This is a genomic window from Acinetobacter sp. YH12134, assembly GCF_013418555.1.
In the GTDB taxonomy this organism is placed as follows: Bacteria; Pseudomonadota; Gammaproteobacteria; order Pseudomonadales; family Moraxellaceae; genus Acinetobacter; species Acinetobacter indicus.
The window spans coordinates 1-57671 of record NZ_VPBT01000001.1 but is presented as its reverse complement, the minus strand read 5'-3'; the positions used below and the strand labels follow the sequence as shown (position 1 = coordinate 57671).

49 protein-coding genes, 1 other RNA gene and 3 pseudogenes (1 of these 53 running past the window's edge) are annotated in these 57671 nt (G+C 45.3%); 21 read left to right on the top strand and 32 right to left on the bottom strand.

Annotated features, from left to right (window positions below):
• Window positions 1-375, bottom strand: partial view of a hypothetical protein gene (locus tag FTU69_RS00260; protein WP_075168129.1) — the 5' portion only. 591 nt of this gene lie to the left of the window's left edge; only the first 375 of its 966 coding nucleotides appear in the window; it begins with the start codon at window positions 373-375; its stop codon lies off the left edge, out of view.
• Window positions 376-605: 230 nt separating this feature from the next.
• Window positions 606-1802 carry a peptide antibiotic transporter SbmA gene (sbmA, locus tag FTU69_RS00255; RefSeq protein ID WP_104488369.1) on the bottom strand — a complete coding sequence of 399 codons (1197 nt, stop codon included), beginning with the start codon at window positions 1800-1802 and terminating at the stop codon, window positions 606-608.
• Between the two features lie 375 nt (window positions 1803-2177).
• Between sbmA and FTU69_RS00250 the strand changes: the two genes are divergently transcribed.
• Complete coding sequence (locus FTU69_RS00250) at window positions 2178-2375, top strand: hypothetical protein (RefSeq protein ID WP_104472677.1); 198 nt, start codon at window positions 2178-2180, stop codon at window positions 2373-2375.
• Window positions 2376-2472: 97 nt separating this feature from the next.
• Here the strand turns inward: FTU69_RS00250 and pgaD are convergent, their stop codons facing one another.
• Genes pgaD through pgaB form a run of 3 tightly spaced genes read right to left on the bottom strand, consistent with a single transcriptional unit; the run spans window position 2473 to window position 6146 of the window.
• Window positions 2473-2910, bottom strand: a complete 438-nt coding sequence (gene pgaD, locus FTU69_RS00245) for a poly-beta-1,6-N-acetyl-D-glucosamine biosynthesis protein PgaD (protein ID WP_160242884.1) — start codon at window positions 2908-2910, stop codon at window positions 2473-2475.
• 32 nt (window positions 2911-2942) lie between these two features.
• Window positions 2943-4202 carry a poly-beta-1,6-N-acetyl-D-glucosamine synthase gene (pgaC, locus tag FTU69_RS00240; RefSeq protein WP_180103305.1) on the bottom strand — a complete coding sequence of 420 codons (1260 nt, stop codon included), beginning with the start codon at window positions 4200-4202 and terminating at the stop codon, window positions 2943-2945.
• Window positions 4203-4220: 18 nt separating this feature from the next.
• On the bottom strand, window positions 4221-6146 hold the full coding sequence (pgaB, locus tag FTU69_RS00235; RefSeq protein ID WP_257223567.1) for a poly-beta-1,6-N-acetyl-D-glucosamine N-deacetylase PgaB: 1926 nt from the start codon (window positions 6144-6146) through the stop codon (window positions 4221-4223).
• Between the two features lie 576 nt (window positions 6147-6722).
• Here pgaB and tehB point away from each other — a divergent pair.
• The gene (gene tehB, locus FTU69_RS00230) at window positions 6723-7589 is read left to right on the top strand and encodes an SAM-dependent methyltransferase TehB (protein WP_180103303.1); all 867 of its coding nucleotides are present in this window, start codon (window positions 6723-6725) and stop codon (window positions 7587-7589) included.
• Window positions 7590-7728: 139 nt separating this feature from the next.
• Here tehB and FTU69_RS00225 read toward each other — a convergent pair whose 3' ends face one another.
• Window positions 7729-7839, bottom strand: coding sequence for a hypothetical protein (locus FTU69_RS00225; protein WP_005179737.1), 111 nt, complete (start codon window positions 7837-7839; stop codon window positions 7729-7731).
• Between the two features lie 190 nt (window positions 7840-8029).
• Here FTU69_RS00225 and FTU69_RS00220 point away from each other — a divergent pair.
• Window positions 8030-9268, top strand: a pseudogene (locus tag FTU69_RS00220) (IS256 family transposase).
• Between the two features lie 236 nt (window positions 9269-9504).
• On the opposite strand, the pseudogene FTU69_RS14735 reads toward FTU69_RS00220, so the two are convergent.
• From FTU69_RS14735 to ssrA, 8 genes and pseudogenes are all read right to left on the bottom strand, one after another.
• Window positions 9505-9609: pseudogene (locus FTU69_RS14735) on the bottom strand (hypothetical protein); the annotation flags it as partial.
• 519 nt (window positions 9610-10128) lie between these two features.
• On the bottom strand, window positions 10129-12813 hold the full coding sequence (locus tag FTU69_RS00215) for a DEAD/DEAH box helicase family protein (protein WP_180103302.1): 2685 nt from the start codon (window positions 12811-12813) through the stop codon (window positions 10129-10131).
• A gap of 22 nt (window positions 12814-12835) precedes the next feature.
• A complete protein-coding gene (locus FTU69_RS00210) occupies window positions 12836-14611 on the bottom strand; it encodes a site-specific DNA-methyltransferase (RefSeq protein WP_180103301.1) in 1776 nt (591 codons plus the stop codon).
• A 430-nt stretch (window positions 14612-15041) separates the two neighbouring features.
• Window positions 15042-16193, bottom strand: coding sequence for a hypothetical protein (locus FTU69_RS00205; protein ID WP_180103300.1), 1152 nt, complete (start codon window positions 16191-16193; stop codon window positions 15042-15044).
• A 73-nt stretch (window positions 16194-16266) separates the two neighbouring features.
• Window positions 16267-16521, bottom strand: coding sequence for a hypothetical protein (locus FTU69_RS00200; protein ID WP_168407999.1), 255 nt, complete (start codon window positions 16519-16521; stop codon window positions 16267-16269).
• Window positions 16522-17069: 548 nt separating this feature from the next.
• Window positions 17070-17885, bottom strand: coding sequence for a hypothetical protein (locus tag FTU69_RS00195; RefSeq protein ID WP_168408000.1), 816 nt, complete (start codon window positions 17883-17885; stop codon window positions 17070-17072).
• Window positions 17885-19120 (bottom strand): tyrosine-type recombinase/integrase, encoded by a 1236-nt coding sequence (locus FTU69_RS00190; RefSeq protein WP_168408130.1) that lies wholly within the window; start codon window positions 19118-19120, stop codon window positions 17885-17887. The genes FTU69_RS00195 and FTU69_RS00190 overlap by 1 nt, the downstream gene beginning before the upstream one ends.
• A gap of 176 nt (window positions 19121-19296) precedes the next feature.
• Window positions 19297-19656: a transfer-messenger RNA gene (ssrA, locus tag FTU69_RS00185) on the bottom strand.
• 132 nt (window positions 19657-19788) lie between these two features.
• Between ssrA and glpK the strand changes: the two genes are divergently transcribed.
• Window positions 19789-21273, top strand: coding sequence for a glycerol kinase GlpK (gene glpK / locus FTU69_RS00180; RefSeq protein ID WP_180103299.1), 1485 nt, complete (start codon window positions 19789-19791; stop codon window positions 21271-21273).
• 120 nt (window positions 21274-21393) lie between these two features.
• On the opposite strand, the gene FTU69_RS00175 is transcribed toward glpK, so the two are convergent.
• Window positions 21394-21891, bottom strand: a complete 498-nt coding sequence (locus tag FTU69_RS00175; RefSeq protein ID WP_034597877.1) for a thioesterase family protein — start codon at window positions 21889-21891, stop codon at window positions 21394-21396.
• Window positions 21892-21999: 108 nt separating this feature from the next.
• On the opposite strand from FTU69_RS00175, the gene hemB reads away from it, so the two are divergent.
• Together hemB and thiO are read left to right on the top strand one after the other, a co-directional pair.
• Entirely contained in the window at window positions 22000-23013 is a 1014-nt protein-coding gene (gene hemB / locus FTU69_RS00170) for a porphobilinogen synthase (protein ID WP_005179750.1), read from the top strand.
• A 16-nt stretch (window positions 23014-23029) separates the two neighbouring features.
• The gene (gene thiO, locus FTU69_RS00165) at window positions 23030-24154 is read left to right on the top strand and encodes a glycine oxidase ThiO (RefSeq protein ID WP_180103298.1); all 1125 of its coding nucleotides are present in this window, start codon (window positions 23030-23032) and stop codon (window positions 24152-24154) included.
• 67 nt (window positions 24155-24221) lie between these two features.
• On the opposite strand, the gene FTU69_RS00160 is transcribed toward thiO, so the two are convergent.
• Entirely contained in the window at window positions 24222-24671 is a 450-nt protein-coding gene (locus FTU69_RS00160; protein WP_168408715.1) for an ABZJ_00895 family protein, read from the bottom strand.
• 407 nt (window positions 24672-25078) lie between these two features.
• Here FTU69_RS00160 and FTU69_RS00155 point away from each other — a divergent pair, with 407 nt between their 5' ends.
• The 3 genes from FTU69_RS00155 to FTU69_RS00145 are packed head-to-tail and all read left to right on the top strand — an operon-like array spanning window position 25079 to window position 31051.
• Window positions 25079-26329 (top strand): exonuclease SbcCD subunit D C-terminal domain-containing protein, encoded by a 1251-nt coding sequence (locus FTU69_RS00155; protein ID WP_075175173.1) that lies wholly within the window; start codon window positions 25079-25081, stop codon window positions 26327-26329.
• 9 nt (window positions 26330-26338) lie between these two features.
• Window positions 26339-29944, top strand: coding sequence for an AAA family ATPase (locus FTU69_RS00150; protein ID WP_180103297.1), 3606 nt, complete (start codon window positions 26339-26341; stop codon window positions 29942-29944).
• 3 nt (window positions 29945-29947) lie between these two features.
• The gene (locus FTU69_RS00145) at window positions 29948-31051 is read left to right on the top strand and encodes an acyltransferase (RefSeq protein WP_163145487.1); all 1104 of its coding nucleotides are present in this window, start codon (window positions 29948-29950) and stop codon (window positions 31049-31051) included.
• A gap of 45 nt (window positions 31052-31096) precedes the next feature.
• Here the strand turns inward: FTU69_RS00145 and FTU69_RS00140 are convergent, their stop codons facing one another.
• Window positions 31097-31783 carry a YggS family pyridoxal phosphate-dependent enzyme gene (locus FTU69_RS00140; protein ID WP_163145486.1) on the bottom strand — a complete coding sequence of 229 codons (687 nt, stop codon included), beginning with the start codon at window positions 31781-31783 and terminating at the stop codon, window positions 31097-31099.
• 123 nt (window positions 31784-31906) lie between these two features.
• On the opposite strand from FTU69_RS00140, the gene FTU69_RS00135 reads away from it, so the two are divergent.
• Both FTU69_RS00135 and FTU69_RS00130 read left to right on the top strand, forming a co-directional pair.
• On the top strand, window positions 31907-32944 hold the full coding sequence (locus FTU69_RS00135; RefSeq protein ID WP_005179768.1) for a type IV pilus twitching motility protein PilT: 1038 nt from the start codon (window positions 31907-31909) through the stop codon (window positions 32942-32944).
• A 27-nt stretch (window positions 32945-32971) separates the two neighbouring features.
• The gene (locus tag FTU69_RS00130; protein ID WP_005179770.1) at window positions 32972-34090 is read left to right on the top strand and encodes a PilT/PilU family type 4a pilus ATPase; all 1119 of its coding nucleotides are present in this window, start codon (window positions 32972-32974) and stop codon (window positions 34088-34090) included.
• A gap of 72 nt (window positions 34091-34162) precedes the next feature.
• Here the strand turns inward: FTU69_RS00130 and fur are convergent, their stop codons facing one another.
• Window positions 34163-34600, bottom strand: coding sequence for a ferric iron uptake transcriptional regulator (gene fur, locus FTU69_RS00125; RefSeq protein WP_005179771.1), 438 nt, complete (start codon window positions 34598-34600; stop codon window positions 34163-34165).
• Window positions 34601-34712: 112 nt separating this feature from the next.
• Between fur and FTU69_RS00120 the strand changes: the two genes are divergently transcribed.
• Window positions 34713-35111, top strand: a complete 399-nt coding sequence (locus FTU69_RS00120; RefSeq protein ID WP_005179773.1) for an outer membrane protein assembly factor BamE — start codon at window positions 34713-34715, stop codon at window positions 35109-35111.
• A 42-nt stretch (window positions 35112-35153) separates the two neighbouring features.
• On the opposite strand, the gene FTU69_RS00115 is transcribed toward FTU69_RS00120, so the two are convergent.
• The 10 genes from FTU69_RS00115 to FTU69_RS00070 all read right to left on the bottom strand — a co-directional run bounded on the left by FTU69_RS00115 (window position 35154) and on the right by FTU69_RS00070 (window position 45122).
• Entirely contained in the window at window positions 35154-35477 is a 324-nt protein-coding gene (locus FTU69_RS00115; RefSeq protein WP_005179774.1) for an RnfH family protein, read from the bottom strand.
• Window positions 35477-36559, bottom strand: coding sequence for a hypothetical protein (locus tag FTU69_RS00110; protein WP_180103296.1), 1083 nt, complete (start codon window positions 36557-36559; stop codon window positions 35477-35479). Before FTU69_RS00110 ends, FTU69_RS00115 begins: the two co-directional genes overlap by 1 nt.
• A gap of 166 nt (window positions 36560-36725) precedes the next feature.
• Entirely contained in the window at window positions 36726-37181 is a 456-nt protein-coding gene (locus FTU69_RS00105) for a bacteriohemerythrin (RefSeq protein ID WP_005179777.1), read from the bottom strand.
• Window positions 37182-37437: 256 nt separating this feature from the next.
• Complete coding sequence (locus FTU69_RS00100) at window positions 37438-38286, bottom strand: class II glutamine amidotransferase (RefSeq protein WP_075168090.1); 849 nt, start codon at window positions 38284-38286, stop codon at window positions 37438-37440.
• A gap of 86 nt (window positions 38287-38372) precedes the next feature.
• Window positions 38373-39185 carry a GNAT family N-acetyltransferase gene (locus FTU69_RS00095; RefSeq protein ID WP_005179781.1) on the bottom strand — a complete coding sequence of 271 codons (813 nt, stop codon included), beginning with the start codon at window positions 39183-39185 and terminating at the stop codon, window positions 38373-38375.
• 114 nt (window positions 39186-39299) lie between these two features.
• A complete protein-coding gene (gene argB / locus FTU69_RS00090; RefSeq protein ID WP_016659457.1) occupies window positions 39300-40202 on the bottom strand; it encodes an acetylglutamate kinase in 903 nt (300 codons plus the stop codon).
• 10 nt (window positions 40203-40212) lie between these two features.
• The gene (locus FTU69_RS00085) at window positions 40213-41637 is read right to left on the bottom strand and encodes a phosphomannomutase/phosphoglucomutase (RefSeq protein ID WP_180103295.1); all 1425 of its coding nucleotides are present in this window, start codon (window positions 41635-41637) and stop codon (window positions 40213-40215) included.
• Window positions 41638-41820: 183 nt separating this feature from the next.
• Window positions 41821-42273 carry a dUTP diphosphatase gene (gene dut, locus FTU69_RS00080; RefSeq protein ID WP_180103294.1) on the bottom strand — a complete coding sequence of 151 codons (453 nt, stop codon included), beginning with the start codon at window positions 42271-42273 and terminating at the stop codon, window positions 41821-41823.
• Window positions 42274-42304: 31 nt separating this feature from the next.
• On the bottom strand, window positions 42305-44344 hold the full coding sequence (locus FTU69_RS00075; protein ID WP_005179787.1) for a UvrD-helicase domain-containing protein: 2040 nt from the start codon (window positions 44342-44344) through the stop codon (window positions 42305-42307).
• 127 nt (window positions 44345-44471) lie between these two features.
• Window positions 44472-45122: an OmpA family protein gene (locus FTU69_RS00070; protein WP_180103293.1), complete on the bottom strand. Its 651-nt coding sequence runs from the start codon at window positions 45120-45122 to the stop codon at window positions 44472-44474.
• A 242-nt stretch (window positions 45123-45364) separates the two neighbouring features.
• On the opposite strand from FTU69_RS00070, the gene FTU69_RS00065 reads away from it, so the two are divergent.
• The 6 genes from FTU69_RS00065 (at window position 45365) to FTU69_RS00040 (ending at window position 49849) form a co-directional block, all read left to right on the top strand.
• Window positions 45365-46285: an acyltransferase gene (locus FTU69_RS00065; RefSeq protein ID WP_180103292.1), complete on the top strand. Its 921-nt coding sequence runs from the start codon at window positions 45365-45367 to the stop codon at window positions 46283-46285.
• Between the two features lie 18 nt (window positions 46286-46303).
• Window positions 46304-47359, top strand: a complete 1056-nt coding sequence (locus FTU69_RS00060; RefSeq protein WP_180103291.1) for a preprotein translocase subunit SecA — start codon at window positions 46304-46306, stop codon at window positions 47357-47359.
• A 121-nt stretch (window positions 47360-47480) separates the two neighbouring features.
• Window positions 47481-48203: a septum site-determining protein MinC gene (gene minC / locus FTU69_RS00055; protein WP_005179806.1), complete on the top strand. Its 723-nt coding sequence runs from the start codon at window positions 47481-47483 to the stop codon at window positions 48201-48203.
• A gap of 68 nt (window positions 48204-48271) precedes the next feature.
• Window positions 48272-49084, top strand: a complete 813-nt coding sequence (gene minD, locus FTU69_RS00050) for a septum site-determining protein MinD (RefSeq protein ID WP_005179808.1) — start codon at window positions 48272-48274, stop codon at window positions 49082-49084.
• A gap of 2 nt (window positions 49085-49086) precedes the next feature.
• Window positions 49087-49359 (top strand): cell division topological specificity factor MinE, encoded by a 273-nt coding sequence (minE, locus tag FTU69_RS00045; protein WP_005179812.1) that lies wholly within the window; start codon window positions 49087-49089, stop codon window positions 49357-49359.
• A 202-nt stretch (window positions 49360-49561) separates the two neighbouring features.
• Complete coding sequence (locus FTU69_RS00040; protein ID WP_045796110.1) at window positions 49562-49849, top strand: PA4642 family protein; 288 nt, start codon at window positions 49562-49564, stop codon at window positions 49847-49849.
• Window positions 49850-49912: 63 nt separating this feature from the next.
• Here the strand turns inward: FTU69_RS00040 and FTU69_RS00035 are convergent, their stop codons facing one another.
• Window positions 49913-52972 (bottom strand): DNA translocase FtsK, encoded by a 3060-nt coding sequence (locus FTU69_RS00035; RefSeq protein WP_180103290.1) that lies wholly within the window; start codon window positions 52970-52972, stop codon window positions 49913-49915.
• A 247-nt stretch (window positions 52973-53219) separates the two neighbouring features.
• Here FTU69_RS00035 and trxB point away from each other — a divergent pair, with 247 nt between their 5' ends.
• The 3 genes from trxB to FTU69_RS00020 all read left to right on the top strand — a co-directional run bounded on the left by trxB (window position 53220) and on the right by FTU69_RS00020 (window position 55820).
• A complete protein-coding gene (trxB, locus tag FTU69_RS00030) occupies window positions 53220-54176 on the top strand; it encodes a thioredoxin-disulfide reductase (protein WP_016659465.1) in 957 nt (318 codons plus the stop codon).
• Between the two features lie 80 nt (window positions 54177-54256).
• Entirely contained in the window at window positions 54257-54988 is a 732-nt protein-coding gene (gene aat / locus FTU69_RS00025) for a leucyl/phenylalanyl-tRNA--protein transferase (protein WP_075175161.1), read from the top strand.
• Window positions 54989-55004: 16 nt separating this feature from the next.
• Window positions 55005-55820, top strand: coding sequence for an arginyltransferase (locus FTU69_RS00020; RefSeq protein WP_005179833.1), 816 nt, complete (start codon window positions 55005-55007; stop codon window positions 55818-55820).
• A gap of 19 nt (window positions 55821-55839) precedes the next feature.
• Here the strand turns inward: FTU69_RS00020 and rimI are convergent, their stop codons facing one another.
• From rimI to FTU69_RS00005, 3 genes and pseudogenes are all read right to left on the bottom strand, one after another.
• Window positions 55840-56304 (bottom strand): ribosomal protein S18-alanine N-acetyltransferase, encoded by a 465-nt coding sequence (gene rimI, locus FTU69_RS00015; protein WP_180103289.1) that lies wholly within the window; start codon window positions 56302-56304, stop codon window positions 55840-55842.
• A 103-nt stretch (window positions 56305-56407) separates the two neighbouring features.
• Window positions 56408-57289 carry a metal-dependent hydrolase gene (locus FTU69_RS00010; RefSeq protein WP_163145480.1) on the bottom strand — a complete coding sequence of 294 codons (882 nt, stop codon included), beginning with the start codon at window positions 57287-57289 and terminating at the stop codon, window positions 56408-56410.
• A gap of 212 nt (window positions 57290-57501) precedes the next feature.
• Window positions 57502-57671: pseudogene (locus FTU69_RS00005) on the bottom strand (elongation factor Tu); the annotation flags it as partial.

The window sequence follows — 57671 nt, the reverse complement described above, 5'->3', positions numbered from 1 at the left end:
TCTGACACAGCGATAGGCACCAATGCCCTGATTAACATCACGATAAGTCGCCAACAGTTTTTTGGACCAACTGTTTTTCAGCATCGACATCGTACTTTTATAGGCCAGTTTTAAATGGCCTTGCTGCGACTGACAATAGCTGCCCATATATTTGCGCGGAATCAGCGATTCTGCCGCCAGCGCTTTACGCTGCGGTCCCCAGTCATACACATAGGCTTTGGCTGAACCATTGGCCTGATTCAGGTTTTTTTTCGCAATCAGCTCTTGTGGCGAAGCAAAGTGCTTCAAGGCATCTGGACTAAAACTCTCTACACTGACACAGCCCGAAAAGACGACACCGACCCCAGCCAACATCATGAAGGTTTTGACATTCACGTCTTTATTCTCTATTTTTCCCCACTCAAAACATAGCTCAAATAGGCGCAAATAACAAATCTAGCCAATTGATTTTACTTGATATTTCTCGTTTATTTATTACTACTGCCCCGCACTATCATCTGATAAATGCAAAATATCCAGAGTTTTAACAACGAAACCTGAACGCCTTAACACTTTCATCCGATCATTAAAAAACCCGCCTTAACAGCGGGTCAGTTGGGAATGACTTAATCATCCAGGGTCGATTCAAAGGCTTTTAAACGTTTATAAATCGACAGCAGTTCAATAATGGTGGGCCAGGAGGCAATTAAATACTGGAACGATTCACGCACCTTACCAAACACATTGCCAATCTGCATCATCAGGCCGAGGGTAATTGCTCCCGCAGCAATACTCGGGAACAGCACAAACAGACCGTAAATATTGTCCAGCTGCATGTACCAGATTCGCACCAGGTTAAAATAGGCATAATGGAAATACAGGCGGAAATAATTCAGACGAACCTTGCTAAACAGCTCTTTCAAAGTCAGCGGATCGGCACGCTCGGCATGATCTTCACCATAGACCAGTTCTTTACGATAAGCCGCTTCCACCTTCTGGTTATTAAATTCTAGTCCCGGCAGTTTATAACCGACCACCATCAGCAGCACGGTACCAAACACCGCCCAACCAATTGCCGCCCACACCAGCGCATAAGGAATTTCACCCAGAATTGGCAGGGTTTTCACATGGCTCGATAGCGTCACCAAAACCGGTAAAAAGGCAATCAGGGTAATGAGTGCTTCAATCAGACTGACGCCCAGACCTTCGGTGGTACGGGCAAAGCGCATGGTATCTTCCTGAATACGCTGCGATGCCCCTTCAATATGACGTAACCGGTCCCAGTAGGCAGTGTAATAATTATTCATCGCCGTTCGCCAGCGAAACACATAGTGGCTGACAAAGAACAGGTTAAATACCGAAACCGTGACCGCCACAATCGCCACATACAAAAAGGTCATGATCTCGGCATAGAGGTTATTCACATCACCGCCGCCATTGCTCAGCATTTGCTGGATCAGGTCGTAAAATGGGCTGTACCAGGCGTTAATAACCACGCTCACCTGCACCCAGAACCAGATATTAAACAGAATGAAAGATGAGCCCCACACCGACCAGCGCTGCCAGGGATTATCCGATTGAATCCGCCAGAAAATTGCAAAAATGGCTGTGGTCAGAAAATACCAGAGATAGAACCAGAGAAATGCCGGTGACCAGAAACGGCTGACCCCAATCGGGAGTTCTGCTTCATGATAGCCTTCGGGCAAACCGATGATGGTGCCCCAGCCTTGTCCACCAGAATACCACAGCACCAGATTAAGAACGAACCAGAGTAACAGCGAACTAAAAAACCATTTCGGATGTGGAAAAAATGACTTAAACATGCAGTGTTCTATTTCCTTTATTCTTTTCAAGACGTTGAAAAGCAGCGTTTATAACATTGCAGCGTGCAATGCGCCACGCGATGACTTCAACATGAGCAATATACAAGATTTCCCGGACAGCGCATGTACTTTTCAGTACCGATTTTTCCACTAACCGGTATTTAAAGCGATATAAAACCCCGAAAATCACCCTGACTATTTTCAGTAAAATAATGAAAAATCAAGAGTTTAAAATACCAATTTTTATACTAAGAATTTAACTTTATTTTTTAAGATATCAATCACTTATTTATAATCTGACGAATAAAACCCATATTCCCGACCAGACAATGCTAAAATAAATATGTGATACACAATACATTTTTGAGGGAAATCATGATGGAAGTGAAAGCTGTTGAGCTTATTCAGCCTCTGGTACTTGAGAAAGAGAACTGCCCACCTATCCATTTTGAGACAGGCACTATCTTAAAAGTCCTGATGACCACGCCAACAGCGTATCTGGTCACGGCCGGCACGGAATTTAATTTCACCATTTCATTTCAAGATGAAAACAAAGTGTGGCGCAAGCTTTAATCCTCATTCCAAGCGCGATTCTTATCTCCATTCAGGCAGCGTTTCAGGCTGCTTTTTTGCAGATATAAAACCAGAGCAGCCGAATTACAACCGACCTTTAAGATGCATTGTGCTGGGAATGTGCCTGTAAATCGACAATCTTGCCCTCCTGATCATGATAGACCGTGACAATTTTAGCCTGACGGGATTGCGTTAACATGACCGGTTCCAGCTGAAAATGCTCGGCAAACTGGTTTAGCGGTGCCGGTTGCATGGTCTGGATGGAGTGCGCCGGAATATAGTTGGTCCACAGCCATAAACTCAAGCCACAAGCCACCAGCGCACTAAAACCATTTTGCAGAATACTTAGCATCAACTGGGCCACTTGCTGAATCAGTGCATCCCGTTCCAAATCCAGCAAGCCCAGACTGCTTAAAACTGGCTGCCACAACAAGCCCCAGGTCAGCCATAAGCCGGCGGTACACACGTTCGAGGCATAGCGCTTTTGCCACGGCAATTCATAGCGATAATCAATAATTAAAGTATTGGCTTTCACAACTTTACTCTCAACACATCACATCGCGACAGTTAGCTGTCACGTTTAATTCCACGATCGGGACTGATCCAGCGTGCACGTTTCCCTTCCCCACGCAGCAGCATTTTCGGAAACGCCACAATACTGGCCGATACGGTAATCAGCCAGAACATGAACGGATACCAGATCATCCAGAAATAGTTTTTGGCCAGATTTTTTTCATAGCGGCTGTCCATCCATTTGCTGACCATAAACTGGAACAAACAGGTCGCGCCCAGCACAATACCCACCCCTTGCGGTAGAAACGGCGATTGCAGTTCCGGCAACGGTAAAATAGGCAGGCAGAAACTTAACATCCAGAGCAGACACAGCAACAGCAGCAGATATGACCAGACCAGAGTCAGCATCATTTCCAGAATCAGCGGCCACAAATAATTCAGCTTGGGCTTAAAAATTACATCAATATTTTTATTTAACACCTGCGCCCCACCCATGGCCCAGCGCAAACGCTGTTTCCATAAGCCTTGCAGGGTTTCCGGCATCAGTACCCACGCCAGTGCATTCGGTTCAAATTCAATTTTCCAGCCGGCACGCTGCAGTTTCCAGGAAATATCAATATCTTCGGTCAGCATATCGTGCGACCAGTAACCGACCTGATGTACCGCGCTTTTACGAAAGGCGGTAATCGCGCCGGAAACAGTAAAAATACGGCCATAGGTGCGCTGGGCACGTTTAATCATGCCAATAATCGAGGAGAATTCTCCGACCTGGACCCGGCCCAATAAGGTCGAGCGATTGCGAATTCGCGGATTGCCCGTAACGGCGGCCACCGCCGGATCACGCTGGAAATGGCGTAACATCCAGCTGGCGGCATGCGGATCGAGCAAGGCATCACCATCAATTCCAAGCAGGTATTCGGCATCGGTGACCAGACTGCCGGCTTGCAGGCCCATGGCCTTGCCCTGATTTTCCGCCAGATGCACCACCCTTAACCGTGGATGCTGGGCCGCCAGACGGTTCAGTACCTCGCCAGTATTGTCCGAGCTGCCATCATTAATCGCGATGACTTCAAAGTTGGGATACTTTAATGCCAGTGCCTGGGTGATGGTTTCCTCGGCATTATCGCCTTCGTTAAAACACGGAATGAGCACCGCCACCAAAGGATATCCCTGTAAAGCCGGTGGCTGGGTAAAGGCCGGATCTTTGCGTTCTTTGACATAGAAAATCAGCGCGCCCATCATCCATAAATAGGACATGAATAGCGGATAATAAAACACAAAGTTCAGCACCGATTGCCAGAGTTCTTGCAACATGGTTGTTCCTCTAGCCGGTTACGGTGCAGATGCGGGCAGAGACTGGAAAGCTTGACGCAGCACAGCCGGATCAGGATGATTCTGGATTGGATCATCCGGATAATAGGCAATGTGCTTCACACCGGTCTGATAGAGTTTCTGAATTGTTTCCGCAATTTCCGCAGATGGAATTTTATTACCATTACGCCAATCGACGGCCTGCAATTCAAACACCGTTTTACGCAGCCCTTGCGGATATTGCTGCACCCGACTCAATAGCTGCTGATAAAACTGCGCCGGATCATCGACCTGTTCCATATATGGCATGGCCATAATCGCGGTGAAGTCATAACGGTTTAGCGACTGTTCCAGCGACTGGGCATACCAGTTTTCTGAATAGGCCGATAGTGCCACCTGCGCATACAGGTTACGCGAGGTCTGCAAATAAGGCTGATACTGTCGCACGGTATCGGCCAGTTCCATGGCAAAATCATCAATTACTTTGACTTTATAAGCTGTCCATTTCTGTAAGGCGGCATCATCAGCACGCAGTTGTGCCAGATCGGTGGCTAAGCCCTGCTGCTGGTAGGCCTTTTTAGCCCAGCTGCTGGCATCTTCATAATCGGACAAGGTGGCATCATCATGGAAAATAATACCGTTGAACTGCGCCGATTTGGCCAGATCTTCATAAATGCCTTTAATGGTGTTGCGGGCGCGCGGCGAAAATGGGCTTAAACGGTGATAGCCCATGTTCAGATGCTTGCCGCTATGTGGCTGCTCGGTTTGCACCAGATCTTTGGCCACCGGATTCGAGGCGGGTAATTCCCAGGCAAATACCGGCATCCAGGCATAGACACGACGTACCTGAGTCCGGGTCTGGATTTGCCAGGCCACACGGTTAAACAGGTCGGCACGCATTGGAATATAACGGTTCGGGAAATAGACCAGATCGGCCGAGCCATTGCCATCCGGATCAGAGAATGCCTGCAAATATACGGTATTGACGCCAATCTGCTGAATCCGGTCCAGTAATAAGCCTAAATTACGTTCCTGCTGCTGCGGGTCCGGATCATAAATATAGTCAATATCGACATGCATGATCTTTTGCGGACGGTCATTGTCCGTGCGCTGCTGCTGATGTTTCTGGATTTCTTGGGCCAGCAGCACTGCATCCATGTGTTTTTGAATCAAGATTCGCGGCAATCGGGAAAAACTGTTTACAGGTTGATTCTCGGCATCATCCAGCGTCAGGCTGATTGGCATCTTCAGTTTTTCAGCAATTTTTACCGTATGCAAGTTATAGCGACCATAGGGCCAGACCATAATTTTTGGTGCTTTCAGACCATGTTTTTGCAACAGACGCTGATTGGCCTTTAAGTCCTGCTGAATGCGTTTTTGATAAGCGTTGTCATCTTCATAACGCTGCTGCTGCGGAAAATAGGCACGTGCTACGGTGGCCGGCAATTCATTGCCCTGCGGATTGGCCACAATGCCTTTATGCAGGTCATAACTGTGGCTGGCAATTTCCACCAGACCGCTGGCCTGTAATTCTTTTAACTGTGCCCAGCTTAAAAAATGCTGGCGTGACACCAGTTGCCCGCCAAAATTAACCTGTTGCTGTTCTGCTGGTTCTAACCAGCGCCCAACCACCGACAACACGGCCGGAATATTCCGCTGTTTTAAAACAGGATAGACATGCTGATAAAAACTTTGATAGCCATCATCAAAACTGAGCAAGACTGATTTTTCCGGTAGCGCCTTGTTGTGTTGCTGTGCCTCTAACAGTTGCTGACTGCCAATAAACTGAAAGCCATTTTGTACCAGCCAGTCCAGATGCTGCTGCAATTGTTTAGGCTCAATCGCATATTCAGGCATTAACGGTTGTGGTTCAGAAGTGACTTCGTGGTAGGCAAGGATCGTCAAGTTTTTCATTTCATTTCCCGCCTGTGCCCAACCCATAAGCATACTACAAAGAAAGAAAACAAAAATCTGGACCGCTTTAATAAACTGAAATAGAGGAGACATAAGGCGCGCGGAATTCATGGTACAGACAAGAAGATACGATGCTACATTCGAGCAATTGCGCAGATTCAACCATTATTTTATTATTATTTGTGTATACATTTGTTAATTAATCCCGTTTTTTTGCTTTTTGCCCTTGCTTTCAAAATAAAGCAATAAAATATTTATCATTTTATATCATTCACTTAGTTTTACTTATTTTTTAGCCACCCGCCAACGGGTCAGTTGATAATTTTCTAAAGTGTATAGGCTTTTCCAAGCCCAAAATGTGACCTGGTTTTCACTTTTAAATTCTCACTATTTGATACTGAAGCATTTTTCAAAACGCTAATCCATCTGCAAAAATGGAAATGTGGAGATCATTTTGAGCTGAATCTTCATGGCTGAAATAGTATGGATTGAGCCATCTAGATGATTGGAAGTGGGCCGATGAAATCATGCCCTTTACCCTCCCCTCTCTGGCATATTGTGCAGGCTTAGGGTTTAATGACATTTGCCCCAAGTGCACATGGAGAAAAGATGCAAACGCTCGTATGCTATAAACAGCTGCCGATCTGGACACAAGACACTATCCCGCCCGGCTTTTTACGCCAGCACAATACCAAAGCCGGCACTTGGGCCCAACTGAAGGTTTTAAAAGGTGAATTGCGTTTTGCCTTGCTCGATGAAGCAGGCATGCTGTTGTCTGAACATCTGTTTAGCCCGGAGCAGCAACCGCCCATGCTTGAACCGCAGGTGTGGCACAAGATTGTTTCAGCCAGTGCCGATATTGAATGTCAGCTCAGCTTCTACTGCACAGCCAATGACTACTTTGCCAAAAAATATAAACTGACCCCGACCCATTCAGAAATTCTGGCCGCACAGCCATCTTTACAGGGCAACACGGCGCTGGATGTTGGCTGTGGCAGTGGTCGTAATGCGCTGTTTTTAAGTCAGCACGGTTTTCAGGTCGATGCCTGGGATGTCAATGCCCAAAGTCTGGAGCGCCTGAACGAGATTATTCAGCAGGAACAGATTCAGAGCATTCATACCACGCTACGGGATTTAAATATTAATCCACAGATTCAGGGTCAATACGATTTTGTGTATTGCACGGTGGTGATGATGTTTTTACAACCCGACACCATCCCGACTCTAATTCGGCAGATGCAGCAGGCCACCAAAGCTGGCGGCCTTAACCTGATTGTTTGCGCGATGGATAGTGAAGATTATCCGGTTCAACCGGACTTCCCTTTTAGCTTTAAAGCCGGTGAGTTAAAGGCTTATTATGAGGGCTGGACTTTGCTGAAATATAATGAAAATGTGGGTGAACTGCACCGTGTGGATGAACAGGGCAAGCGTATTCAGCAGCGCTTTGCGACATTATTGGCACAGAAAACAGCGTAAAAAATTTATCCTTACATATAAAAGCTGATCGTCTGGATGAGGGTCGGCTTTAGAGGAAGAATACAAAACAGTGATAGTCAGCAAGTTTAATAACTTGCTGATGATTCAATAATTATTGGATAAAGCGACTAAGAAAACGTTACAGCAGATATTCCCAGATCACATAGCCTAGACCAAAACCAATCAATGAGTACAGCGTAATAATAAAGAAGACAAAACTCGCGCTATTTTTCTTTTTTAAAAAGCTCATTGTGATCTCAACGGTAGAATCTGTTGTCACATCTTACCCCAATTTGAGGATTTTTAAAAAGAAATTGGAGTTTATCGTGCTGACTAAAAAAATCCAGAAGTGCAATTACTCATCACTCGAGACTGTAAATTAAATTGTGTAATTGCCTGAATTTGCTATGTTAATATTCACAACGGAGTCAGGCAATATGATGAACGAACAACAACTAAAAGACCTTGCAGCAGAATTTACTAAAGGAATCAAAACAGAAGACGATCTCAACCAATTCACCCGATTGTTGACCAAACTCACTGTTGAAACGGCTCTTAATGCCGAACTTACCGAACATCTCGGACATGAAAAAAATGCCCGTAAATCTGGCTCAAATTCACGCAATGGTTATTCTAGTAAGACTGTACTTAGCGATGATGGGGAGATTGAGATCACCACACCACGTGATCGTGATGGCACTTTCGAACCTCAGTTGATTAAGAAAAAATCAGACCCGTATCACGCAAATGGATAGCCAGATTCTATCCCTTTATGCCAAAGGCATGACCACCCGTGAAATCGTTGCTACCTTCAAGGAAATGTACGATGCCGATGTATCTCCAACACTCATTTCCAAGGCGAACAGCACTGCTGTGAGGATGCCGTCAATGAGCAGGTTGCTGAATGGCAAAACCGTCCGCTGGATGTGATCTATCCCATCGTTTATATGGACTGTATTGTGGTTAAAGTCCGTCATAATGGCAGTGTCATCAACAAGGCTGTATTCCTTGCCTTAGGCATTAATCTTGATGGACACAAAGAACTGCTCGGCATGTGGATGGCTGAGAATGAAGGTGCCAAGTTCTGGCTGAATGTCCTGACTGAGCTTAAAAACCGAGGGTTGCAGGATATTCTGATCCCTGCCTTGCGAAGCAGTGCTTCTCAGGACTAAAAGGCTTTCCTGACGCCATTAACAGCGTATACCCGCAAACCCATATCCAGCTGTGCATTATCCACATGCTGCGCAACAGCTTGAAATACGTGTCATGGAAAGATTACAAGGCGGTCACTCAGGATTTAAAAGCCGTTTATCAATCACCCACTGAAGAGGCAGCCTTGATGGCCCTGGATCAATTTGCCCAAACATGGGATGACAAGTACCCACAGATCAGCAAAAGCTGGCGTACGCACTGGGAGAATCTGAATACCTTCTTTGCTTATCCAGCCGAGATACGCAAAGCCATCTACACTACCAACGCAATCGAGTCATTAAACAGCGTAATACGCCAAGCGATCAAAAAACGTAAAGTCTTTCCAACGGATGATTCTGTACGTAAAGTGATTTACCTGGCAATTGATGCAGCATCTAAAAAGTGGAATATGCGCGATTCGCGACTGGCGTTTAGCCATGAGCCGCTTTATTATTGAATTCGGTGACCGCTTAAGCAATCACCTTTAAATTGATGAAAAGCAATTACACAAAATTATTTACAGGCTCCATCACTCTAAAATAGAGTTGCAATTTTTATTCTGCTTTATAAAAGCATGGTACGCGGATTCAATTTATAGGGCTTATATGTCGATTGTAATCTTCTATTATGCTTTTTATCTCTAAACAAACTTGTATCTTTTATGTCCAAGCTCAATCATTTTTGCCAATCTATTTATTGATCATTCACCGATATGAACATTATCTTATCGCTCCAACACCTCATTAGGTAAAACAAACTCTAACTTAATATCGTATGCAGTCACTGTCCGTGTACACTTTGGTTTATCTAGTCCTTTACATTTTTCATGACGGTCTAATTTATTGTTTTTTTTAAATCAAATTAATAAGAAATAAAAATCTCCTCTTAAAAGAGCGGTCGTACATTCTATTATTCTTCACCATCAAACTGCCAGAATACAATCCCCCAATCACTTTTAAAATCAGGAAAGATATCTCCCTGTTTAAAATATTGACGTGAATTTTCTTTGGCAAATGTATACCAGTAGCCGCTGCATGGGGATAAGAACAAGCAAGAAATTGCAAAATTAAGCGTGGCACACACAGCATAAGGCCACTGATATTTCTACTTGTTGAAATAAAAATGTGGCAAAAATGTGGCAAATAAAAAAGACACTTACATAAGTGGCTGATTTATAAAATAAATTCTGGTGGTGGCGTCAATTGAACTAAAATCATAATCACATGATTTATATTGGTTTTTTAAGTTAAATAAAATCATGTGATACATATAGTGATACAAAACAAATAATTTTATCTATTCCGACCATTATCAATGTTTAGTTCAACTATCCTTCACGCCTACTTGTTTAAAGATTTCTAATTACCGTCAATATCTGATTAAAGGTATAAGCATTCTCTAGATCTGTTTGTTTTTCAAAAACCATAAAATACTTAAATCGGTAATCAGATGAAGGAGTCATTGAATTTGATAGATTTGCCCAAGTATTGCCTAACTGAAGTTTATACTTTGAGTCCGATCCATCTAGCATATTACCTTTTGTTTCTAGCAGGATGATATGTTTGCTCTTAGTCATAATAATAAAGTCAGGGTAATGATTATTTAAATAACCATTTATCGCAAAACCTTTTCCTCTATTTAAATTACGATGCCACCAATAAATATTGTTTAATCCAACCAATTCCGCTATGAAGCTTTTTTCTAAGCTATTTGCTTCAGCCTCCTTCTCATAAAGTTGATATTCATAAGTTAGTGGTAGAACTGAAGGGATAGATAACTTAGGAGATAATTTAAATGAAGGTTGAGCTTTTATTTGAGAGCTACTCACAAAAAATTTAAATTGTTCAGAAGCGAAGCTATTCATCAAACTATCAATTTTTGCTTTAAACAAAGATGCAACTTTAGGTAAGTTTTTAATTGATGAAATACGTTGCTCTCTAGTCCAACTCGTAGCAATTTTCCTTATATAGGATCTTAGATCCGTATCATCAACTGGATAGAAAGTTTTTTTTGCAAAACTATTAAAAATAGAACTTTCTATTTGATTAATTTGGCTTGTATCTGTCATTTGGGCAACTTGTTGTATTAAGTCTTGAATGTCTTTTTGCTTTAAACGACTAACAACCAAAGTGCTATCATTACCGTTTTCGGTTTCATCAACATTCAACTGCCAAATATCATTCTCAATATTTTCAATGCTAATATTTGAGTCCTGATTAGCTAATTTAAAATCCTTTAACAAAAAGGCTCTCTTTAGTGGCTCATTATGGTCTTCACCACTATCAAAGAATCCATTATTTTGAACTTTAATTACAAACTGAGGGAGTTGAAGACTTAAAACATCTTTCTTAAATTCATCCTTCATCTTGTAATCATTCATTTTGATTGTTCCATTCTTTACGCCATCTTGTTGTTCAACTTCTTGGCGATTTATTTCTTCTAAATCTTGTTTTTTAGCTTCGTTTTGATATGTGGTAACAAGGTCAGTGATTTGAGTAAAACTATCCGTATTCTCCGTTATCGCCACATTATTTTCAGTTTCATTCGGCTGAATATTGCCTTGATCTAATTCACTTTTAACTACTAGATTGATAGTACTTATATTTTCTTGAGGTGCTAATTCAAATGTTGAATTTTCACTTTGACCTCGATTATCAATCACTTCAATTTCATCAGCAGGTGCTTTAATATCTTTACGCCCGAAGCCAATCATTTCAAGACTGCTTGAGAGTTGTTCTAACGTTGAATTGAATTTTTTCGAGGCTGTAATAACGTAGCTACACTCTAAAGGAATTTCCTTCTGTTTCCTTGCAAAAGGTTTACGTAATACACGTCCTAATAATTGGGTTACATCCGTTTCTGAACTTTTATTTGCGAATGTCGCAAGAATATAAGCGAAAGAACAATCCCATCCTTCTTTTAATGCATTGATTGTAATGATATACCGTACTTCACAATCTGAGCTTAATAAATCTATTCCTTTTAGCTCATCAATATTTGCTGTCTTAATTTTGATTTGATCTTCTGGAATATCTAAATCAATTAAAGTTTGACGGACTTTTTCATAATCCGTCGAGTCTTCATTTGTTTTAGACTCAGCCTGTAGTAATACAATTGGTCGTACGTAGTCACCGCCATTGTTATACTGTTGAATAGCTCTTTGCTCTAAACGATCCCGTAAAACTTTAGCTTCTACAAAGACAGATTGCTCATCTTCCTTGTTATAGACAATGACAGGTAATTTAACCATGTCCTCTTTAACTAAAGCAGTAGCGTTAACATAGCTAATAACATTACTATTTTCTTTTGGGGTCGCAGTTAAATCTAATACAAAACTTGGATTCAGATTATTCAGCATGTCAGTTGAAAGCTTTGTATTTGCATTATGGCTTTCATCGACAATTACAATAGGGCGCATGCGCCGTAATGTATTAATTAATGATGTGCTATCAAATTCACTTAAATCATCTGAAGTATCTTGAAACTCTGTAAAACTTGCTAAAGCACCGTTTTCTTTGAAAGCACGACGATTATCTTTATTTGTTGATTTAAGAGCATCGAAACTCATAACAATGATATTTAAAGAGCCTTGTACGCTATCTCGGTTAAATCCAGCGCCTGAAATGACTTCTTCACGTTCAAACACATTGATCCGACCATTGAATAAACTTTTCAGATGTAGATGATATGGATGACTTGGATCTTTTAAAGCTTTGGCTGTTTGTTGCAAGATAGATAAAGAAGGAACTAACCACAGCACTAGTTTGGATTTATCGCTGATATAGCTTTGCATAAAATCAAAAAGAGGTGCGATAGCATTTACAGCAATAAATGTCTTACCACCCGCTGTAGGTACTTTAAAACAAACATGCGGACATTTAGCAATATGGTTAGTATAGGTTACCCCTGTAATGCCTGATTCACGCCAATAGCTACTAAAAGCGGCAATCATATTGCCGTTATTTTGTTTAAGATGATCTAGATAGTTTTCTAGGTCTTGAATAACTTTTCGTTGATAACTATTTAAATTCACAACATATTTCCTTTATCAACGATTAGAAGCGTAAAATGTCACGTGGAATACGTTTAAACGTAATACCATGATCTTGCATAAATTTAGTTTCTAATACGCATTTATCTGCGTAAATTACATATTGGCTTGGGCGTTGCTTAAGTTCCCGTAAATTTAAACTACCTAGAAAGTCCAAATCCAAACTCGTTACCGCATTTTCATCATAGTTAAATAACCATAAAGTTTGTTCATTTACTCCCAATGCTGATGGAGAAATATTATTTTCAATTGGAAGTTGTTGCTCTAAAGGAATTCTTTCACTGTATGACACATACTGCCGAATACGCTCAATACCTATAGACTCATTTAATAACTCATTTTCTAAAAATAATGGTTCGCCAAGCTCAAAAAATTCAAATGAACCGCCCAAGCCATCAATTTTCGTTTTGCCCTCACCATAACCGTTCATCACTCGACGTATACGTTCAGCAGTGATAGTTTCTGCATAGTCCATCATTTCACTAAGGATAAAACGTCGGTTACCACTATCCTCATTATTTAACTTTAAAACAGCATGAGCAGTAGTCGCACTACCAGCAAAACTATCCAAAATTAATGCATTTTTTTTATGCTGAGTAGCAATTTGAAGAAGATAACTAATAAACTCTATAGGTTTAGGATATGTAAATTCTAAGCCCATTCTCTTAAGCTCTCCTCTCATTCTTTCTGTCGTTCCAAATCCTCTTAAAACAGATAAAATATTGCTTGGTTGTTCAACTATTTTTCTATACCTAATAGCTGAATTGGCATTTATATAAAACTCTATGAGCTCCCCCGAATCATCCATGATTGGTTTAAAATCATTTTTCACAAATAGATCAAGTTTTTTTCTATTTGCAAATCCGCCATATACTCTACAATCTTTTACAACCTTCCCATCTTTTATTATTAGATCATCTATTTTTACAGGAAGACCAGAAGATTTTTCAATATCATATTTTATTTTCACTGAGTCTGAAATTTTCTTTTCAAAGCTCGTAATTTCAAAAAATGTGGCATCTAATTTTTTTGCTTTGTATTCCAATGTATCAACAACGGCAGGAAATCCCTTTGGAATCAAAAAAATTGCAGGTGGATTTGCAGGGTTATTTTTATTAATGTTATTGTCTGCAAATCCTTTCCACAAATTACTATCCTCTCGGGTATTTGGATCAATCACATTTCCTATTGCATCACTCTTATAATTAGAATCTGCCACATACATTAAAACGTATTCATGGTTCACTTTTATCTCAAATTGATTATCTGTATTTCCTTCTGTATTCCAAATGAGATTAGCAATAAAGTTTTTAGCACCAAAAATTTCATCGCAAATAAATTTTAAATTTAATAACTCATTATCATCAATACTAATAAAAATCACTCCATCTTTTGCAAGTAATTTTTTTAAAAGTTTTAACCGTGGATACATCATACATAGCCATTTATCATGACGACTTAGATCATCTCCTTCTTTTCCAACAACTGTGTTTAGCCATTTTTTAATTCTTGGATCATTTACGTTGTCATTATAGACCCATTTTTCATTACCCGTATTGTAAGGAGGGTCAATATAGATACAATCTACTTTTCCTTCAAATTCAGGAAGTAAACTTTTTAAAACCGCTAAATTATCACCATGAATAATTCGGTTACCCGATGAATTATTTTCATTTTTAACTGTTGATTCAAATTTATACTTTTTATCGAGTACATGAAACGGAACATCAAGATGATGATTCACAATTTTCTTTTTACCAAGCCAAGATAAGGTAGGCATTTTTCACAATCCAAATAAAATTTCATAAACCGCCTGATTCAACTGAATACAGACAGGAAAAAGTTAAAGTTATACGGATTATAGCTGACAGAAAAATCTTATTGAGTATCTGTAAAAGAAATAATTTTTATTCGCTAAAAAATGACACAGTTTGTTCAGCTTTTGTTTTGTGACAAAGTATAAGAACCTTGAAAAATATTCATTTTTTATGAATGGTCTCCATACACTCTTTCCCGATTTTTCTAAGACTTCGCTCTTTCTATCCCAATTTAGGGTAAGTCTAGGTTAAGCAATTGTTAAGTAATCTCTGTCTAATAACCCAATAAAGCATATATAAGTTATTAGGCAGAATCATTTCATACAAAGCGCCGTGAACCTTACCATTACAAGGCTACGGCGTTCTTGTAGCTATAAATTAACTACAGCAATCTTACGAGTAATGCTTAAAGTTCTTAGCCAAGTTACAAACTGCATTCACCACCATTCTGTTCAATTCGGCATTCATTTCTATATCAGGAGTCAACTTTCTCCAATTCCGTTGTGAATCCAAATATGCTTCTTTCTCCATCCCATAGACATCAATTTTGTTCATATAGACACACACTTGATGACTCGATGCTTCTGCTTTTAGATGTGTAAATCTAAGCCCTTTAAAGCTCTCCAACAACAATTGTCTGATGTTTGAAAATGAGTTATTCATCCGTGAGAGTACAGGCTTTTTAATATTCTTCTCCGCACGAATTCTCCATTCACTTTCTTTCAACGGCGTACCATTTTGATCAGTCTGCTTTTGGTATATATGCCAATACTCATCAGCTAATCTATGATTGATGCCAATATTGAAACCATCTTTTAACTTTCTATGGAGCACAATCGGATTAACAGGAATCGGGACAAATACGCCTGTTTGCGTTTTAAAGACCCTGAAATTATTTGTAGTACTAGGAAGTCTCAAGGACTTTAAAAGCGCCGTAGCAAGCCCTAGATGCTTATATCCGTAGAAGTCTAAAGCGACCTCTAACTCTAAAATTTTCATACTCTGCTGAAGTAACCCAAAATGATCTAAACATCTCAGACGTTCATTTAACAGCTTAAGCGAATTCATGTCATGCATACGAATCACATAGCCATTCAAGCTTTCTTTGATGTAATGTCTAATCCCAGTTTTCTCAGTTAAAAACTTTTTAATATCATGTCGAGTAGAAGGTTTTGTAATTTCAAAATAAAGATCTAAAAAATCCACTCTCGCTCTGATCTTAATATTCATAGCCTTAAAATTGTAGCTATTAATATTGGAATAGATCTTTGTTTCTAACTCATCAGCTTGTTTAGCATTTTCTGCATATCTTTGCTCTAAAGCTCCCCATGTATCGAATGACACTACATCACCCACATGGAAACTAAATCCACTCTCACGACTCAATTCTTCACATCGGTCAGACCTTGCTTTTAATAAATTCAGCTCAAACTGAATTTCATTTAACTTGGCATAAAAATCCGTAGCGGTAAGTTTCTCTTCATCAATTTGAGACAACCGATTCATCAAAGCCTGATATTCATCACCAACTTTCAAATTCAACATAATGCACAACCTATTTTTGGGATAAAAAAACGGTTCAATCCATTGAACCGTTTCGCCATCAATATTCCTTAAATTAATCAATTAAAGAACTCTCAAGCCTTTTAATTTCCGCATCCACATCCTCGTTTAACTTATCTAACAGACGATTAAATGATTCACTATCTTTAAGAGATCCCGTCATCAATTCATCAAAGTTCGGCTCAGGAATTAAGTGCTCTAACTCCTCCCAATTAATTTCCAAATTAAGATCTTGCCAATGATCTGTTGCTCTAATTTTATCAAGTACAGTCAAAGCAATCTTTGTTGCTACGTGTTTTTGCATGTCCATGATTATCTCCTTTAGGACTTAATGTTTTGTGTGCGTAGTTGATGCCCGAATGAAGGCATCAAGTGTCAATTGGGTATAAGTAATTTTTCCATTTCTTAGCTCGAACCGTAGTTTATAAACTTCTTTTGAAGTCCGATTATTTGCCAAAAATGAATACCACTGTTTCTCTGTTTTGAATGGCAACTTTTCGGCTAAATACTGTGAAGCTTGTGGTCTTGTGAACCATGTATTTTGATAATTCACGATTGCACCTTTCTTTGCTCATGCCACTCAATTAACTCTGAGTATGAAAAGAAGACTGGAGACTGGCGACTACTTCCTTGCTTCAACGGGCGTGGGAAGCATGGATCTCGACGCATTAGCACTCTTAATGTATCTCTAGAGATATCAAGCATTTCACAAACTTTGTTATATGAAAGTTGAAGAGGTGGGATTTCTTGGGAAAGCATTTAATGACTCCATGCTTGTTTCGATGGATCTATTGTTAATTTTTATTTTTGCTTCGTATAGAACATCACGTGTCACTTGACACGTGATGACACAGAGTTTTATTTAATTCTATTTGGATTTATCTCGTCCATTAACTCACTTAATTCTTTCCATCTACGGACTGTATCTCGTTTAGGCAATACAATTTCACCTTGTATATTCAACTTTTCTTTTCTAGCTTTTAATTTATCAATATTATTTTCTAAACATTCCATCGTGATCATAGCCAGCCGTTCATTTGTTAGTGTCTTATCTCTAATGTAGTTTCTTTTAGCTAAACCTAATACTAGTTCCTTTATAATATCTTGCCTTTGCTGTTTTTTATCACGACCTGCATTTTTTGGAGTTGATGTTTTATATGATCTCAAATTCCTAATTTGATCTTCATCTAAAGAGAAGTGATGTTTTTTAAAATATTGACCTAAACCTAAGCTTTCATTTATTTCACAAACATCAATCAATGTATCAGGTGTATTTTCATAAAATTCTTTGATAACCGTAGACATTGAACTTTCAGCTTTTCTGCTCAAAAAGGCACGTTCAATATTTTTAGAATCTGCTTTATATACCGAAGTAATTTTTATCTTTAAATTTTCATTTTCAAAGATACTAAGTAACTCGGAAGCTTTTAAATCATCAATTTTAACTACAAATATATCGTCACAGCTTTTTTCTAAATTATAGACAAACCATTCATCATCACATTCATAACCGTAATAACCAACAGACACTATATCAATCTCTTGAGTTTCTTCTATAGATATACATAAGTCCAAATAACCATTCCATATATAATGCAACAATGTAATTTCATTACAATTTTGACCAGTTACCTCTTTAAGGACTTTAATTGCTTCATTTACACCTAAGAACATTACGAAGAACTCACCTTTTTAAACTGAATGACTTTCATATCCGCCAACTCTTCAAGATAGTCGGCATACCATTGCATCAAACGTGCACGATCTTCCAAATATTGGGCTTTGTTATATACACCCGCCACACCATCTTTGACGTGCGCTAAAGCAGACTCAATGTGTCTTTCATCAAAGCCACGGTTGTTTAAAAGCGTACTAGCGATATGTCGGAATCCATGAGGGGTCTGACGCCCCTCATATCCAAGACGGCGTAATGCCATAATGAAAACTGTATCAGACTTTGGCTTATTCTTATCTGATCGACTCGGGAAAAGAAAATCTGACTCAGAATGAATACTCTTAAGCTCTTTAAGCAATTGAATCGCCTGTTTCGGCAAAGGTATCGTATGCTCACGGCGCTTTTTCATACGAAAGTCAGGAATAGTCCAAAGCGCATTTTCTAAATCAAACTCTTCCCACTTAGCTTCACGTAATTCACTCGGTCTACAAAACAACATAGCTAAAAGTTGCAAACCAATACGGCTATCCAATGTAGGATAATTGTTGATAGCTCGAAGAAGTGCAGGCAATTCATTTTCCGACACATGAGCCATATTTTCTTTTTTACCTTGAATAAGGTATTTCTGCATTCCTTCTAATGGATTGTAGTCAATGCGCCCAGTGACTTTTGCATAGTCATAAATATCACGACACATTGCACACATACGCTTAACTTGCTCATAAATCTTTTGTTCAAGCTGAATGCGCTTTAGATACTCCATCCATTCAATCGGTCGGATAGAAACAAATAACCGTTTTCCGAACATTGGAAAAATATGTTTCTCCAACGCACCTTTATTACGTGTCATAGTATCGACTACCCATTGCGTTTGCTTGGTATCTAGCCATTCACGAGCTAAGGCTTCAAATGTGGCATTATTTGTTTCGAGTTCTTTAATTTTCCGTTCTTGTTTGCTAACAATAGGATTTTCGCCGTTGCCAATATCATCTAATAATTCTTTAGCTTTCTTACGAGCAAGCTTTCCTTTTATAGCAGGATAACCACCTAAGCCGACCCAAGACCATTTACCATCAGGCTTCTTATATCTTAATTGCCAAGATTTATTTCCATTCTTTTGAACAAAAAAATACAGCCCATTGCCATCTAATTCTCGATAATCCTTATCTTCAGGTTTCAGATTTTCCAAGACGGTATCTGACAAAGGACGCTTTTTAATATCTGAACGCTTCATCATGTATCACAGTGGTTTCAATTATTTATTAATGATACACGATGTGATACATGATACAAGTTCATATACTCAGTTAAGTTCAGTTATATACAGGCATAAAAAAAGGCTTAAACCCTTTAGATTTAAGCCTTTTTACTTTATATGACATCATATTCAGTCATATCAAGTTAGGTATTTGGTGGAGGTGGCGGGAGTTGAACCCGCGTCCGCCAACACTACGCTCGAGAATACTACATGCTTAGATATCGTCTATTGTTTTAACACTTTAAGACCCGACGAACAGGGTTCAAAGTGCGATCCTCTAAGTTTGGTATAAAGCCCCGAGGCTTGGCTCTATACGGACTTGTGTGCGTTCGCTTCGGTCGGGTTCACTGACCACAAGTATTCAGTGAAGCGGACAAGCGGCCCTTAGGCAGCTAGAGCGTAAGTTTCGTCGTTTGCGACTATTTAAATGCAAATTTGATTTACGAGAGAAAATGCGCTCTCGGCATGCATCTATGAGTTTCATCATCAGCGTCGAAGCCAATAACACCCCCAGACTACAGCGCCATCATAGCATAAAAGTTGAAAATTACGAGATCATTTCACAACTATTCACCGCAAGATATGCGCTTAATAACATAATTGCGCTAATATTTTAAATTTCAAGTCAGATAACAGTATAAATTATGACTTATTTACTCGCCCTGGATCAGGGCACGACCTCAAGTCGCGCGATTATTTTTAATGAACATGGACAGGTTCAGGCCAGCGCGCAACGCGAAACCCAAATCAACACCCCGCAATCCGGCTGGGTGGAACAAGATGCCCAGGAAATCTGGAGCAGCCAGATGGCCGTGGTGCAACAGGCACTGGCATCCGCACGGATTCTGGCCAAAGATATTCATGCCATTGGCCTCACTAACCAGCGGGAAACCACCATCGTCTGGGACAAACGCAATGGCCAGCCCTTGGCTCCGGCCATCATCTGGCAAGACCGGCGCGCAGCCGACTGGTGTAATCAGCTGCTGCAACAGGGACTGCAACAAAAAATACAGCAGACCACCGGATTACTAATTGACCCTTATTTTAGTGCCGGCAAGCTGGTCTGGTTGCTTAAGCATATTCCCGGTCTGGCCGAACTGGCAGCGCAGGGGCATGTTGCCTTTGGTACCGTCGATAGCTGGCTAATCTGGAACCTGACCCAAGGCGCCGAGCATGTAATTGAAGTCAGCAATGCCTCACGCACCATGCTCATGAATTTACAAACCCAAAGCTGGGATGAAGAACTGCTACAACTTTTTCAGATTCCCGCTTCGGTCTTACCGAAAATTATCAGTTCCGATCATTATGTGGCCGATACCGCAGCCGGCTTACTCGGCGCCCGAATTCCAATCAGCGGCATTCTGGGCGATCAGCAATCAGCCCTGTTCGGCCAATCCTGTTTTGAGCCGGGCATGGCCAAAAACACCTATGGCACCGGCTGCTTTATGCTGTTTAATACCGGTTCGACACTGCAATACAGCCAGAACAAACTGCTCAGTACCCTGGCCTGGCAATGTCAGAATCAGACCCATTATGCGCTTGAAGGCAGTGTGTTTATGGCCGGTGCGATTGTGCAATGGCTACGCGATGGTTTGGGCATCATTCAACAGAGTGCCGAGGTCGAACAGCTGGCCAGTCAGGTCAGCGCTACCGATGGCGTGGTGCTGGTGCCGGCCTTTACCGGTCTAGGTGCGCCGCACTGGGACAGTAATGCGCGTGCCCTGCTCTGCGGTATGTCGCGTGGCACTCATAAAGCCCATATCGCCCGGGCAGCACTTGAAGCAATTGCCTTTCAGGTGGCCGATGTTCTCAGCGCGATGCAGTCAGATATTCAGCAACCGCTCAAAGAATTACGGGTCGATGGCGGCGCCAGCTGTAATGATATGCTAATGCAGTTTCAGGCCGATCTGCTCAATGTGCCAGTGTTAAGGCCGCAAATGCGAGAATCCACCGCCTGGGGCGCAGCGGCAATGGCCGGGCTTAAATCCGGGGTGTTTAACAGCTTAAGTGATATTGCCGATAACTGGCAGCTGGAACGCGCATTTGAACCCGGTATGGGAGAAGATCAGCGTCAGGCACATTTGCAAAAATGGCAACAGGCGCTAAAACGTGCCCGTTCCGATCTTTAAACGGCACACGCCCCGCGAAATCGCTCAAGCTTGATTTTTACGCTATTCACCGCGACTGATCCAAATAAAAAACAGGCCCGATTGAGCCTGTTTTTTTATCTGCCAATCAATCCATTTGGATTAATAAGCATAAGACGCAATTGCGGTGGCAATGGCTTTATGTTCATCATTGACCAGAGTCATGCGCATGGTACAGCCTTTACGGCCCAAACGCAGGGTTTCAGCACGGGCCGTAAAATATTTGCCTCGCCCCGGCGCCAGATAATCCACCCGCATATCCACCGTGGCCAATCGGGTCACTTTCTTGATGGTATCAGGCAACTGCTCCGGCTCGGTGCGCTTATACAGCTCGCCCATCGCCACAATCCCGCCCACACTGTCCAGAATTGTCGCAGCCACCCCACCATGTAAAATCTGGAAAGCCACATTGCCAATCAGCTGCGGCTGCATCTCGATATAGGCTTCAATCTGCTGATCCACCACGCGCATCTGCATACCGTTATGCTTAAAAAATGGTGAACTGTTAAAGGCCTGACACAATTGCTGTAAGACGACATCAATATCTACTTTCGAACCCAAATGAATGCCTCCGGTCCACTTTTTTGCCATATCGCTCATAAATTGGCCAATTACCTTAAATTGAGAAAAAACGCATGTATTTTGCCCCACAATCCTGTTTATGGGTCTACAATATTGCCTAGTTTAATACTGATCAGTGAGATTGTTATGACTTATACGTTCAATCGTCCCGCATTTCCTGCCACTCGTATGCGTCGTATCCGTAAAAATGACCAGCTACGTGCCATGGTGCGAGAAACCCAGCTCACGGTTGATCATCTCATTTATCCAGTATTTGTTTTACCCGGTCAGAACCAGACCCAAGATATTCCAAGCATGCCCAACATTCAGCGCCTGTCGGCCGATCTGCTGCTGAAAAAAGCCGAACGCCTGCTGGAACTGGGTGTGTCTAAACTGGCGCTGTTTCCGGTCACCCCACAAGAAGATAAAAGCCTGACCGCCGAAGCTGCCTGGCGCGAAGATGGCCTGGTACAAAGCACGGTCCGTTTACTGAAAAAAGAACTCCCGGAGATGGTGCTGATTACCGACGGCGCCCTCGATCCGTACACCACTCATGGTCAGGACGGCATTATTGATGACAGCGGTTATGTGCTGAATGATGAAACCGTAGCAGCCTTAATCAAGCAATGCTTAAGCCATGCCGAAGCCGGTGCCGATGTGGTGGCACCAAGTGACATGATGGATGGCCGTATTGGTGCTATCCGTCAGGCACTGGAAGCACAAGGTCATATCTATACCAACATCATGGCTTACTCGGCCAAATATGCTTCCAGCTTTTATGGCCCGTTCCGGGATGCCGTCGGCTCGGCCAGCAATTTAAAAGGCGGCAATAAATACAATTACCAGATGGATATTGGCAACCGTGCAGAAGCGCTGCATGAAATCGCGCTGGATATTCAGGAAGGCGCCGACATGGTGATTGTCAAACCGGGTATGCCGTATCTGGATATTGTCCGTGAAGTCAAAGATACCTTTGCTGTGCCGACTTTTGTCTATCAGGTCAGTGGCGAATACGCGATGCTGGCTGCTGCCATTCAAAATGGCTGGTTATCCGACAGCGTGATCATTGAATCGCTGATGAGCTGCCGCCGTGCCGGTGCCGATGGCATTTGGACCTACTTTGCAGAAGAAGCCGCACTCAAACTCAAAGACATGAAATAAGGATATTGCCACTGCAATGAAGCACATTGCCATGATTGGCGCCGGCATTAGTGGACTGATGTCAGCGCTGGAGCTATTGGAACAGGGCTGCTCGGTCAGTATTTTTGATCAGCAGCAATCCGGACAGGCGGCCTCCTGGGCCGGTGGTGGTATTCTCTCTCCAATGTATCCGTGGCGTTATCCGGCAGCGGTGAATGTGCTGGCGCAATCGGCCAAGACTGAATATCTGCGCTGGAATGCTAAACTTCAGCCTGACACCGGTATTGATTTTCAGATCCATGAAACCGGCATGCTGATTTTTGATGAAAGCGATTTTGACATTGGCCTGAATTTCGCCGAGCAATTTCAGCAACCCATGCAGCAGGCAAAGCATCTGCACAGCGCCGAACTGCATCAGCTGAATCCGCATATTTCCGCACAGTTCCAGCAGGCCATCTATTTCCCGCAGCTGGCCAATGTGCGTAATCCGCGTTTATTACAGTCAATTCTGTGCTATTTAAAGCAGCATCCACGGGTGCAGCTGTTTGAACACTGCCCGATTGAACGCCTAGAACTGCACGGTCAGCAAGTATGCGCCATTGTTGATCAGACCGGACAGCGTTATCAGGCCGATGACTATGTCTTGACCACCGGCGCCTGGTCAGCGCGCTGGGCCGAGCAGCTTGATGTACAGATTCCGGTACGTCCGGTACATGGACAGATGGTGCTATTCAAAACTCCTGAAAACTGGCTGCCCACCATGTGCATGAATCAAGTCATGTATCTGATTCCGCGTCAGGACGGCCATATTGTCTGTGGTTCCAGTATGGCAGAACAGGGCTTTGATACCCGTTTGAATGCCGATACCACGGCCAATATTCTGGAGGCCAGCTATGCCATGGTGCCAGCCTTAAAAGACCTGCCTATTATCAAGCAATGGGCCGGTTTACGCCCGGGCTCACCAGACGGCGGTATTCCCTATATTGGCTTGATGCCAGCGTTTGACAATCTATGGGCCAATTTTGGCCATTTCCGCAATGGCTTATGTATGGCACCAGCCTCTGCGCGTTTGCTGCGTCAACTGCTATTGGGCCAGACCCCAGATGTATCTCCGGAGGCTTATAGTCCGGCCCGTTTACAGCATGCTGCACTGGCCAGTTAAGATTGGAACAATTCCCCTACCCGAGATGAGGCGAAGGGAAAATACGTCAGATGATTTAGCCCTGATGCTATGAACCAAACATTTTCGCCGCCATCCGCTGCGCCTGTTTGCCATAAAACCAGTACGTCAGCAGATACAGCGGAATGGCAATTAATAACCACATAATCACCACCACGCTTAAAAATTGCGGCTGCTGTAAATACAGCAGAAAATCCTGCCAGATGGTTGGGCTCTGACGGGAAAAAATCCAGATGCCGAGTAATAAAAAGGCCAGATTATAGCCCCAGAAAATCAGGCTAAAACCCAAGGTCAGCTTTTTACGCTCGGCCTGAGACGGTGCGCGCTGCTGCTGTTTTAAAAATTTAAACAGCACCCAGATCATGGCAACCAAGTAAGGCACTGCGGTTAAAATGCCGCCCACACCTGCCGGTAACAATGCAGCCAGTACCCCGCAGATACAGGTAAAGATCAGACAGAAAAATAAAAACCAGAGAAAATAACGTGTTAGAGAAATCATTAAACTGTCTACCTGAGCCATAAGCAACTAGTATAAAAAAAATTAATTTTTTTTGCATGATCCTGTCAACCGTTGTGCCCGAACAGGCGTTATATAGGGCACAAGCTTCATCTCCGGCGAATTTGTAACGGCATCCACAAATTTTTCGGGAAGCTTTGCTAAAGCAATAAGCGAATGTGAATCAAGTTTTTGTATAGCAGCCAAATGCTTTGTTCATCGCACTTTTTATTTGGCCGACGATTTATCATCACTCGAATCGTCGGCTTTTATTTGTCTGGCCTTTGCTGGTGAGCAGCATTCATCTTCAGAACAATAAAGATTAAACCTTAGCGTTTTATACCGGTACAGAATTTTAAATTTCGCCCTCAGCTATAGTATGCTTGCCTAAAGCAAAACAGGTTGATGACATGGCAGTGCATTTTTTTCATACGTCAGATTGGCATTTGGGGCAATTTTTCCATAACCACGATCGTGAATATGAACATGCACAGTTTTTAGACTGGTTATTAGAACAAATCCAGGAAAAACAGCCGAATGCCCTGTTTATTGCCGGGGATATTTTTGATGTGATTAACCCGGCCTCCAGCGCGCAGCGCCAGCTGTACCAGTTTCTGGCCGATGCTCATGCCATTGCACCGCACATGCAGACCCTGATGATTGCCGGCAACCATGACTCCGGCTACCGCATTGAACAGGTGGAACCGTTGCTGGCCAAGTTTAAGGCCAAGGCGGTTGGGGTGATTCAGCGCAATGCCGACAACCAGCTGGATCTCGACCGTTTACTGGTACCAATTTATGATGCCGAAAATACGATTATTGCCTGGTGTCTGACCCTGCCGTTTTTACGCACTGCGGAAATTACCGGACTGAATGAGCAGACCCAGAACGCCCAGAATGCGATTGCCTATTTACATCAGCAGTTGATTGCCGAAGCCAAACGCCGTAAAACGGAAGATCAGGCACTAATCCTGATGTCACATGCGCATATGCAAGGTGGCGAAACCTCAGATTCAGAACGGCCGATCATTATTGGTCATGAAGAAGCACTTTCCACTGCCCTATTTGATGATGTGATTGACTATGTCGCGCTGGGGCATCTGCATAAACCGCAAAAAGTCCAGCATCCACATATCCGCTATAGCGGCTCTCCAATTCCGCTGTCTTTTAGTGAAATCCAGTACAAGCATCAGGTGCTCGAGGTCAAGATTGACCCGCAGGCTGCGCCCGAACAGCGCCTGCAACTGGGCTCACTGCTGATTCCGCGCAGTGTACAGCTGCACCGTATTCGCGGCAGTCTGGATGAAGTGTTTCAGCAACTGAAAGCCCTCCCGCAAGGTACGGTGGAACGCATCTGCCAGCGTGATTATCTGGAAATTGAATACAGCACCGATGTACCACCACCGGTCGATTTACGCCAGCAGATTGAACAGACCTTACCGGAACAGCGCTATCGCCTGTTACGCATTTGCCGGGTCTATAGCCCGCAGGAAGATCAGACCGCAGATCAGTCCAAAATTGATCTGGCACCGCCCACACCAGACAGCTTATTCAAACAGCTATGGAGCAAAATGGGCTATCAGCCGGATGCCTCGGTCGAGCGAGATTTTATGCAGCTGCTGATTGAAGCGCAGCACAGCCTTGAACAAGAACAGCCATAAGGATCAGACATGAAAATTTTACGTTTAAGTCTGAACAACCTGGCTTCTATTGCCGGCACGCAAGACATCAACTTTGAAAGCGCACCTTTGGCACATGCCGGCCTAATTGCGATTACCGGAAAAACCGGGGCCGGTAAATCGACCCTGCTCGATGCCATGTGTCTGGCGCTGTATGACCAGATTCCGCGTTTAAACGGCGCCGCCGGGGCGCTTAAAGATGCCAGCGGTCAGGGCATCTCGATTAAAGATTCTAAAAATATTCTGCGCCGCGGCTGTACCCAAGGCTTTGCCGAACTGGAATTTATTGCGCTGGATCAAAAGCGTTATCTGGCGCGCTGGGAAGTGCGCCGCGCCCGTAACAAGGTCGATGGCAATTTAAAAGTCGAACGCGCGATTACTGCTGTGGAAGATCAGCGCGTGCTGACCCAGAAAATTTCGGAATGCACCCCGACCGTTGAAAAGCTGATTGGGCTGAGTTTTGAGCAGTTTACCCGCGCCGTCTTGCTGGCCCAGTCTGAAGTCGGTGCCTTTTTAAAGGCTAAAGATCAGGACCGCGCCGACTTGCTGGAATATCTGACCAATTCCCATATTTTCAGTCTGGTCAGTCAGAAAGCCTTTGAAAAAATCCGCCAGATTCGTGGCGAAAAAGAACAGTTACAACAGCTGATGGGGCATATTGATCTGCTCAGTGATGAACAGCTGCAAACCCTGCAACAGCAGCATGCCCAGAGCAAACTGAGTCTGCATGAGAAACTGCAAAGCGAAAAGCTGCTGCTGAATGATTTAAGCTGGTACAAGCAGCAACATCGTCTGCACAGTGAAATTCAGGCCAAAAAAGAATTTTATCTGGTGCAGGTCGATGCCAACCAGAAAATGCAGCCGCAGCGTGACCTGCTGGCGCAGCTGGACCAGTTTCAGGAAATCCGTGAACAGTATCTGCAGCAGCGCCAGCAACAGTTGCAACAGCAACAACTAGCGCAGCAACTTGAGCAATTCCAGCCGGAATTTCAACACTGTGAACAGCAGCATCAGCAGGCACAGCAGCAGCTGGAACAATTGCAGCACAGCGCGCAACAACAGCAGAAAGAACAGCTACAGTTACAACCCGTGTTAGAACAGGCACTACAGCTGGATGGCCAGATTGAGCATCTGATTCAGCGCTATAAAGAAGCCGATGCCCAGCTGAAACAGATTCAACATGAAAAAATTACACCACTAACCACCCAGCAGCACGGCCAGCAACAGCACTTACAGCAGTTGCATACGCAATTAGAACATCTGGAACAGCAATCGGCCCAGCATGCCTTTCTGGCAGTATTTGATCGTGAGCCACACAGTATTCTGCAACGCTTGCAGCAATTCCAGAAACTGCAACAACAGCTACAGCAGCAGGCGCCGGTACATGCACACAGTTCACTGGCTCAACTGCAACAGCAGCTAGATGATGTAAAACAGCAACAGGCCGATGCGCTCCAGCAGGCCGGCTCACTGGCTGAACTGGAACAGCAAGCCACAGAACTGGAACAGCAGCAGGTACAGCACCAGCAACACAGCCAACAGCTGGAACAAGCCCTGTTCCTGTTACAACACATGCTGAACGAGCAGCAGGAACAGCAGCAATTACAGCAGCACATGACCCAGCTTCAGGCCGAGCTGAGCAGCTTGCAACAGGCGCAAACTGAAGCACAGCAGCACTACCGGAATGCCCAGACGGCACGTGAACAGCTGGAACAGATTTTTGCCCAGCAGCGTTTATTGCAGGCACAAAGTGTGCAGGAGTTGCGTCAGCAGCTGCAAGCAGAACAGCCGTGTATGGTCTGCGGTAGCACTGAGCATCCATTTGTCAGTCATCAGGATTTGCTGGAATCTGCACTGCAGTCGGTGCAGGACACCCAGTTACAACAGGCCCAGCAGCAGGAACAGCAGTGCCAGCAGCAGCTCCAGCAATTACAATTGCAACATTCCAAACAGCAAACCCTGCTGGAACAGAAACAGCTACGCTCTAGCCAGTTTCAAGACAGTGTGCAACAGAAACTGCAGCAGGTTCAAAAGCTCAGCCCAAGCACACAGCTGGATGATACAGCACACGATCTGACCGCCTTGCAGACCACACTGCAACACAAGCTAAATCAGCAGCAACAGCAGTTACAGCAGCTAAAAACTCGCCAGCAACAGCTGAAAAGCCAGACCCAGCAGCTGCAACATTTGCAGCAACAGATTCAGTCCCTGCAGTTACTCTGTCAGCAATTCCAGCAGCTGGAACAACTGATTGAACCGGTTACCCAGGCACTGGAACCGGCCCAGCAAGCGCAATGGGCGAACCAGGCCGAGATGTGTCAGACTCTTATTGCCCTGCTGAGCAGCCGGACTCAATACCTGCAACAGCGCGAGCAATGCCTGCAACAGCAGCAGGAATTACAGCGCCAGATCAAAGACGGCGAACAGCAACTACAGTTCTATCAGCAGCAACAGCAACAGCTGAGCAATGACCTTACCCATGCACAAACTCAAGGCAGCCAGTTGCGCCAGCAGGTACGTGATCTCAGCCAGCAACATGCTGGACAGGTGCTGGATACCGGCAAAGCCTGGCAGCAGCTGTTACGAGAGCAGCAGCAACAACTCCAGCAGCAGGTAGAACAGCAACACCTGCACTGCCGTCAGCTGGAACAGCAATTCCAGCAGGCGCAGCTGAAACAGCAAGACCTGCATACACGCCAGCAGCAGCTTCTGGAAAGTGTACAGCAGCTACAGCACAACATTCAGCAGTGGCAAAGCCAGCATCCACAGTTCACTGCCGAGAAGATTGAGCAGTGTCTGGGTATTGATCTGGCCAGCTGGCAGGCCATGCGTCAGGCCATCCAGCAACAGCAGCAAGCCATGCTCAGTGCACAAAGTGCGCTGGATGTATTGCAGGAGCAATTCCAGCAGCATCAGGCCCAGCAACCAACTGCCAGCTATGATGAGGTGACCACCCAACTGGAACAGCTGGAACAAGAAAAAAACAGCTTGCAGGAGCAGTTTAACCAGCTGGAAACCCAGTTACGCATGCAGCAACAGGCGCAGGCACAACTGTCCAAATTCCAGAGCCAGATTGAAAAAATTCAGGCTGAAGAATATCGCTGGGGCCGGATTGCCGATTTAATTGGCAGCAAGGAAGGCACCAAATTCCAGAAAATTGCCCAGGAACATCATCTGGATATTCTGGTGGAACATGCCAACCAGCAACTGCAGCCACTGGCGCCGCGTTATCAGCTACAACGTATTCCCAACAGTCTGGGCCTCGCGATTCTGGATCATGACATGAATGGCGAAATCCGGCCGGTACTGTCTTTATCGGGGGGTGAAACCTTCCTGGTATCACTGGCGCTGGCACTGGCCATTGCCAATATGGCCTCCGGCTCCATGAAACTGGAATCGCTGTTTATTGATGAAGGCTTTGGGACGCTCGATCCGGCCTCGCTACATATGGTCATGAATGCGCTCGACCGGCTGCAAAGCCAGGGCCGTAAAGTGGTGCTGATTTCCCATATTCAGGAAATTCACGAACGGATTCCGGTCCAAATTCAGGTCAAACCAATTGGTGCTGGGGCCAGTACCCTGCAGATCGTAGGCTAGACCATGTTCTGGCACTATCGTCCGCTCTCGCCGCAGCTCAGCCTGCAGCTGGAAAGCCTGCGCGGATGGAGTGCCATTCTGGTGCTGTTCAGCCACTGTTTTCAGGCCTTTATTGGCCCGCTGGATCAGACCTTGTATTCGGGTGTGCGTCTGCTCGGACAAGCCGCAGTGATGATGTTCTTTGTTCTAAGCGGCTATCTGATTGGACATTCCATCCGTCACAATATCCATCGCCATCGACAGTTTTCAGGCTTGGCCTATAGCCGGCAACGCTGCCAGCGTATTCTGGGACCATTTTTATTTGCCATGTTGCTGACCTTGTTATTGTATGCACTGGCGCCCTATTTCTTTGCATCCGGCTCCCATAACATTGAGGCGAGCCAAAGCTTTATGATCCGGCACAGCTATGACATTAGTGCAGCCGATTTTCTCGGTTCACTGTTTTTCGTCAATGGTTTTGTAACGCCGACCGTATCGGCCAATGCTGCCCTCTGGAGCCTGAGTTATGAAGTCTGGTTTTATGTTCTGGCCGGTTGTCTGGTGACATTCAGACCTGGGAGCATCCTGCTGTTTTTAACCCTGCTGCTTGGCTTAAGCCTGCTCAATATCCAGTTCCTGATTTATTTTCTGGTCTGGTTGTTGGCTTTTGCTTTTGCTTTTGCCAGTCCGGCATGGAGCAAACAGATTCCAGCCGCCCAACTGCACTATTTTAAATCCGGTTTTCTGCTCTTGGCGGTGCTGATTGCCCTGTTTGATGCCTACCAGTTTCACTCCATTTATCTGGCGCAGTACTATACTGGCGAAAATTTCAGGCTGTTTAACCTGTGTATCGGGATTGCAGCGGCCTGCTGGCTGCTACAACTGGCGCGTGGTGAACGGCAGATTCAGGTGATCTGGCCGGCTTCCGCGCAGTTTTCCTATACCCTGTATATCACCCATTTCCCGTTGCTGATTTTTATCCTGGGCTGTTTTCCGTTTACGCTGCAGCACGGTTTAGGAGTAGCTCTGCTCAGCCTGATTATCACAATGGCGGTGCTGATTGGTTTTGCCTGGCTGGTGGCGCAAAAACTGGAGCCACCACGCCGGATTGAACGGCACTTATCCTAAGCAGGCTGTGACACCAAAGAACAATCTGAATATTGTAATGCAGCGTTATTGCGAATAATCACGCGCACCAAATAATGCCGTACCAATCCGCACCATGGTCGAACCTGCGGCAATTGCTGCATTTAAATCACCGGACATGCCCATACTTAACGTATCCCAATCTGCAGGCTGTGCATGTTGCGCCTTGACCGTATCAAACAGTTGTTTGGCATCCTGAAAGGCGGCAGTGTTATTTGGTGCCGGAATCACCATCAGGCCACGTAAACGTAAATTCGGCAACCGACTGATCTGCTCGACCAGCGCCGGTACTTCGCCAGGGCTACAGCCATCTTTGCTATCCTGTCCATCAATATTGACCTGCAGGCAGATATTCAGTGGCGCCTGCTGATCGCTGCGCTGATTGGACAAGCGCTCAGCAATAATCAGCCGGTCTACCCCATGCACCCAGGCAAATTTTTCAGCCAGATGTTTGGTTTTGTTGCGCTGCACATGGCCAATAAAATGCCACTCAATCTCTAAATCCTGCAGCGCCTCAATTTTTTCCAGCGCTTCCTGTAAATAGTTTTCGCCAAAGGCTCGCTGTCCGGTCTGGTACATTTCCTGCAACACAGCACTCGGATGGGTTTTGGAAACCGCCAGCAGCTGGACCTCTGCCGGGTCACGCTGCGCCTGCTGACAGGCATGCTGAATTTGTTCTAACACATGTTGACGCGATTTTTGCAGGCTATTCATTGATGCGGTTCTCATTTTCATTCATCTTTTTTACTTTGCCCTCGTGCTAGGTGTTGGTTAAGCTGAGGGAAAGCCGTATTATTCTAACAAAATAATTAAGATTTATATGATCTCGGGGAACTTATGGATATTACAGAACTATTGGCCTTTTCGGCAAAAAATGGGGCATCGGATTTACACCTGTCGGCAGGCATGCCGCCACTGATTCGTGTGGATGGTGAAGTACGCCGCATCAATTTGCCCGCCTTGGAACATAAAGAAGTCCACAAGCTGGTCTATGACATCATGAACGACAAACAGCGCCGTGATTATGAAGATAACCTGGAAACCGACTTCTCGTTTGAAGTCCCGGGCGTGGCGCGTTTCCGTGTTAACGCATTTAACCAGAACCGCGGTGCAGGCGCGGTGTTTCGTACCATTCCCTCTAAAGTGCTGACCATTGAAGATTTGGGAATGGGTCAAATCTTTAGAGATATCTGTGACTATCCACGTGGTCTAGTGCTGGTCACGGGGCCGACGGGTTCGGGTAAATCCACCACCCTGGCGGCGATGATTGACTATATCAATGACAACCGCTATGACCACATCCTGACCGTGGAAGACCCGATTGAATTTGTGCATCAGTCTAAAAAATGTCTGGTCAACCAGCGTGAAGTGCATCGTGATACCCACGGCTTTAACGAAGCGCTACGTTCGGCGCTGCGTGAAGACCCGGATATTATTCTGGTCGGTGAGATGCGTGACCTGGAAACCATCCGTCTGGCACTTACCGCGGCAGAAACCGGTCACCTGGTCTTTGGTACCCTGCACACCACCTCGGCGGCAAAAACCATTGACCGTGTGATTGACGTCTTCCCGGCCGAAGAAAAAGACATGGTACGTGCCATGCTGTCTGAATCGTTACAGGCGGTCATTTCCCAAACCCTGCTCAAGAAAAATGGCGGTGGCCGTGTGGCGGCGCATGAAATCATGATCGGGATTCCGGCCATCCGTAACCTGATTCGTGAAAACAAGGTTGCACAGATGTACTCAGCCATTCAAACCGGTGCCAACTACGGTATGAGTACGCTGGACCAGAGCCTGAAAGCCCTGGTCAGCCGTGGCGTGATCAGTCCACAGACCGCGCGTACTGTGGCGAAACAGCCAGAATCGTTCCTCTAATCGTGTGCAGGAAGCCAGGACAGCGCTATGGACTTTAATGATTTATTGAATTTAATGATTCAGCAAAAAGCATCGGACCTGTTTATTACGGCCGATGTTGAGCCTTCCATGAAAATTAACGGCCAGATTGTGCCAGTGGCCAAATCCAAACTGACCGGGGAAATTGTCGGCCAGCTGCTCAACTCGATTATGACCGACAAGCAGCGCAAGGAATTTGCCGATACCCGTGAATGTAACTTTGCCATCACCAACCGTGATAAAAGCGCACGTTTCCGTGTCAGCGCTTTTCAGCAGCGTGATGAACCGGGCATGGTGCTGCGTCGGATTGAAACCAAAATTCCGACCATGGAAGAACTGAAACTGCCGCCAATTTTAAAAGATCTGGCCATGACCAAACGTGGCATCATCATCTTTGTCGGGGCAACCGGTACCGGTAAATCGACCTCTTTGGCGTCAATTATTGGTTATCGTAACCAGAATTCCAAAGGTCATATCATCACCATTGAAGACCCGATTGAATTTGTGCACGAACACGCCGGCTGTATTATTACCCAGCGTGAAGTAGGCATTGATACCGATTCGTTTGAAGTGGCACTGAAAAACACCTTGCGTCAGGCCCCAGATGTGATCCTGATTGGTGAGATCCGTTCACGTGAAACCATGGATTATGCAATTGCCTTTGCCGAAACCGGTCACCTGGTATTTGCCACCCTGCACGCCAACAACGCCAACCAAGCCATTGACCGGATTATCCACTTCTTTGAGGCTGACCGTCATGGCCAGCTGTTTATGGATTTATCACTGAACCTGAAAGCCATTGTGGCACAGCAGCTGATTCCTACTATTGATGGCAACTCACGTCGTGCCGCGATTGAACTGCTGATTAACTCGCCACTGGTGTCCGATTTAATCCGTAAAGGCGATGTGCACGAAATTAAAGACCTGATGAAGCGTTCACGTGAGTTGGGTATGCAAACCTTTGACCAGGCCCTGTATGACCTGTATAAAGCCAAGCAGATCAGCTACAAAGATGCCCTGAAACATGCCGACTCGCCAAACGATTTGCGTCTGCAAATCAAGCTGTCGGAAGAAGGCGGCGAGCGTTTAATGCATGCCACTTCGAATATTACCTTCGACGGGCAATAATTTTAGGCAAAAAAAACAGGCTGATCTTCAGCCTGTTTTTATGGGTTGATTTATTGATGGGCAGTTTTGCGCTTATTTTTTACGGAACGCTTCGCGGCATTCCGGCGCATCGCAGTAGCCATATAAATTCAGTGAGTGACCGGTCAGTTCAAAACCAAACTTTTTCGCCACTTCATGCTGTTCGTGTTCAATCACGTCGTTGGTAAATTCCACCACTTTATTACAGTTCTGGCATACCAGGTGGTCGTGGTGATCTTCCTGCATAATTTCAAAAACCGAATGATTATTTTCAAAATTATGACGCTCGATAATCCCCGCGGCTTCAAACTGTGTTAACACGCGATACACAGTTGCTAAACCCACATCTTCACCCTGTTCGAGTAAAGTCTTGTAAATATCTTCCGCGCTTAAGTGATGTTGTCTTGAATTTTCTAATAATTCCAATATTTTAATTCGTGGAAGTGTAACTTTAAGGCCAGCTTTGCGTAGATCTTGATTTGAAATAGGCATGAAAAAAGGTCTCTCAACAAAATTAAAGTTGGAATATGCAACAAAGTTAAGATGCAGTATGATCTATGCTTGGATCGAATGCATCAATAATTAATTGGGATAGTGTAGCAAAATGCAAAAAGTCATGTTGACGTTATTCGTCACTTCATTGCTCATGGGTTGTTCGACCTTGGGCGTTTATAAAGTAGATATTCCTCAAGGCACCCCCTTAACCCAAGCACAAGCTGCAAAAATTCAGGTCGGCATGAGCCACCAACAGGTCCGCTTTTTGCTGGGTAGCCCAACCATTTCAGATCCAATGAATCCTTTACGTTGGGACTATATTTACCATTATATCCCAGGAACCTATGCTAAGAAAGCCAAGATTCCCGCTGCACAAGGTCAACACTTAAAAATCTACTTCGATCAAACCGGTATTGTGCAGAAAATTGAAGGTTTAGAAACCATTCCTGAACAGCAACCAGGCTTACCGGGTTCAAAAGAAGCAATTTTAACCGCGCCCCCACTATAGCCCCTTTCAGATAAAAAGAAACCCCTCAGTGAGGGGTTTTTCTTATGAACTCAATTGCTTAAAGCGATTGCCTTTGGCATAGCGGCCCACCGGGTTTTTCGCTGCTCGTTTGCGGCGGATATCTTTCGGATTAATGGTCAGCGGCCGGTAAATCTCGACCCGGTCACCCGGTTGCAGTGGCTGCTGCGCATCGGTTAAACGGCTACCAAAAATTCCCAGTTGCAGCGGTTCAGGCAAACTGACCTGTTCGCTAATCCCGCTCTGCTGAATCGCATCCAGCGCAGTCATGCCATTTTGATACGGCACTGCCAGATGAAACTGCTGTTCGGCTGAGGCAAAAGCCACCCAGACATACTGCGCAGTCATCAGAACATTTGTCCAATCACGGCCAGCAGCGCAGCAATAATTGCCAGTGGCAAGACAATACGGATGGCAATACGCCACAGGTTATAAAAGGCTTCACTGCTGAAGTTCATGGATTTACGCAAATGACTGATTTTCATGATCCAACCGGCGAAAATCGCATAAATCAGACAAATCACCAGGCCCCAGATCATCAGCAGCGGATTTAACACACTGGCCAGACCTGGAATGGCCCAGATCAACGTGGCTGCCAGCAGAATGATCCATTGAATTGCCACTGCAATCTGACGCTGTGCCAACTGTTCACGTGCCAGTTGCAGGATGAGCGCAGCAGCCATCACCACAGCAAAAGCCAGCGCAAAAGCGGGTAGCTGAGCAGTCGCGGCAAAGAAAGCAAAGGCAATCACGGCCAGTAATTGCGCCAGCCAGATCGGGAACACGGTTTTGGTCGCCACCTGTTGCTGTTGTACCGCCGGCAAACTGGTTTGCCAGTACAGACCCAGACCTAGGCCACTGGCCACCAACGCCAGTACTGTGGCATTGCCCCACTCGCCAAACTCAAGCGCGGTCATTTGCCATTCAGCAACCGGAGCACCCATCACTTGCGCCAGAATAAAGGCAGCAATCACACCGACCGCAGTCAGGCCAAGCAGCAGCAGACGCGAAATAAAAGACAATGCCAGGGCAACCAGTGCCAAGCTAATAAAAATCCACAACGGTAGAATCGTTGGCAGTGCCAGCTGGGTCAGCATTTGGCTGACATTAAACAGCATCGCGCCTGCTAAAAATGGAATAAACACCGCGGCCAGCCAGCCCACCAGACGCCACTGTGCAGAGGCATCGGCATCACGGGTCAAACTGGATAGAGCCTGCAAGGCTGTAGTTTTTGAACGCTTGGCCAGCGCAATTTCCATATAGGTCAATGGCAAGGCCAGCACCAGCATGGTACCCAACCACAGCAGCCAGAAGTCCAGTTGACGTTCCAGCTGAATGCCAGTGACCGGTGCCAGTGTGGCAATCAGAATAAATGATAAACAAAATGCCATCAGCGGCGATAACCATCGTGACATAGCATTGTCCTGCATGATGCTTTCCTAATAAAAATCTATCGCTATTTTGCCCTTGTCACCCGGGAAAATCAAAAACTAAAAAAGAAAAAGCAAACCATTGGCATCAATGGTTTGCTGCGCTAGTTTTTAGTCCAATATTGTTGTTCTCTGGTTTTATTAATTATGCAGTAATTTATTCTGTTTATGAGAAGAAACGGGCAAACCAGTTTTTACCTTTTTTCTTTTCTTTTTCCTGAATAATACCCATCATATTTTCTTTTACAGCGCCAACATAATCTGCATCATCGTGCTGAATATGGTTAATTAACCATTTAGACAACACTTCGTGCAGTTCTCCTTCAATGGAATGCCCCATTTCAAAGCGTTCACGATACGACTCGATTTTTTTAATAAATAAGTCATGTACACGTTTATGCGGTACGCGGTATTTATAACCGGCTTCTTCTTGTAAAGATTCTTCAAAGGTAAAATGAGACTGGGTATAGTCAATAATATTATCGAGAATCTGTTTAATACGGGCACGATCGGTATTTTCACCAATCTCGACAATTTCGTTAATATAATCAAGAATACGTTTATGTTGGTCATCAATCACATCGATGCCAGTATTATATTCTGGAATCCACTTCATTTTCATACGACCACCCCTGAATCAAATGATTTATAAGCTTTGAGCATAGTAGCCATATTTAATTTAAAATAAAAATGAAGTGATTTACTTGGGATTCCTGTTTCTGCCAACAAATTCACACAAACCCTTGTTTTATAATGTTTATAATATTTTAACCTGAGCAAAAGAGTCAGTTATTATTTAACCATTTTATTATTTTCTGCCATATTTTTAGACTTAAATAAAATACGGCACTATTTAAAATAAAATATACAACAGTAGATTAATATTGATCGGCGCGGGTAATCCGTTTTAATTCCGGATTCAGACGTTCTTTTTCCAAACGTTCAATATAAGTCAGCTGTTTTCTGATCGGCTGTCCCTGCTGGAATAAAATCATTTCGCCGGGGCTAAAAGCCTGCCAGGTTTCATTTTGAGTCAACGGTTCAGTGGTAATCACCGCCACCCGATCTTCCGGTGTGGTGACCTGGCTAAAATCGACCTCGACATCAATATCAATTAATTGGGCCGGTTTAAACGGGTATTCGCGCACCAGCCAGTGCAGTTTGGTGGTGGCGTAGCTAAACAGCGCCTGACCATTGGACAGACAGAAGTTAAAGGTGCCATGCTCGGCAATTTTCGGGGAAATTTCGGTCAGCAGTTCAAAGAGCTGCTCTAAAGACGGTTCCACAAAACCGAATTTCAGCACCATCTGATCGAGCAGATAACAGAATGCCCGCTCGCTGTCGGTATTACCCACCGGGGTAAAATGACCGCTTAAAGCTGGATCAAAATGGTGTAAATCGCCATTATGGGCAAAAATCCAGTGGCGTCCCCACAGCTCCCGAATAAAGGGATGGGAGTTTTCCAGGGTAATTTTGCCTTGCGTGGCTTTACGGATATGCGCAATCACATTGCGTGATTTAATCGGATAGTTGCGTACCAGCTCGGCAATCGGCGATTCTACTGCCGACTGGTTATCGACAAATAAACGGCAGGCCTTGTCTTCAAAAAAGGCAATGCCAAAGCCATCACTATGGTCGGAAGTAATGCCAGCGCGTTGTGAAAAACCACGAAATGAAAAGGTAATATCAGTAGGTGTTGCACAATTCATTCCGAGTAACTGGCACATACAGGACTTCAACATCTGATTAAAACTGCATTTATTGTGCATGACTCTGTCAGGCCATGCAAATCACAATCGCTGCAAAGTTTTATTTATTCCACAATGTGACGGGTATTTTTCTTGAGTACCATCTTTTTTAGCACCTGGTTCATTTCGACAAAGACAAAATAATCCAGACAGTTAAACTCCTGATCATAGTAGGCCTCGGTGGACAGTTTGCCCTGCATTTTCAGGTAAATATCAAACAGCTTGGGAATCCGGCCCTGTTTCAGCGAGGTCATTTCAGAGGCCTGCGGAATATACGCCTGTTTCGAGGCTATGCTACAGCGCTGCTGTTCGCTTAACTGCTGGATATACTGATGGGTATGATAGGCACGCGCTTCATTGCCTTCTAAACGCACACTAACACAGCCAATCAAATAACGAGCCTTCATGCTCCACAGCACTTTGGGCACCAGATTCAGCCACAAAATGGATAAGGCTTTACCAGCCCGATGCCGTGGATGCACGCAGGTACGGCCAATTTCCACAATATTGTTGAGATGCTTTAATTGCTCTTCAATGGCAAATTCGCTGGCACTATAACTTTGCGCCAGTTCATGCCCCTGAAACAGTTTTAATCGGGTATAGGCCACAATTTCCCCACTGGCCTTGTCCCTTAATACGGCATGTTCGCAGCCAAAATCGTAAACATCCTGATCCAGTCCATGCTCGAACTGTAAACCAAACTGGTTGGCAAACTGCTCGGCGCGGAATTGCTGTACTTCTTTTAACTGTTTTAAATTTTCAACCCATTCAAAGCTGTATTCTGTTTTTGTTGTGGTTTTAAAATCATATTTGGTATGATTTTTTTTGCTTAAAGGAAAACTCAAATTTTGTCGATATTGATTGAGTTTGGCTAACATCGATCAGCACTCCTAATGTTCTGCCTATACACTAGGCGATGCAGATGACAATTCAATGACCAAAAATCAGCCATAAAAAAAGGCCTCCTTAGAGACCTTGAGTTGTTTTAACTCTTAGTGTTTGGCGGCACGGTTGGTAATTAAAGTGCCCACTCCATGGTCAGTAAAGACTTCCAGCAAAGAGGCATGTGGCACACGGCCATCGACAATATGCGCACTGACCACGCCATTTTTGACGGCATCCAGCGCACAGCCTACTTTCGGAATCATACCGCCATAAATTACGCCGGTTTCAATTAACTGATCGACTTCCTGAGTGGTTAAACCGGTCAGCAGATTCTTGTTGGCATCCAGTACACCCGTAATGTTGGTCAACAGAATCAGTTTTTCTGCGCCCAAAGCTTCAGCCACCTTACCAGCGACCAGATCGGCATTAATATTATAGGTATTACCGTCTTCGTCGACGCCTAACGGCGCAATCACCGGAATAAAATCGCTTTGGGTAAACATTTCCAGTACGTCGGTTTTCACGCCGACCACTTCGCCGACCAAGCCTAAGTCAATTTTCTGTACTGAACCATCTTCTGCGGTTTTTTCCATCAGCAGTTTTTTGGCCCGAATCAGATTGCCATCTTTACCGGTCAAACCAATGGCACGGCCGCCATGCTGGTTAATTAAATTGACGATAGATTTATTCACACTACCGCCAAGCACCATTTCTACCACTTCCATGGTCGCCGGATCAGTCACGCGCATACCATCAATACGGTCAGATTCGCGGCCCAGCTGTTTCAGGAAGGAATCGACCTGTGGACCACCGCCATGCACCACAATCGGGTTTAAACCGACCGTTTTAAGCAGCACAATGTCACGTGCAAATGAACTTTCCAGCTCAGGATCGGTCATGGCATTGCCACCATATTTCACGACCAGCGTTTTACCCATAAAACGTTGAATATACGGCAAAGCTTCTGTCAGAATCTGTGCTTTGTCGATGCCAGTCTGTTGCTGTGGCATGCGCCTCTCCTTATTGAGCATCTAAAATGTCTTGAGCAATCTGCGGATAACGGTTGCTCAGCATGGAAATAAAGGTATGACGAATATCCGCTAATCGTGCCGGATTATCGGCATCAAAACGTACTGTAAAATATTCGCCCGTATTCGATGCTCGAATAATGCCAAAACCATCTTCAAAATCAAGTCGAACGCCATCAATTTTACTTAATTGTGCGGCCAATGGCTGACTTAAGGTTTCAAGCTCATGTAAAACATGCGCTGAAGCAATGTTGTGAGTGCTGATATAAGTATCTTCAGTACAACAGCGTTCAGGATATTTGGCCAGCAGTTCAGACAGGCTTCGCTCCGGGCGCTGGCTTAAATATTCCATCACCCGCAGCGCGGCATACAGGCCATCATCATAGCCAAAGCCGCGCCCGTCATTAAAGACATAATGCCCGGCATATTCACCACCAAACACTGCGTGTCCCTTTGATTGCGCCAGATACTGACGCAGGAAGGTGCTGCCGGTACGAATCATTACCGGATGGCCACCCAGCGCGCGTACCGTATTACGCACCATGGTCGAACACTTCACATCAAACACCACTTCATGCTGTGGATGTTGCTGTAAACACATTTCGGCAAACAATGCCAGCAAACGGTCTGCACCAATCACTTTGGCCTGTTCATCGACCAGAACCAGACGGTCGCCATCGCCATCCAGTGCAATGCCTAAATCTGCCTGATGCTGCTGTACCGCCTGTTTCAGCTTGCTTAAATGTTTTTCCTGAGAGGGATCTGGGGCATGATCGGGGAAATGCCCATTGGCTTCACAACGAATCGTAATCAGCTCACAGCCCAGTTTTTGCAAGACCAGCGCGGCACAGCGGCCGGCTGAACCATGCAGACCATCGAGTACCACCTTAAAACGGCGCTGTAATTGAATATCATCGAGTAGCGCCTGCTGATACTGCAGGCAAAATTCCGGATAAATCTGATGCAGCTGTTCAGCCACAGGCTGCTGCCGATGCGCCAGAAAATAGTTGCTGGCATGAGCCGCCACCTGCTGGATCTTGTCTGGCGTCGGGGGTTCACCGCCCAGAATCCATTTAATGCCATTGTCAGATTTGGCATTGTGACTGGCCGTGACCATAATACCATTGCCATCAAACTGGCGGGCAATGTAATACAGCATCGGACTGGAACAACAGCCCATTAAGGTCGGGCTTAAACCCTGCTGCTGGAGCACCTGCATGATCAGATCGGCATAGGCCGGACTGCTGAGTCGGGCATCATAACCAATCACCACACGTGTGCTGCCCGTGTTTTTAATTTGTACGGCCAAACCCAACGCCACCGCTTGCACCAGTTCAGGCGTCAGCAAAGTCACCTTGCCACGAATGTCGTAAGCACGGAAAACCTGAAAAGGGAAACTGGACTGTTGAATATCCATGGCAGAACTACTTTATATATGAATAGGGAGAATGATTGTTTTAGGCTTTTTAATATAAAAACTGATTCTATGCGGCCGAAAACAGAATTCACGCTACAAAATGTAATTTTAAGTGTTTGTTGCGTTACTTTCTAGCGTGTTGTGATAAAGCCTAATGTTTAGGCTTTATCATTCAAGCAGATTTTAAGCTTTACCGGTATGGCCAAAACCGCTAGCACCACGTTCGGTGGCTTCAAATTCATCGACCAGATCAAATTGCGCTTGTACCACCGGCACCAGCACATATTGCGCCAGACGCTCACCTGGTTCCAGGCTAAATGCAGTCTGACCACGGTTCCAGACTGACACCATCAATTCACCCTGATAGTCAGAATCAATCAGGCCAACCAGGTTGCCGAGCACAATACCGTGTTTATGGCCCAGACCCGAACGCGGCAGGATTAAACCGGCAAAATGCGGATCTTCAATATAAATCGCCAGACCGGTTTTGACCAATACGGTTTGACCCGGCTCAATGACGGTGGTCTCATTCACGCAGGCACGTAAATCCAGACCGGCCGAACCAGAGGTAGCATAGGTTGGCATTGGCCATTCTTGGCCCAAACGTGCATCAAGCACTTTGACCTGAACTTTCATCAGTTATTCCTGTTTATATCAATGATATGGTTTAGCGTTTAATTAACGCACGTAAATTTTCCAGATAATGCTGGGCCTGCAGTTTCGGATCGATATCGCCAGCCAGCTTTTTCTTGCGACCCAGCCATTCCAGCTCATCTTGTGGCATTTCATCCAGGAAGCGGCTTGGGGTCATCTGTTTCATCTGCCCGCCAGCCTTACGCTGCTCGGCCAGGGTAATGGTGAGGCCTTGACGCGCACGGGTAATGCCCACGTACATCAAACGGCGTTCTTCTTCAACTGTTTCAGCCACAATCGAGTTTTTATGCGGCAGAATTTCCTCTTCCAGTCCAATTAAATAGACATACGGAAATTCCAGACCTTTGGAGGCGTGCAGGGTTAATAAGTTGACCTTGTCAGTGTCTTCTTCTTCCTGCTGCTGCTCCAGCATATCCAGCAGCACCATTTTACGGATCACGCTTTCAATATTTTTTTCGTCCACATCTTCAGCGCGGTTAATCAGGCTTTGAATACTGCTGTACAGCACTTCAATATTGTCCAGCTTGGTTTTTTCCTGCGCAGGCGTAGCGGCGCTTTCCTTGACGTAGTCGATATAGCCAGCTTCGTTCATCATCTGGCGGATGATTGGTACCGGTTCATCATCTTCCAGCAATTCACGGGTAAAATTCTGAATAAAGTCGGCAAACTCGGCCAACTGCGTGGTGGCTTTTTTCGGAATGGCCATGGTCAAACGCTGATCACCGGCTGCCGCCAGCAAGGACAGATGGTTTTCCTGCGCAAATAAGCCCAGTTTTTCCAAGGTCACCGGACCGATGGCACGTTTTGGCGTGTTGATAATGCGCAGGAAAGCACTGTCATCTTCCGGGTTAATAATCAGACGTAAATAGCTCATCACATCTTTAATTTCTGCCCGAGCAAAGAAAGACTGACCGCCTGACAGCTTGTATGGAATCTGCATCTGGCGCAGCTGGGTTTCCAGAATACGTGCCTGAAAGTTACCGCGATACAAAATCGCATAATCTTTCCAGTTTTTACCGTTCATCAGCTTATGCGTGATCAGATCTTTGACCACGCGCTCTGCTTCATCATCATCATTGCGGCAGGTAATCACCCGGATGACTTCACCATGGCCTTTGTCTGACCAGAGTTTTTTGTCAAAAATATGCGGGTTATTGCCAATTACGGTATTGGCGGCTTTTAGAATCCGGCTGGTGGAGCGGTAGTTCTGCTCCAGCTTGATCACTTTTAAATTTGGGAAATCTTCTTTTAAGAGCGCCATATTTTCCGGTTTGGCGCCGCGCCAGGCGTAAATGGACTGGTCATCATCCCCTACGGCGGTGAACTGTCCCATTACCCCGACCAGAAGTTTGACCAGAATATACTGCGCGGTGTTGGTGTCCTGATACTCATCGACGAGCAAATAACGCACCCGGTTTTGCCATTTATCGCGGACTTCAGCATTTTCCTGCAATAACCGGGTTGGCATCACAATCAGGTCATCAAAATCGACTGCGTTATAGGCACGTAAATTACGCTCATACAGCTGATATAAATGCGCCATCTGGATATCTTCTGGCGTTTCACAGGTGGTATGTGCCTGCTCCGGTGGAATCAGGTCATTTTTCCAGTCCGAAATCATTTTCATGGCCCGCGCAATCAGCTCTTTGCTTTCTGCACCCGATAAATTGTCGCGATGCATCAGATCCATCAGAATGCGTTTGCAGTCGTCGGCGTCCAGAATCGAAAAGTTAGCTTTGAGCGGGGTATGTTTCAGCTCTAAACGCAGTAAATTTAAACCGAACGTATGGAAGGTCGAGACCGAAAGACCTTTGGCTTCTTCACGCGACAGCAACTTACCAACCCGCTCTTTCATTTCACGCGCAGCCTTGTTGGTAAAGGTCATGGCGGTAATCCGGTGCGCCGGAATACGGCATTGCTGCACCAGATAGGCAATTTTCCGGGTAATCACCGAGGTTTTACCTGAACCTGCACCTGCAAGCACTAACAAGGGTCCTTGAGTATATTTCATGGCTTCAAGTTGCTTGTCATTGAGTTGACTTGCCAGTGACATAGTGTTTCCTCTATTTCGGTTCGAGCTCGATTATAGTCATCTCCACCACAGTTGCCTAATCTAAAATGCTGCTTTTCTGGTCATAAAAAAAACCACCCTAAGGTGGTTTTTTGAATTCTGGACCGAATTACTGGATCGCGTAAATGCTGATCTCAACACGACGGTTTTGTTCACGGCCTTCTGCAGTTGCGTTAGACGCGATCGGGTTCGATGAACCGTGACCTTGGGCATTAATACGTGCAGTTGATACACCACGAGATGCCAGGTAGCTCGCTACAGATTGCGCACGCGCCTGAGATAACGGGATGTTGATAGAGTCATTACCAGTGCTGTCAGTATAACCTGTCACCAAGATACCGCTCTTGTTATCTTCAGTCAGAACTTGCGCCACTTTATCTAGAGTTGCATAGAAGTTTGGCTTGATGTTTGACTTGTTGGTATCAAAAGTAATGTTACCTGGCATGATCAGGCCAACAGAACCATCTGGGTTACGGTTAACATCTACACCGGTACCAGCCATTTGTTGACGTAATTTTTTCTCTTTATTGTCCAGGTAGACACCTGCAGCACCACCGAGTACCGCACCAATTGCTGCTGCACGGTTGTTTTGTGCGCTGGTATTGGCGTTCCCTTTAGAAATACCATAACCTGCTGCCGCACCAATAATGGTTCCTAATGCGGTTTTGTCATATTCTACACCGCCCAGGTTATTACCAGTGGTTTGACAACCTGTTAATACCATTGCCCCGACTACTGCTGAAATTGCTAGTGCACGCATCGCATGCCTCCTTACTTGTGTTTTTCGTATATGGGAAAGTTTGGATGAAATAAAGTGCTTAGACCATTGATTTTTTGTTAATAAATAAACTTTTATTTACAATTTGCAATAATCTCATGTTGTTCTACGCATAAGTTCACCATAATTCCTACACAGTTTCACTTCAACACTTTTTTATTTTAAAAACAACAATTATATTGGGCAGAACTTCGTATAAGTTGTTTTTATATTCAGGACTGTTTATGTCATCTAAAACCAATAAGCAACCGCTCTTAAAAAAAATCACAAAAGGGCTTACGGTCAGCTCAGTGATCACCGGCAGCACTTTTTTACATGGACCGCCGGTACTGGCTTTGGGCCTGACCAAATTGTTCAAGAAATCGGCCAAGGTCGACCAGACCAATATCCAGATTACCAACAGCTGGCTGAGTGTCAACAACTGGCTGATTGACCATGTATTACCCAATACCCACTGGGACATCAGTATTGAAGATGGTCTGGAACTGAGCATGCAGGGCCGTTATTTAATGACCTGTAACCACCAGAGCTGGGTCGATACCACCGTCAACCAGTATTTCGGTTTAACCCGCATGCCGCTGACCCGTTTCTTTACCAAATGGGAACTGATCTTCATTCCTTTTGTCGGACAGGCCTTTAAAATTCTGGGTTTTCCAATGATGAAACGGCACACCAAAGAACAGATTGCCAAAAATCCGGCGCTAAAAGACCGCGATATGCTGGAAGCGCGTAAATCTTGCGAGCAACTGCTCAGCCAGCCATTTACCCTGCTCAACTATCTGGAAGGCACGCGCTTTACCCAGGAAAAGCATGATCAGCAACAATCACCGTATCAGCATCTGCTGAAACCCAAAGCTGGCGGTCTGGCGCTGGCGCTGAATATTCTCGGCAATGAAATTGATGCGCTGGTAGATATGACCATTGTGTATCCGGACGGCGCACCGGGTTATGGTGAATTCTGGCTGGGTGAAGTGCCACGTATAGCGGTCAATCTGCGCAAAATTGACATTCCAGACTGGGTCTTGGGTGGTGACTATGAAGAAGATGCCGCATATCGGGAACGTTTTCAGGAATGGGTGCATCAACTCTGGACAGAGAAAGATCAGCTCATTCATGAGATGAAACAGAAATTTGCTGAGCAGTAAGCGAGTACCAAAAGCATTATGAAGAAACGCGAAGAGCCGGTGATCAAATCTTCCTTTCACTTTGTCAGAAAGGACTCATGGAGCTGGAAAGTAGTGCTGGTATACGACATCTTTATGATGGCGTTGATCCTCATCAACCTGTTCTGCCTGAGTGCCAATGCCATTTTGATGAGTGATTTTGGTGACTGGCTTTTCAACTTTATTCAGTTGCCGGAGGTACTGCAATTTTATCGCACAGAACTGCGTCCCTGGGTCATTATTACCGAAGGCTGGTTTACCACCTTCCTGATTATCGAGTTGCTGGTGCGCTGGGGCCTGGCGATTATTTTCCGGCATCATGCCCGCTGGTGGTTCTTCCCCTTCGTGCACTGGTATGAAGTGCTGTCGATTCTGCCACAGCTACGTTTTCTGCGTTTATTACGTGCCGTGGCAATTGGCTATAACCTGTATAGTCATGGCTACAAGGTCATCCCGGACAGCATCTTCCGACGCGCCAACTTTTATTACAGCCTGGTGATGGAAGAACTCTCGAGCCGGATTGTGCTGACCATTGTCAATAACCTGCAACGTGAACTGAGCAGCAGCACTGGTCATCGCCAGTTTATTGATGATCTGGTCGAGCAGCACCGCAAACTGCTGGCCGCAGCACTGGCTGATATCTTGCAGCAATCTTTGGGTAAAGAATTGCAGAGCCAGCGTCAGAGCATTGCCGAAAATGTCGGTCAGGTGGTGAGTCAGGCTATTGAAGACACCCCGGAGCTGACCCAGTTACTGCGCCTGCTGCCAATTGTCGGCGGACGTATGGAACGGCAGATTCAAAGCATTGGCCAACGCCTGGGTGAAAATATTACCCAAGGGCTGATTCAGCCTTTTGCCCATCATGACAGCTTGCCAGATAATGTGGCCTATGCGCATATTGCGGATAAAGTCAGCCAGATCGAGATTGAACATAATCCGCATATTGATGCGTTGGTAGAATCTGCAGTGTTTGAAACCCTGGAAGCCATTCGCAAACAGGTGAAAGTGAAAAAGTGGCAACAGATCCTGAATGAGCAGGAAACTGACAAAGAATAGCCAGCAATAAAAATATTTAAACCTTCGGCTAGAGTATTCGGCCGAATTGTTCTAGGATTTGCTCTATTTACAACATTTACTTCGACAACAATGAACAGGTCAGAAGTCTTAAGGAATCATTATGGCTGACATACGGATAAAAGGCAGAATGGTCAATGCGATTCGCATTAGCTTAGATACAGATGATCATGATGCGATCCGCCAGCAATTGAGCCCAATGTTACAAAAAGGGTTTCCACCCCAAATTCCGGCGGTGATTGAAAGTTCGGTAGATCAGGAATTAATTGCCCTGATTCAACTGCTGATTGATCTGAATGTACAGCCACTGGCCGTGGTAGAAGGCATTCTGTCGGAACAGGCGCGTGCCATCCAGTTCCCGGTAATTCCGCAAGATCGTCAGTTACAACAGATCAAAGCCACCCAGGAACAGGTCATTGAAACTCCGGCAGAACCTGAAGCGCCTGCCGCAGAAGCCGCGGTGGTAGAAGCTGCAGCAGCACGAATTTCGCATGTGACCTCTTATCACGATGAAATTCTGCGTACCGGTCAATGTCTGGTCCAGAACCAGGGCGATATTATCTTGAAAGCTGGTATTAACAGCGGTTCGGAAGTGATTGCTTCAGGAAATATACATATTTATGGTAGCGTTCGTGGTAGAGTCATTGCCGGCGCAGGTGGGAACAGTTCAGCACGAATTTTCTGTCATTCCCTAGAAGCAGAATTGGTATCTATTGCAGGCACTTACTGTGTGGCGGACGATATTCCCCCGCACGTAACGAAAAAACCGGTACATATTTACCTAAATGACAACCAAGAGCTTGTATTTGAAGCTCTGGAATTTTAATGTATAAATAAACACCAAAAAACCCCATACACAAAAGGGGGATTTAAACCATAACAGGAGTGGATTCGGTGGCGAAAATTGTTGTCGTAACATCAGGCAAAGGTGGCGTAGGTAAAACTACAACGAGTGCATCTTTTGCAACAGGTTTAGCCCTACGTGGCCACAAAACTGTTGTTATCGATTTTGACGTGGGTTTGCGTAACCTGGACTTGATCATGGGTTGTGAACGTCGCGTTGTTTATGATTTTGTGAATGTTTTAAATAATGAAGCGCGTTTACAACAAGCATTAATTCGCGATAAAGATATTGAAAACCTTTATATTTTACCTGCTTCTCAAACTCGTGATAAAGATGCCCTGACCGATGAAGGTGTGGCACGTGTCATGGATGAGCTTGCTCAAGAGTTTGATTACATTATCTGTGACTCACCAGCAGGGATTGAGCGTGGCGCCATTTTAGCCATGTACCATGCCGATGAAGCGATTATTGTGACCAACCCTGAAATTTCTTCAGTACGTGACTCGGATCGTATTATTGGCATGCTCGACAGCAAAACCAAAAAAGTAGAACAAAACGAAGGACGTATCCGTAAGCATTTATGTATCACACGTTTCAATCCGGAACGTGCCGATAAACAGGAAATGCTCACCATTGACGATATTTCAAAAGATATTTTACGTGTACCAACTTTAGGTGTAATTCCAGAATGTAAAAGCGTTCTGCAAGCATCTAACGAAGGTAAGCCAGTCATTCTGTATAGCGAAACTGAAGCGGGTCAGGCGTATGATGACCTGGTGGCACGTTTCTTGGGTGAAGAGCGTCCATACCGTCACATTACTGCTAAACCTAAAGGCTGGTTAGCACGATTATTTGGAGCGTAATTATGGCAGGATTCTGGAGTAAATTATTTAGCAGCGAAGAAAAAGCATCAAGTGCTCAAACCGCCAAGGATCGTTTAAAAGTCATTGTTGCTTCTGAAAATGGTTTAGGCCGCCGCCTGAGCCAAGACAAAATTGACCAGATGAAAAAAGAAATCATGCAGGTCGTGAACCGCTATGTCCGCGGTGTCGATGAACAGCACATTCAAATGTCGGTACGTTCTGAAGCCAACATTGAAATGCTTGAAATGAATATCAATTTGCCTGAAGAGCGATAATCTGATTTTTGATTAGTCAAGCAAATTGAATCAAGGCAGAATATGAGGCGGAAATAGCAAACTTAAAGCATTGCTTTAAGGATTTGCCTAGCCGCAAGACGAGAAGCTGTGCTTCAAGATAAAGTGCACAAAGACACTTTGCCTCTTGCGAACTCATATTTTGCCTTTTTTTCATTTCGAAAAACTATTCCAGGAGATTGCGATGGCATTGTCTCAACCAGCAACATTCAATGAAGAATGGTCAGATGAGCGTGTATTTGCCTACCTGAATCAGCTTCCTCCGAATGGCGTGAATGCTGATTTCCATGTGCTTTACCATGCATTTAAACATATGCGCCCAACAGACTATGAGCGCTTACTGACCCAGTTTGTTGCCGATGGCCGTGATGTAAATGCCACCAATCCTGAAGGGCAGCGCATTCATGACGTGATTGCTGAATTCCCGCGTCAAAGCGCAGAATTCCTGGCAGTACTGGCAAAATTTGCTTAAGCCGCACTGTCCATAAAAGAGCCCACCTATTGGTGGGCTTTGTTTATAAAGATCGAGAACAGCTTAAACCAGAATTTCACGCTTGCCGTTCGGACCCTGTTCACTGACAATACCCTGCTCCTGCATCTGATCGACAATACGCGCCGCACGGTTATAACCGAGGCTAAACTTACGCTGTAAAGACGATACCGATACTTTACGGGTTTCCAGCACAAAGGCCACACACTGGTCATACAGCGCATCACGGTCTGAGCCGCCATCACCACCATCTTCAAAACCACGTGACGCTGGTTCTTCATCAAATGGAGTCAGAATTTCATCGACATAATCCGGTGAACCCCGTTCACGCCAGGCATCACAAATCCGGTTGACTTCATCATCGGAAATAAAGGCACCATGCACACGTTCCGGTTCAATTTTACCTGGTCCAAGGAACAGCATGTCACCATGACCGAGCAGGTCTTCTGCCCCGCCAGCATCCAGAATAGTCCGTGAGTCAATTTTTGAGTTCACGCGCAAGGCCACGCGAGTCGGGATGTTGGCCTTGATCAGACCGGTAATGACATCCACCGATGGACGCTGGGTAGCCAGCAATAAGTGAATCCCAGCTGCACGTGATTTCTGCGCCAGACGGGTAATCATTTCTTCGGCTTTTTTACCGACCTGCATAATCATGTCGGCAAACTCATCCGCCACAATCACAATTGATGGTAACGGCGTCAAGCGCGGTGCACGTTCCTGGGTTGCTGAATCGCCCGGTTTCCAGGTCGGATCAATCAGGTCCTCGCCATTAGCCAGTGCTTCTTCAACCTTGCGGTTATAGTCGCTGAGTTTACGGATTTTCAGGAATGACATCAGCTTATAACGGCGTTCCATTTCATTGACACACCAGTTCAGGGCGCTGACGGCATCTTTCATATCCGTCACTACCGGCGTTAACAAATGCGGAATATCGTTATAGTTGGCCAGTTCCAGCTGTTTCGGGTCAATCAGAATTAAACGCAGTTGATCCGGCTTGTATTTAAGCAGCATCGACAGAATCATCGAGTTCACCGCCACCGATTTACCCGAACCGGTGGTCCCCGCAACCAGCATATGCGGCGCTTTGCCCAGTTCGGTAATTACCGGATTACCAGAAATATCTTTACCCATCGCCATCGACAGGATGCCATCCTGATCTTCAAATTTCGGGGTTTGCACCAGCTCAATCAGACGCACCATTTCGCGGGTACTGTTTGGCACCTCAATACCGATATACGGTTTGCCCGGAATCACCTCGACCACACGCACCGAAGCCATCGACATGGAACGGGCCAGGTCACGGGAAATATTGGTGACTTTCGAGGCTTTTACCCCCGGCGCCAGATCCAGCTCAAAACGTGTAACTACCGGTCCCGGCTGCGCTTCCACCACTTTGGCTTTGACATTAAATTCCTGCAGCTTGATTTCCAGCAGTTCAGATAAACGCTCCAGCTGCTCTGCGGTGAAGTTGACCTTTTTATTTGGATCGACCTTATCCAGTAGCTCCAGACCCGGCAATGGTGATAAATCACGACGTTTCTCTGCGACCTGCATGGCACGCGACATTGGACGGCCCATGGCATCGGTTAATGGCGCATCAAAGTCAAATTCATCTTCTTCTTGCGGTTTGCCGGCAGTTTCATGCCAGGCCTCAATGAATTCTTCTTTCGATAGGGCTTCTTTCACCGCGTCATTGACCACTGGTGCAGCCGCTGTGGCACTTACCGCAGCCTGATGCTGAATAGGCGCCTGTACAAAAGCCGAAGACTGCGCATAACTGCTGGTAGTTCTTGGGGCAGGTGCTTCTGGCTTCAGATCATCAACCAGCAGATCATCCAGCCCTTCAAATTCTTCATCACTCAGACGGTTTTTCGGGCTTGCATACTGCGCTGTGGCAGCCGATGGCATTTCAACTGCTTGTGCGTCTGGCACCGGCTGAATGTGCGGCGCGGGTTCAGGCTGCGACTGACTATTAAACGGACTGTGCAGATCCTGAGCAGCTTTCCCATTCGGTACAGCAGCCAGCAATTCATCAAAGATTTCATCATCATCCCAGTCAATATTAGACTGCGGCGTATTCGATGCAGGCGGTGCATCATGCACGGGCTGGACCACTGCATTAAAATGATCTTTCGGTGCGTGCGGAATCTGGTCCTGAGAGGCGCGCAACAATTCATGAATATCCTGACTGTGCTTCTGGTCAGCATCATCATTCAGGGCGCGCCAGACTTCACCGGTTGCCACCACACGCTGACTGTCCTGGGTCAGGCGATGGGCTTTTTCGACCGTCTGCTCAAAGGCCTGCTCTTCTTCATCTAGCAGATCCTGCTCTGCAGAACGCTGCTGTTCACGCTCGACCATATCATCAAACAGACGCTCGGCCACCTGTTCATGACGGGACACCGCTGGTGCCACCGGAGCTTCTTCGACTTCACGATGTTCTGGTGCCGGCGTAACCACTTCGGCTGCAGCCGGTGCAGCGGCCACCACTGTTTTTTTAACGACCGGTGCCGGTTGATCAGCTTTAGGCACATCACGGTAAAATAGGTCTTGTAAATAAGCTGGCGTGGCTTTTAAAGTCACCCAGGTCAGGTTCCATTTAATCCCAAAGGCCAGTGTAAACAGGACACCCCAGAACACCAGCAGGAAAAAAGCTGCACCATAAATAGTGAGCAGCTGTGACAGGCTCTGCCCCAGTTCATACCCAATAATCCCGCCAGAAGCATTTTCCAGTGTATCGGCCGGCACTTGCCAGAACAAATACAATAGACTGGCAGTGGCCAGCAAAATAAAGAACTGCGCCGCATAACGGAAAGGACGGTTCAGGAAACTGCGCGGCCACCACACCTGAATGGCTTCAATAAACAGGTACAGCGGAATCAGCAGACTGGCCCAGCCCAAAAAGCCGAACAACAGGTCGGCAATCCATGCGCCAGCGACCCCGCTGGCATTGGACACCTGCTGGGTATCACTAGACAAATGCATCCAGCCCGGATCAAAAGGGGTATAGGTGACTGTCGCAAGGAACAGATAAATCCCGAATGAGACCAAAAATAATGTCATTATTAAGCGCTGTGCATAAGCACCCGACACCGCAGTCATATACTGTCCTGTAACCAATTTTTCATAAATGTTCTTGTGCAACCTGCCAGTTTGGCATGGCCATAAAATAGATATTATGCACCTGTTGCAGCAAAAAAGATGCAAGATTATTGAAGTCAGTTGTTAACTTTTTCTATATAGCTTAAATCGATTTCTATGATCAATAATATCCACTGAATCTCACACAACTGTTATACAGTTTCACGTATAATTCCATAAATTGCTCAATAATAAAAGGATGCTACAGATGGGTGCTCGTCATTCACGTTTGATTATTTTAGGTTCAGGACCTGCAGGTTATAGTGCTGCTGTTTATGCTGCACGTGCCAATTTAAAACCAACCTTAATTGCAGGTTTACAACTCGGTGGTCAACTTACGACGACAACAGAAGTAGATAACTGGCCGGGCGATCCGGAAGGTCTGACAGGACCAGCGCTCATGGAACGTATGCAGGCCCATGCAGAACGTTTCGGGACCGAAATTGTCTATGACCATATCAATGAAGTCGATTTAAGTGTGCGTCCATTCGTGCTCAAAGGCGATATGGAAGAGTTCACCTGTGATGCCTTAATTATTGCCACCGGTGCTACGGCTCAATACCTCGGTCTGGAGTCTGAAGCCAAATTCATGGGCCAAGGTGTTAGTGCCTGTGCCACCTGTGATGGTTTCTTCTATAAAAACCAGAACGTGATGGTTGTTGGTGGTGGTAATACCGCAGTTGAAGAAGCGCTGTATCTTTCCAATATCGCCTCTCACGTGACCCTGGTACACCGCCGTGACAGCCTGCGTTCAGAGAAAATTCTGCAAGATCATATTTTTGCCAAAGAAAAAGAAGGCAAAATCAGCATTCTCTGGAACAACCAGGTCGATGAAGTCCTGGGTGATGCACAATCTGGTGTAACTGCCGTACGTTTGAAATCTACTGTCGATGGTTCAACCCAGAATGTAGATGTATCTGGTATGTTCGTGGCGATTGGTCACAAGCCAAATACGGGCATGTTCGAAGGCCAGTTAAACCTGCGTGATGGTTATATTCAGGTTCAAAGTGGTACTGCCGGTAACGCAACCCAAACCTCTGTACCGGGCGTATTCGCAGCCGGTGACGTGGCAGACAGCGTCTATCGTCAAGCGATTACATCCGCCGGTTCAGGCTGTATGGCGGCACTGGACGCTGAAAAATATCTGGATGCCCTAGGTGAATAATTTTGCCTAAAGCACGAGCCGCCCAATCCGGGCGGCTTTTTTATGTATGATAGAGATCTGTTTCGATTCAGAGTAGCTGTATGACCGCACTTGCACCCTCACAATTTATTTTCCCCCATCCTGATGAAGCTGATCCACAGGGTGAAGGACTGATTTGTATTGGTGCAGACCTGTCCCCCTCGACCCTGTTTGAAGCTTATACCCACGGCCTGTTTCCGTGGTTTTCCGAAGGTGATCCGATTTGCTGGTGGAGTCCCGAGCCGCGCTGCATTATCCGCCCTCAGGATTATCATCCAAGCAAGTCACTGCTGCGTAACATGAAAAAAGGTGATTACCGGATTAGCATCAATCAGGCCTTTGAACGGGTGATTCGCTGTTGTTCGCTGCCACGGGCCTATGCCAATGACACCTGGATTTCCGAAGACATCATTCAGGGCTATATTGACCTGTTTGAGGCCGGTTATGGCTATAGTGTCGAAGTCTGGGAGCAGGATGCGCTGGTCGGTGGTTTGTATGGCGTCACCATTGGCCGCGGCTGCTTTGGCGAGTCAATGTTTAGCCAGCGCACAGATGTCTCTAAAATGGCGTTTTATACCTTAATGCTGATTGGCCGCGACAACGCCCTGCCCTGGATTGACTGCCAGCTGGTCAATGACCATCTATTAAGTCTGGGCGCCTGTACAATAACTCGCCAAGCATACTTAAAATCGTTACAAGATGTTGTAAAACAGCCGGCGATAGATTGGAAAAAATACCAGGAGGGTGTATTTTCAAGTAAAACAATAGCGCAAAACGACTCACTGGATGAATAAATAAAGAGGGATTGCCATGAATTCATATCAACCGAAATCCCTGCTCAACGAATTACAATATTATATTACGCCGCCGCATAACTGCAGTTATCTGGATGATAAATCTGCTCGCATGGTGTTTTTAGATCCGGCGCACCGGATTGATGTGGTGACCCTGTCTGAACTGTCACGCATGGGCTTTCGTCGTAGCGGTGACTTTGTCTATCGGCCGGAATGCCATTTATGCCGTCAATGTCTGTCTTCGCGCGTGCCGGTACACGAATTTCAAATGAACAGCACCCAGAAAAAAGCCTGGAAACGCAATCAGGACCTGCACGTCACCATCCGCTCTACCCAAGAAGCCAATGAACAGCATTATGCGCTGTATGAGCGTTATATTAATGAACGCCATGCCGATGGCGATATGTATCCGCCAAGTCAGGATCAGTTTGAAAAATTTCTGGTGCACAGCTGCACCGACAGTTTCTTTTTAGAGCTTTGGCACCAAGACCGGCTAATTGCGGTCTCGACCTGCGACCTGCTCGATGATGGCCTGTCTGCGGTGTATACCTTCTTTGATCCGGATGAAAACCGCCGCTCCTTGGGCGTATTTGCGATCTTAAAGCAGATTGAACACACCCAGAAACTCGGACTGCCTTATGTTTATTTAGGCTATTGGGTGCCGCATTCCAATAAAATGAATTATAAATCGCAGTATGTACCGCTGGAATTGCTGATTGATGGCCAATGGCGCCGGCTCAACCGCAGCTTAAGCAGCGAAGAAATCCGGCAATTGGGAAACTCTCTCATGACCACCCTGCCCAGTGGTTGGAATAATTCGATTATCAAATAAAACCCAATAATTTTAAAAATTAAGGTGATGAGAAGAGCGCGGCAAAATCATCACTACAGGCTTTAACCATAATAACCGCATGTTCACGTGTGCCATCCGGATTTGGATAATAATTTTTGCGCACATCAATCTGATGAAAGCCAGCTTTTTCATACAGACGGATAGCCGCGGTATTGCTTTCACGCACTTCCAGAAAAATTTGTACCGGCTGATTCGGCAACTGCTCAATCGAATGCTCCAGCAGCTGATAACCCAACCCCTTCCCTTGCTGGTCAGGCACAACCGCCATCAGCAACAGGTTAGCTTCATCCAGCACCGGTTGCAAAATACAGAACCCGACCAGCTGTCCTTGCTGCTCGATTACGGTACATTGATAGCTGTCTACCGCTTCAGCAAACTGTTTCAAGCTCCAAGGATGGCTTTGTACCTGTTGCTCAATGTTAAATACACTATGAATATCAGCGTGTTGCATTAAACGAATCATCTTCGTTCATCATCGGTCAAAACAAAGTTCGCATTATAAGAGCTCTGGATAAAAAATCGAGCAAAAAAAAGGGCAATTTTCATTGCCCCAAGAGTCAACACCGTTAGAAGCCCAATTTGGCTTTCCATGTGTCCAGCAGACTGACGGTATCTAAATCGTTCGGATGAAAGCCCGGGCGGAAATATGCCAGCATCTCACGGCCCATACCGGTAATAATGCCCTTAGAGGGACTATAAGCATAGGTATAAATGGCCTTGAACGCCTCCAGATTTAGCTGTTTGTCTTCTTTTAACAGACGGAACAGGAAATAGTTTTGCACCACAAATAAGGTCAGCATGGCGGCAACCAGTGAGCTGGTGCGCAGTAAATAGGCTTTGGTGCCTTGGCCGAATACACCCTCAAACACATCATAAGCTACCGCTTTATGCTCGTTTTCTTCAATCGCATGCCACAGCCACATGGTTTTCATGGTGTCATCGCTCATCAGTTCCTGAATATGCGAATTACGCAGCAACTGGGTGGCAATGGTCGCGGTAAAATGTTCCAGTGCGGTGGTTGCAGTCAAATCAACCATTTCTTGGGTAATGCCAAAGGGTTTACCGACACCGGCAAATACCTTACGCGCACCTTGAATCACTTTATCGGTATAACGATCTAAACGTTCTACATCATGGCCATATTTTTGTGCCGAGGCATTAAAGCCAACATGCTCCTGGGTATGCATGGCTTCCTGGCCAATAAAGGCTGAAATTTCTTTTTGCAGCTCCTGATTATCTTTAATTGCCGGGTGGTAACGCACTGCACGTACACTATCAATAAAGAATTTTTCACCGGCTGGAAACAGGGCGGATAAAGCGGTCATAAAATGTGTCAGGCCTGCCGAATCTCGCATCCAGTATTCTGGAACCTGATCAAACTCAAACGCCATACGACGTACCGGGAAACTGGCACCTGCGCGGTTGGTAATATTTACTTTAGCATTCATGACCTCAACTCCTTTCAAGTGAAGCATCTCACCTGAAACTTTTATTTATTTTCTTCAGCTTTATCTTACGTGGTTCTGATATGGAGATAAGTGCAGTTAAGGTCAGGCGAATATCAGTTTAGGACAGCTTGCAGTTAAATTGTCTGACAATTTAATCTGCAGAGATAAAAAAAGCGTCCCAAAGGGACGCTTTTTTCACACTATAGAAGTGATTATGCAGTTACTTTAGAAACTACACCAGCACCTACAGTACGACCACCTTCACGGATCGCGAAGCGTAAACCAGCGTCCATTGCGATTGGGTGGATTAATTCTACTGACATTTCAACGTTGTCGCCTGGCATAACCATTTCAACGCCTTCTTTCAGCTGGATCGCACCAG

Excerpts from the sequence above, each read along its gene's own strand:
- sbmA (WP_104488369.1), bottom strand. The coding sequence starts at position 1,802 with ATGTTTAAGTCATTTTTTCCACATCCGAAATGGTTTTTTAGTTCGCTG.
- FTU69_RS00250 (WP_104472677.1), top strand. The coding sequence starts at position 2,178 with ATGATGGAAGTGAAAGCTGTTGAGCTTATTCAGCCTCTGGTACTTGAG.
- pgaC (WP_180103305.1), bottom strand. The coding sequence starts at position 4,202 with ATGTTGCAAGAACTCTGGCAATCGGTGCTGAACTTTGTGTTTTATTAT.
- pgaB (WP_257223567.1), bottom strand. The coding sequence starts at position 6,146 with ATGCTTATGGGTTGGGCACAGGCGGGAAATGAAATGAAAAACTTGACG.
- tehB (WP_180103303.1), top strand. The coding sequence starts at position 6,723 with ATGCAAACGCTCGTATGCTATAAACAGCTGCCGATCTGGACACAAGAC.
- FTU69_RS00225 (WP_005179737.1), bottom strand. The coding sequence starts at position 7,839 with ATGAGCTTTTTAAAAAAGAAAAATAGCGCGAGTTTTGTCTTCTTTATT.
- FTU69_RS00210 (WP_180103301.1), bottom strand. The coding sequence starts at position 14,611 with ATGCCTACCTTATCTTGGCTTGGTAAAAAGAAAATTGTGAATCATCAT.
- FTU69_RS00205 (WP_180103300.1), bottom strand. The coding sequence starts at position 16,193 with ATGTTGAATTTGAAAGTTGGTGATGAATATCAGGCTTTGATGAATCGG.
- FTU69_RS00200 (WP_168407999.1), bottom strand. The coding sequence starts at position 16,521 with ATGGACATGCAAAAACACGTAGCAACAAAGATTGCTTTGACTGTACTT.
- FTU69_RS00195 (WP_168408000.1), bottom strand. The coding sequence starts at position 17,885 with ATGTTCTTAGGTGTAAATGAAGCAATTAAAGTCCTTAAAGAGGTAACT.
- FTU69_RS00190 (WP_168408130.1), bottom strand. The coding sequence starts at position 19,120 with ATGAAGCGTTCAGATATTAAAAAGCGTCCTTTGTCAGATACCGTCTTG.
- glpK (WP_180103299.1), top strand. The coding sequence starts at position 19,789 with ATGACTTATTTACTCGCCCTGGATCAGGGCACGACCTCAAGTCGCGCG.
- FTU69_RS00175 (WP_034597877.1), bottom strand. The coding sequence starts at position 21,891 with ATGAGCGATATGGCAAAAAAGTGGACCGGAGGCATTCATTTGGGTTCG.
- hemB (WP_005179750.1), top strand. The coding sequence starts at position 22,000 with ATGACTTATACGTTCAATCGTCCCGCATTTCCTGCCACTCGTATGCGT.
- thiO (WP_180103298.1), top strand. The coding sequence starts at position 23,030 with ATGAAGCACATTGCCATGATTGGCGCCGGCATTAGTGGACTGATGTCA.
- FTU69_RS00160 (WP_168408715.1), bottom strand. The coding sequence starts at position 24,671 with ATGATTTCTCTAACACGTTATTTTCTCTGGTTTTTATTTTTCTGTCTG.
- FTU69_RS00155 (WP_075175173.1), top strand. The coding sequence starts at position 25,079 with ATGGCAGTGCATTTTTTTCATACGTCAGATTGGCATTTGGGGCAATTT.
- FTU69_RS00150 (WP_180103297.1), top strand. The coding sequence starts at position 26,339 with ATGAAAATTTTACGTTTAAGTCTGAACAACCTGGCTTCTATTGCCGGC.
- FTU69_RS00145 (WP_163145487.1), top strand. The coding sequence starts at position 29,948 with ATGTTCTGGCACTATCGTCCGCTCTCGCCGCAGCTCAGCCTGCAGCTG.
- FTU69_RS00140 (WP_163145486.1), bottom strand. The coding sequence starts at position 31,783 with ATGAATAGCCTGCAAAAATCGCGTCAACATGTGTTAGAACAAATTCAG.
- FTU69_RS00135 (WP_005179768.1), top strand. The coding sequence starts at position 31,907 with ATGGATATTACAGAACTATTGGCCTTTTCGGCAAAAAATGGGGCATCG.
- FTU69_RS00130 (WP_005179770.1), top strand. The coding sequence starts at position 32,972 with ATGGACTTTAATGATTTATTGAATTTAATGATTCAGCAAAAAGCATCG.
- fur (WP_005179771.1), bottom strand. The coding sequence starts at position 34,600 with ATGCCTATTTCAAATCAAGATCTACGCAAAGCTGGCCTTAAAGTTACA.
- FTU69_RS00120 (WP_005179773.1), top strand. The coding sequence starts at position 34,713 with ATGCAAAAAGTCATGTTGACGTTATTCGTCACTTCATTGCTCATGGGT.
- FTU69_RS00115 (WP_005179774.1), bottom strand. The coding sequence starts at position 35,477 with ATGACTGCGCAGTATGTCTGGGTGGCTTTTGCCTCAGCCGAACAGCAG.
- FTU69_RS00110 (WP_180103296.1), bottom strand. The coding sequence starts at position 36,559 with ATGCAGGACAATGCTATGTCACGATGGTTATCGCCGCTGATGGCATTT.
- FTU69_RS00105 (WP_005179777.1), bottom strand. The coding sequence starts at position 37,181 with ATGAAAATGAAGTGGATTCCAGAATATAATACTGGCATCGATGTGATT.
- FTU69_RS00100 (WP_075168090.1), bottom strand. The coding sequence starts at position 38,286 with ATGTGCCAGTTACTCGGAATGAATTGTGCAACACCTACTGATATTACC.
- FTU69_RS00095 (WP_005179781.1), bottom strand. The coding sequence starts at position 39,185 with ATGTTAGCCAAACTCAATCAATATCGACAAAATTTGAGTTTTCCTTTA.
- argB (WP_016659457.1), bottom strand. The coding sequence starts at position 40,202 with ATGCCACAGCAACAGACTGGCATCGACAAAGCACAGATTCTGACAGAA.
- FTU69_RS00085 (WP_180103295.1), bottom strand. The coding sequence starts at position 41,637 with ATGGATATTCAACAGTCCAGTTTCCCTTTTCAGGTTTTCCGTGCTTAC.
- dut (WP_180103294.1), bottom strand. The coding sequence starts at position 42,273 with ATGAAAGTTCAGGTCAAAGTGCTTGATGCACGTTTGGGCCAAGAATGG.
- FTU69_RS00075 (WP_005179787.1), bottom strand. The coding sequence starts at position 44,344 with ATGTCACTGGCAAGTCAACTCAATGACAAGCAACTTGAAGCCATGAAA.
- FTU69_RS00070 (WP_180103293.1), bottom strand. The coding sequence starts at position 45,122 with ATGCGTGCACTAGCAATTTCAGCAGTAGTCGGGGCAATGGTATTAACA.
- FTU69_RS00065 (WP_180103292.1), top strand. The coding sequence starts at position 45,365 with ATGTCATCTAAAACCAATAAGCAACCGCTCTTAAAAAAAATCACAAAA.
- FTU69_RS00060 (WP_180103291.1), top strand. The coding sequence starts at position 46,304 with ATGAAGAAACGCGAAGAGCCGGTGATCAAATCTTCCTTTCACTTTGTC.
- minC (WP_005179806.1), top strand. The coding sequence starts at position 47,481 with ATGGCTGACATACGGATAAAAGGCAGAATGGTCAATGCGATTCGCATT.
- minE (WP_005179812.1), top strand. The coding sequence starts at position 49,087 with ATGGCAGGATTCTGGAGTAAATTATTTAGCAGCGAAGAAAAAGCATCA.
- FTU69_RS00040 (WP_045796110.1), top strand. The coding sequence starts at position 49,562 with ATGGCATTGTCTCAACCAGCAACATTCAATGAAGAATGGTCAGATGAG.
- FTU69_RS00035 (WP_180103290.1), bottom strand. The coding sequence starts at position 52,972 with ATGACTGCGGTGTCGGGTGCTTATGCACAGCGCTTAATAATGACATTA.
- trxB (WP_016659465.1), top strand. The coding sequence starts at position 53,220 with ATGGGTGCTCGTCATTCACGTTTGATTATTTTAGGTTCAGGACCTGCA.
- aat (WP_075175161.1), top strand. The coding sequence starts at position 54,257 with ATGACCGCACTTGCACCCTCACAATTTATTTTCCCCCATCCTGATGAA.
- FTU69_RS00020 (WP_005179833.1), top strand. The coding sequence starts at position 55,005 with ATGAATTCATATCAACCGAAATCCCTGCTCAACGAATTACAATATTAT.
- rimI (WP_180103289.1), bottom strand. The coding sequence starts at position 56,304 with ATGATTCGTTTAATGCAACACGCTGATATTCATAGTGTATTTAACATT.
- FTU69_RS00010 (WP_163145480.1), bottom strand. The coding sequence starts at position 57,289 with ATGAATGCTAAAGTAAATATTACCAACCGCGCAGGTGCCAGTTTCCCG.